Here is a 57,671-nt window from a genome sequence, read left to right as displayed (position 1 = left end):
GAGAATTTGCTGCACCATCTGGCCCATAAACGGTTGCTCAGGCATAATTACCTGTTGAATGCCAATGTTGATCAGAGCTTGGGCGCACGATGGGCCGACGGCGGCGACGATTGCTTGCTGCATTGCCGTAATTAATGCTTGAGTCTGGCCTTGTTGCTCGGCAACCTGCACCAAATGGCGCACCTGAATTTGGCTGGTAAAGCTGAAAATATCGATCCGGCCAGCAATTGCTTGCTCAATCAGCGCATACAACGGGCTGAGGTCGGCTGGCAATTGCCATTCGTAGACGCTCTGTTCGTGGAGCACGGCCCCACGTTCGCGGCAATAATCGGCTAATTTGCTATCGCGCTCGCCGTAGTGCAGCAAGCCAACGCCACGTCCAGCCAGCTCAACCTGATCAAGGCTGCTGATTAAATCGTTGATTGTATAGGGCGAGGCTGCGCTGATGCTTGGGCGTAATCCATAACGGCGCAAAACGGCGGTTGGCTTCGGGCCACGGCAAACGAGGGTTATTTTTGTCAATGCGGCTAGCATTGCTTGCTCAAGCCCCAAACTGGCAGCAGCATCAATTAATTGTTGCGTGCCAACCCCAGTCAACAAAATCATCAGTTCGATTCGGCCTGCTTCAAGCTGCTGCAAAACTGCTTGGGCAACAGGAGCCGCATCAACACTGACCTCGCGTAAAGCTGGGGCATGGATTGGGATCGCGCCATGGCGAGTGAGCAAATTGGCTAATTCCGAGGCGCGACGCGCTTCAAGAATTGCAACTCGTTGACCGTCTAAACTACTCATTGGCTGCTCCGTTTGCCAGCGGCCATTGCTGGAACTGTGGCGGCTTCGCCAAATTTGATGTTGATGCCTTCGACGATTGGGCGTAATTGGACTGCACATGCCTTGAGTTCTGGTTGCTTGCTAATTGGGTCGGCAGCGTTGATGCTCAACACATTGGGGTTGCCATCGTCCCAGTGAATTGGCATAAACAAACAGCCTGGCATCATTTCTGGATTAATTTGTACCACTGAGGTGCAACTGCCGCGCCGTCCGATGACCGCGATTTTTTCGCCAGCGCTCACGCCGAGCGTATTGGCATCGTCTGGGTGAATTTCGATAAAGCTGCCGTTATGGCGTTGATTGAGCTTAGCCACGTTGGCGGTGCGGGTGCGAGTATGCCATTGCTCCAAAACCCGCCCAGTTGTTAGCCAAAATGGAAATTCGTAGCTTGGCACTTCTGCTGGTTCAACCGGCACGGTCACGTGGAAGTTGGCGCGCCCAGTGGCAGTGGCAAATCGGCCATCGCTATACAAACGCACAGTGCCAGCATGATCTTCGGCGGGGCAGGGCCATTGAATTGGGCCATTGCGCAGCCGTGCGTAGCTCACGCCGCTCACATCAAGCGGATAGCGCCCAGCGGTCAAATTGCGATATTCATCCCAAATTGCTTCTGCATTGGCAAAATTTAGCGCAAAGCCCATTCGCTTGGCGACTGCTTGCACCAGCCACCAATCGGGCATAGCCTCGCCTGGCGCTGGATAAGCCGGATTCAACAAGGTAATATGGCGATCTGACGCGGTGAAGGTGCCAAGGCTTTCGGCCCATTGGGCGGCAGGCAAGGCAATATCTGCATAGGCCAAACATGAGCTTGTATTATACACGTCTTGCACAATCACCAATTCAGCTTTTTCGAGCGCTGCGCGAATCGTGCTGTTATTAGGCATCGAGTGCAAGGGATTGGTGCCGATGATCCAAATTGCTTTGAGCTTGCCTTCGGCCAATTGGCTGAACATGGTTTGGGCATCGGGGCCGGGCGTAGCGCTGATGCTGCCAAGCGGAATGCCCCATGCTTGCTCGATTGCCGTGCGATGCTCAGCTACATCAACCCGGCGATAGCCAGGCAATTGATGGGCCAAATATCCAACTTCGCGCCCGCCCATTGCGTTTGGCTGGCCTGTTAGTGAAAATGGGCCACAACCTGGCTTGCCAATTCGGCCTGTTGCTAAGTGCAAATTGATGATCGCTGTGGCTTTGGCTACCCCATTGCGGCTTTGATTAACGCCCATGCTCCATAGGCTCAGGGTGCGTTGGCTGGCAACCAAGATTGCGCCAGCAGCCTCAATGTCATCAACGCTTAAACCTGTTGCCAAGGCGGTTTGGGCTGGAGTCCAAGCGGCGACGGCTGCGGCAATTTCGCTCCAGCCAGTCGTATGTTGGGCGATAAATTCATAATCAACGGCGCCATCGCGAATTAAGATATGTAATAAACCATTGAGCAACGCGGTGTCGCTGCCTGGTGCTACGGCCAAGTGTAAGCTGGCATAGCGCGAGGTTTGGGTGCGCCGTGGATCAACCACAATCAATGTTGCGCCATGTTTGCGCACTTGCTGCTCAATCCGGCGATAGACAATCGGATGGCATTCGGCGGTATTCGAGCCAACGATTAGAAAACAATCTGCTTGTTCGATGTCGCTATAGCTACAGGGCGGGCCATCAGTGCCCAAGCTACGAGTGTAGGCAGCCACGGCGCTCGCCATACACAGGCGCGAGTTGGCATCCATGGTGTTGGTGCCCAGCAATCCCTTGCATAGCTTGGTCACCAAATAGCTGGTTTCGTTGGTGAGCTGGCCCGAAAGATAAAAACCAATTGCCTCGTTGCCATGCGCTGCGCGAATGGCGTTCAGGCGTTGAGCAGCGTGATCGAGCGCCTGCTCAAGCCCAACCGTGTGCAAGGCAGCATGGCGGTCGCTGCGAATCTGAGCATGGGTTAGGCGTGATTCTGGGGTGAGCATTTGCTCAATCGTTGCCCCTTTGATGCAGAGCTTGCCTTGATTGGCGGGGTGGGCGCTATCGCCAGTGACGCGCACAACCTTGCCAGCATTGACGGTTAATTCGATGCCACAGCCAACGCCGCAATAGGGGCATTGTGAACGCACAAGCTTGGTCATGATCGTTATTTCCCATCCAAAATGGCGAGTTCAGCAGCAATCCGTCCAGCCAATTGATCAACCGGAATTTTGCGTGCTTTGAGGGTCGCCAGTTGCTGATGATTGCCACCAACAAAGAGATCGAAGGCATCAACGATGCTGCCATCTTCAAGCCGCAACCGTTGCGCTTGCAAGCCAATTTCGCCAACGTGGTGCTGGCCGCAGGCGTGTACACAGCCAGAAACTTTCAAATCGACCCGCCGCTCGGCAGGAATCAAGCTGGCTAATTCTTCGGCAACTTGTAATGACAATTCTTTGGTGTCGCTCAAGGCAAAGTGGCAATAATCGCGACCAGTGCAGCTGACCAAGCCGCGCAAGGCACCAGGTGCATGCGGTTGGAGCACCTGCAATAGTGGCTCGGCCAATAAGCGGTCGAGGCAGGTTTCATGCACATTCGGAATCAGAATGTTTTGGTCGGGAGTTAAGCGCAACTCGCCAGTGCCATAGGCATCAGCCAAATCAGCAATTTCGGCCATTTGCTGAGCATTGGTGCGACCAACTGGCACCAACAACCCAACGGTTATAAAGCCTTGGTCTTGTTGTTTGTGCACGCCTAAGTGATCGCCGTTGTGGGCTGCCAGCAACGATTCGCCAGCGCTAAAGAATGGCTGGCCAAAGACTTTTTCAACTTCGGCCATAAAGCGCGCCATGCCCCACTCGCGAATCAGCCATTTCAATCGGGCTTCAGTGCGTTTTTCGCGCGAGCCATTATCGCGAAACACGCTCAACACAGCGCGACAGAAGGGCAAGGCTTGTTCGGTAGTCAAGAAGATGCCTGCATCTTGGCCGAGTTGCGGGGTTGTGCCACCCAAGGCTCCGCCGAGTGCTACGTGAAAACCAAGCACGCGATAGCCATTAATTTCCTTGGCGGCAGGAGTCATGCCAATATCGTTGGCTCGGCTATGGGCACAATCGTGCGAACAACCGCTAATCGTAATGTTGAATTTGCGTGGCAAATCGCTAAATTCGCGGCCAAGTAAGGCCAACGACACGCTTTGAGCAATTGGCGCAGCGTTGAAAATTTCTTCGTGGTGCAGGCCAGCCAAAGGGCAGCCCATCACATTGCGATAATTATCAAGCCCAGTTTGTTGTGAGGTCAGGCCAACATTTTGCAACCGTTGAAACACTTCTGGTACGTCTTCGATTCGCAGCCAGCGCAATTGAATATTCTCGCGGGTCGTCAAATCCATAGTATTGCGGCCAAAATCGCGTGAAACGCTGACGATGGCGCGCATTTGGCGGGTGCTCAAAATGCCGTTGGGAATCCGCAGGCGCTGCATAAAAAAACCTGGGGTTTGTTTGCGATGCAGCAAACCATACCATTTCAAGCGTTCGATCTCATCTTCGGGAATCGCGGCGAAGCCCAAGCTAGCATAGCGATACAGATCGGGCAGGACATCGAGGCCATTTTTGAGCTTTTTGATCGTTTCAATTTGAACAGCCATGAGCATCCTCCATAACAGTATCAAGCATCAAATCGTCGTCGTATTCGCGAATTTGGCGCGGCGTGCAGGCATATAAACGGCGGAAGGCGGCGCTAAAGTGGGCAGCGCTGGCGTAGCCAAGTTGGCTGGCAATGCTGCCAATCGGCAAATTGGTGCTGGCCAGCAGCATATTGGCCTCGCTGAGCCGCAGCATTTGTAAATAGCTGAGTGGGCTAAGCCCAGTACAGGCCAGAAAATCTCGTTGCAGTTGGCGTGGGCTAATGTGCAAGCTTGAAGCCAATTGACTAATGCTTGGTGGCCGTTCGAGATTTTTCATCATTAAGGCTTGGGCTTTTTCGACCGATTGGGCTTGAGTTGGTGCATAGCCTTGCAAGCTTGTTTGAAAATCGAGCGCACTGAGTAGGGCCAAAAGCGTGGTTGCTGCGTTTTCCAAGGTTGCTGGTGGCGCTTCGGGCAAGCCTGCGATTGTGATCAACTGGCGTGCGGCGTGCAGCGCTGGCGGTGGCACATAACGCACTGCCAACAAGGGCGAACGGGCTGCATCTTTAATCAAATAGCCATGGCGTTGATTGAACTGGGCATGCTGATTGAGAAAATGTTGCCAACCCTCGCTGGTCCAGGTCAAGTTGAGCCAATCGGTGGTAGCACCAGGCAAGTAGCGAATCCGCAAGGGATCAGCCTGCGGGCTGGTGAGCACCAACGAGGTTGGCGCTTGGCAAAAGCTACGCTCGCCATAACTAACATAACGGGTACCACTGAGGGTCAATTGCATCGACCAGTTGCGCCAGCGTTCGAGTTGCGGCATTAATGGCCGTTGGTCGGTAAAACGGCGACGTTCAATGCTCAGGCCATGGCGGCGAAAGAGCGGCAGCGTTGTCGCCCATTGCAGGTTGTTTCGAAAACGCACCAATCCATTCATGCGCAGCCTACACTTCTAAGTAGCCAAGATCGAGGATCAACAGACCACTACCTTCACCAGCGACACAGACGTCGAGCACGGTTCCGGCGGGATGTTCCTCAACGATGGCAAGCGACACATGAATTGCTGAATCGGCGGCAACTGGAAAATAGCGTAAAACCTGGCCATTGCGCAAAATTGAAACATTAACGAGGCTGCTGATGGTGCTGCCTGCTCGAAAGTAGAGCATGCCAGTGGTGCGGTTGGCTGGCACGACATAGCGCAAATCAAGCATTTGTGGGTTGAAAAAACCCTTGCCTTCAAATTCGACGATTGTTTGCAGGAGCACTGGAGTGCCCTCACCCATAAACATGCCCATAACTGCGTCCTTTCGTTGCTGTAGAGGATCGACGTTTGGGGCAGTCATTGCCGAGAATGAGCATCGCTGCTGCCTACGCTCGCATCATCGAGAGCATGGGCAGGCGAGGTGAGGTATTGGTACAAGGAGTGTAGCAGAGGCTTCGTATATACAATATCATGCTGGGCTATGTGGGCTATCGGGCAATTCTACCAGCGCTTAACCGCAGCTTTTTGTGCAGGTTGTACAATCTGCTTAGCTAGGTACTAGCAGGTACTATACAAAAAACGACATTGCCTTGAATCTAGGCGAATGCCAATTTAGGCCTTAACAAAGCCATAATAATGCGTTGATAGCTCGGGTTAAATCGTCAATATTCTTAACCAGCACACTCGACAAGAGGGCGAGTTGCCCTATACTACTGCTCAAGCAGGCGATCAGTGATGAGCGTAAGCGAGGCTTCAAGCGCACACATTCACCCACTGTTGACCAGGCAAGCATCAATGTGGCAAATGATTGCTTAACCAGAGGGCTGGGCCGAAGCAAATTTGCCCGATCTGAATTACGAGCAACGCTCAAACCCAAAACACCTATGGCATGAATGCGATGAGTGTTTATGCTGTTTAACCACTGCTGATAGCCCAATTGGGCTAAGGCTACTCACTCTGAAGGGGTAGCCTTGTTAGCGATAAAGGTGGGATTTCGCGTCAAGTAGGCCTAAAGTCCTGTAGGAAAAAAGGCCACTATGCGCTATGGTATGCCATAGTACAATAAGAGTCAGTAATCAAACTCGTTTTGAATAATTCCACGTTTGATTAAAGGCTCACAGAAGATGATGCATGGGGCTGTTGTAGCTCCTTTTTTATTGTTCAGCATCATGTTCAGGCGCGGAGGAACTATGCAGCCAAGCTTTGTGCAACAACGATTCAGGTCAGGAGTTAGTGCTCTTATCATTTTAGCGTTCAGTCTTGGTTCATTTAGTTGGCTGTTACAATCGGCGTTTGCCAATACGATTGACGCAACCCCCTATCTTAATCCATTAGCCCCCGATTTTGGCATTCAAGCAGCGATTGATGCTGCTGCGGCCCAAGGCGGCGGTACGGTGCGTTTGCCAGCTGGCAGCTTTACCTTAGAAACCTACCTCGATTTGAAAACCGGGGTTACGTTGCAAGGGGTCGGGCCTGAGACGATTTTAAAGGCAGGCCGCAACGAACAACGGGTGTTTGTGACCCAAGGTGGTAGCAATCTCTCGACAATTAAAGTCGCCAATATTGCTGCTTTCCGAGTTGGCATGATTGTGTATGTGTGGCGCTCAACCGAGCTACGCTTTTTGCCTGGCTCGTATGAAATTATGAGCCTCGACACCACCAACCAAACGATAACGCTTGATCGAGCAGTCAATTACCCGCTGACCGCGAATGTTTCACAAGTGTCGTATGGCTTGTATACGAAGTTGACCGCTGCCGCCACTCAAGGTAGCAATGTAATTAGCGTGGCCGATACCTCGGTGTTTAAGCCAGGCGAAGGCATTATTATTAAAGGCACCGAAGGCACCGGGATTGGCAATTGGGGCGTTGAGCAAAATATGGTCGATTCGATCGACCAGAGCAGCAACACGATTACGCTCAAAAAACCGCTGACCCTTTCAGTGCCAACCAATTCGGTCGTATCTCACGCCTATTCAGCGATTTTTGCGCTTGGAACCAATTTCAATAATCGCTTGCAAAATATGGGCGTGCGCGACTTGACGATTGAAGGCTGGAATACTAACCAAAAGCCTGCTTTTTATGAGTTTTATATCGGGGCGATTAACTTTGTTTTTTGCCGCTTTGTTACAATCGATAATATTACTGTGCGCTATTGGCATAGCGATGGTGTAAGTTTGCAATCGTGCGATCAAAGCACGGTCAGCAATAGCCTTTCAACTGCAAATCGCGGCCATGGCTTCCACCCGGGCACAACCTCACGCGATATAGAGTTTGTCAAAATCCAAGGGATTGGTAACCTTGGCTATGCTGCGCGCGGTACTGCTGGCGATGGTTTGTACTATTGCTGGGGCAATCAACGGGTAAATATTCGCCAAAGCGTTTTTCGTAATAACGCTGGCTCTGGGGTTGGCGATTTAGGCGGTGGCGATACTGATAATTCTGCCCGCGATACCGATAACATCATCGAAGATAGTATTATGGAAGGCAATGTGCGGGCTGGGGTTGAAGTGAATGGCGGTGGCAACACTGCCAATACCATCATTCGCCGCAACATTATTCGCGATAATAACACTGGCAATCAAGATTACGCCGGAATCAACTTGCTCTCCAAGCGTGGCCCTGCCCAACGCTATACCGTGCAAGATAATATTATTGAAAATACGACTGGCACCCAGAAATTTGGCGTGCGCGAAGCCAATTTGGCCGTGCCACCAACCACCCCAGTTAATTATCTGACCGATTTCAACACGATTACCAACAACACAATTTACAATCATCCAAGCAATAATTTGGTGGTGATTGGCCCTAATACCGTGGCAACTGGCAATGTTTTCACTCAGCCAGGCGCGGTGATTACGCCAACGCCAACCAATATTCAGCCAACCGCCAGCGAAACCAGTGTGCCAACCAACACACCAACCCCAACTGGCTCGTATGTGCCACGTTTGATCATGTACAATGCTGATACCGACCAAGTGCTGTATGATCCAATTCCCAATGGCGTGACGATTAATTATGCAAGCCTCGGCACCCGCAATATTAGCATTGTTGCGCCAACTACCCCAGCCACGGGCATTGGCAGCGTGCGTTTTTGGGTCGATAGCGCCATCTATCGTACCGAAAGTGGTCGGCCTTATTCAATCGCTGGCGATCAAAGTAATGGTCTCGATTTCTTGCCCATGAATCCAGCACTAAGCCATGGCACGCACGTGATCAAAGCTGCAACCTTTACTGGTTCGGGCGGTACTGGCACCCAAGGTACAGCCTATCAAATTGTCATTAATATTGTGGATAGCAACGCAACTGCGACGCCAATCCCAACCAGCACCAATACCGCTGTGCCAACCAGCACCAACACGCCAACCAACACACCGACCAACACACCGACCACGATGCCAACCAACACACCGACGAATATGCCGACCAACACGCCGACGAATACGGCGACAGCAATCGTGACCGAGCTTCCGACCAACACACCGACGAATACAGCGACAGCAATCGTGACCGAGGTTCCGACCAACACGCCCACCAACACGCCAACCGAGATTGCAACCATTACTGCGACGGCTACCGAAACGGCCACTGCGACGGCAACCTTGACGGCAACAGCCACCGAAACAGCCACTGCGACCGCGACAATAACCGCGACGGCCACCGCAACCGCGACCGCTATTGTCACTGTAACCATCACCCAAACGACGACTGTTACGGTTGAGCCAAGCGTTACGCCAAGCAATACGCCAACTGCGACCGCAACCAGCACCACGCCAACTCCCGCAATCCATCGAGTGTTTGCGCCGTGGGTCACCAACTAGCGGTTTAGCGCTTTCTACCCCTCGCTCAAATCTTTGGGCGAGGGGTTTTGTTTTGGGTAATCCAAATTTATTGATCATTGGTTTAACTCAAAGGCGAAATGGCTATAGGCTATAGGCTTTGGGCTAATCAATTGGTGGAATTCGTGGCTCAAAAATAAACTTCGTGTTCTTTGTGGCCGTCGCGGTTTCAACGCAGAGGCGCAGAGAAGATATGGCTATGGGCCAACGGAAAGGATTCAGATGCGGGTGAGAGATGCAGAACAGAGAACACAATCAAGCCAATCTGTGGCATCTGTAGCTCAAATAATTACTATTCGTGGAATTCGTGGCTCAAAAAATAAACTTCCTGTTCTTTGCGGCCTTCGCGGTTTCAACTCTTCGCAAAAAAAGCGCTTTCGGGTATCATGAGGTCGAGTGCTGATCGCGCTCGATCTTTTGTTTAACGACTAGAGGAACCTCATGACAGAGTTTATTGATCTTCGGGCATTACTAAGCTCGTTACAAGCGCGGTTCGATGCGCTAAGGGGGCGGCTTTGACTGGGCTGCCAAACAAGCAGAACTGCATGAATTAGAGCACCAAGCAGCCGATCCAGCCCTGTGGGACAACCCGCAACAAGCCCAAACAACTTTGCAACGCCTCGCGCGCATGCAAGAGGAATTGAAAATGTGGGATAGTTTGGCTGGCGATTTGGCAACCCTGCGCGATCTGTTGCAACTTTCAGCAGACGATCCTGATTCACTCAGCCAAATTGAGCGTGAAGTCAGTGTGTTGGCAAAGTCGGTGGATACGCTTGAATTGAGCATTTTGCTGGGCGAAAAATACGACAGCACCAATGCTTTTATTTCAATTCAATCGGGCGCTGGCGGCGTCGAATCGCAAGATTGGGCCCAGATGTTGCTGCGCATGTATAGCCGCTGGGGTGAGAGCCAAGGCTTTCGCACAACCATCGTTGATTTGATGGATGGTGAAGAAGCAGGCATCAAAAGTGCTACCTTGGAATTGCGCGGCCCCTATGCCTACGGCTATGCCAAGGCCGAGGCTGGAATTCATCGTTTGGTGCGGCTTTCGCCCTTCGATGCCAACCATCGCCGCCATACCTCGTTTGCGCGGGTCGAAGTGCTGCCCGAGGTCGATGATGCTGCCGAAGTTAAAATCAACCCCGAAGATTTGCGGGTTGATGTCTATCGGGCTGGCGGTCATGGCGGCCAAGGCGTCAACACCACCGACTCAGCTGTGCGCTTGGTTTATCGCGGTGGCACGCCCGACGAAATTATCGTGACCTGTCAAAACGAACGTTCGCAATTGCAAAATAAAGAAACCGCGATGAATGTCTTGCGTGCTCGTTTGTTGGAGCGCGAGCTGGCGCGCCAAGCAGCTGAACGCAATAAACTCAAAGGCGAACATCGCGATGCAGCATGGGGCAATCAGATTCGTTCGTATGTGCTTGACGATCGGCGGGTCAAAGATCATCGCACCAACGTTGAAACATCGAATACTCAAGCAGTGCTCGATGGCGAGATTAATCTATTTATCGATGCCTTCTTGCGCTGGAGAACCGAAGGCGCAGAGTAAGCGAGGTTTGTATGCGACGAGTAGTGTTGTGGATGTTGGGATGTTTGCTGGTGCTGGGCTTCCAAGCTACAGCTCAGGCAGCTGAGCCAGCCAAAATTTCGCGTAATGAGGCTACCAGCAGCTTTGGCCAAGATGTGGTTTTTGAGCTTGAGGCCGAATCAAGCTCGCCAATTCGCGAAGTAGCGTTTTTATATGCCTTTGGGGTGCAGCCAGGCGATGTACCAGCCTATACCGAGGCCGAGGCCACATGGCAACCAGGCACGTCAATCAAGGCCAGCTTTACCCGCGATACCAGCGTCGAATTTTTGCCTGTTGGGGTGACTGTGCGCTACAAATGGCAATTGATTGCCGAAGATGGCACGATTACCGAAACTCCAGAGCAATCGGTGCTCTACCAAGATACGCGCTTCAATTGGCAAGAAAAAAGCGAGCGTGGCATTACGGTGCGCTGGTATGATGGCGATGCCCAATGGGGCCAAGATTTGCTCGATAGCGCACTTGGTGGCCTCGATCGGCTTGAGCAACGGATTGGTGGCTCGGTCGATGATCCCATGACGATTTCGATTTATAGCAATACCCGCGATATGCGCGGAGCCTTGCCACCCAACTCAGCAGATTGGATTGGCGGCCAAGCTCGCCCAGACCTTGGCTTGATTATTGGCTCAATCGAAGCTGGCGATCAGGCTGAATTAGGCCGCTTGGTGCCCCACGAATTGAGCCACTTGGTTTTACATCAAGCCACCGACAACAACTACGGCGGCATGCCAGTCTGGTTTGATGAAGGGTTGGCGGTGGCCAACCAAGATTCGCCCGATGCTGGCTTTAAGCAAATGGTCGAACGCGCTGCCAAAAATGGCGAATTGATTCCGTTACGCGCTTTGGCCTCAAACTTTCCATCCGACCCCGAAAAAGCGTTGCTTTCGTATGCCCAAAGCGAAAGTGTGGTGCGCTACATCGAATCGACCTATGGCATCGAGTCAATCACCAAGCTGGTTGCTCAATTTAAAAGCGGCGTAACGGATGATGTAGCGGTGCAAACGGTCTTGAATCGTAGCCTTGATACCTTGGATAGCGAATGGCGCGCAACCTTGCCAGCAGCCCAAGGCTCAGGCCCAGCCCAAAGCTTGCCCGATGATACGGCTCCTGCCGACCGATTTAGCGAGCAGCCGCGTTCTTCGGCGCCGAGCAACCCAGGCCAACCAAACGCTCAAGCAGCCAACCAAGCAGTGCCATTGTGGATTTGGCTAGCAGGCATTGGGGGCTTAGTGCTGATCGTATCGGGCACGATTTGGATTATTCGTAGCAGCCGCCAACCTCGCTACTAAACCAGCGGATTTGACTTATCGCAATATGCAACCCGCCCAGGGTTCTCAACCATTGGGCGGGTTTGCTTATGGCATTTCCTCTGTTTTGTTGATTGTGGTAGCATGCAACCCGTCGAATTTGGCTTAGTGGAGGTTTTGTGTCATGCCCCGATTAAAACCACTTGCGCCCAACGAAGTCGATCCCGCATCGCTCAAGGTATTTGAGGGCTTTTATGCCAAACGTGGCAATGTACCAAATATGTTTCGCACCTTTGCCCGCCGCCCAGAGATGATGATTGCCGCCAGCAATTTAATGAGTGCAGTGCTCAGCACTGGCACGCTTGACCTGCGCCTAAAAGAGATGGTTGTGGTGCGCACATCGCAATTAAATGAATGTGCCTATTGTTTAACCTCGCACTCAACGATTTTGCGCAACCTTGGGCTTTCGCAAGAAAATATCGATGCCCTGCAATCGCCCGATGATTCACGCTGGACTGAGCGCGAACGGGTGGCGTTGCGCTACGCCGAACAAGTAACCCTCAACGCCAAAGGCATCAGCGATGAATTGTGGGCTAGTTTGCGCGAGCATTTCGATGAAGGCGAAATTGTTGAATTAACCGCCACTACCAGCCTGTTTTCGATGTTTAATCGGTTCAACGATGCACTTGATATGGCGATTACTGAGCCAGGGTGGCCTGAAGCCTAAATTTTGGCTGTGCTAGCAAGGAAATAAATATGCAAAAACCACGGATTGGCTTGATCGGGTTGGGCGCGATGGGTGCACCAATGGCGGCAAATTTGCTGCAAGCTGGCTATCAATTAACCGTCGGCGTGCACCAACGCCGCGAAGCCGCCGAGCAATTGGCGCAGCATGGCGCAACGATTGCCGAAAATTACCAAGCCTTGGGCGCAAACAGCGATATTGTGATTACGATGGTTCCCGATGCGCCGCAAGTCGAGGCTGCGTTGCTTGGCACGAATGGTGCTGCATTGGGTATGGCTGCGGGCAGCATTTGTATTGATATGAGCACAATTGCGCCGACCGCCAGCCGCGCAATTGCGGCCAAACTTGCAGAACGCCACATAGCCATGCTCGATGCTCCAGTCAGCGGTGGCCCAGCTCGGGCTAAAACTGGCGATTTGGCAATTATGGTGGGTGGCGAACCAAGCACATTTGAACGCTGTCAGGCGGTTTTGGCGGTGCTTGGTGGCGCAGTCAGCTATATTGGAGTTAGTGGATCTGGTTCAGTCGTCAAGCTATGTAATAATCTCGCCATTAGTATTATTGCGATGGCCAATATCGAAGCCTTGGCCTTTGGTGTGGCCAATGGCGTGGAAGCTGAGACGATTCGCAATGTTTTGTTGAATGCTACGGCCTCGAATTATCTGCTTGAGCGTTGGCTACCCGAAACTATCTTCAGCGGCGATTACAACAAAGGCTTTGCAGCTGAATTATTGGCCAAAGATCTTAACGCTGTGATGGATACTGCGCGTGCTAGTGGCGTGCCCTTGTGGGCTGGTGGCTTAGCCCAACAAATGTGGGTGGCCCAAAAAGCGCTTGACCCACGCTCAGATTACACCGCCCTCGCCCAACGCTACGAAGCCATTATTGGTCGCCCAATTAAACCAACCTCGGATTAAGCTAACGCTCCTCGGATTAAGCTAACGCTGTTGTGTAACCATGCGCTATGTGGAAGGAACGCCGAATGAATATAACCAGCCGCGAATGGGCTATGATTGAAGACTTTTCGCGCCGTATTACAACCGAAGCGCCACAATCGTTGGTTGCATTGGCCGAGGCCCTAAGTGCTGCTTTTCAGGTTGAGGTAACAATTTGGAGCCGCACCGCTGCTGGTGAATATCACTGTGTTACGCCAGCAGAAGGCCAGCCAGAAGGCCAAATGATGAGCGCCGAGCAGGCCTTGAACGGCGAACAAGCAACCTTGATTTTTGTTTATGAAGCCTTTTACGCGGTCAAATTTAATCCTGCTCACAAGTTTAGCCCAGCCCAAGTGATGATTATTCAGGCCTTGCTTGAGGGCTGGATTGGGCGTTTACGCACCAGCTATGTCGAGCCACATGAGCACGAGAATTTTGGCGATCTGCATCAATCATTGTTACAAAGCATTATCGATGTGTTGCCCGAAGGCGTGGTGGTTGGTTTGGCTCCCGATGGGCGTTTGATTTTGGCCAATCGTCAGGCCGAGCAATTGTGGCAACACCCGCTACACGCCGTGCCTATCGCTGGCTATAATCATTTTGGTTTACATAAACCTGATGGAACACGTTTGCCTACTGGCGATTCGGGGATTGCGCGGGTGCTCAAAACAGGCGAGCCATTTTTGAAGCATGAATTGATTTTGCGCCGCCCTGATGGCAGCGAAATTCCAATTTTGGCCAATACCTCGCCAATTCACGATAATCTAGGTAATTTAATCGGTGCTGTTGCCGTCTTTCAAGATATTACTGGTTGGAAATTGCAAGAAAGCGATCGTGATAACGCCATTGCTACTATTGTCCACGATTTGAAAAATCCGTTGACGACCATCCGTGGAAGTGCCGATTTGCTGTTGCGCCGCGCTAAAACCGAAAATCGCAGCGAACGCGAACTTAATCGCTTACAATCGATTATTGCCCAATCCGATCGCATGCGTGATTATCTCTCGTTGCTTGTCGACGTTGCTCGAATCAACGCTGGCGAAACGTTGATTAATCCTTCATTACTAGATTTTGGCGATTTGGTGGCTCAATTAGTCACTACAATCAATGGTGGTTTGGCTAATCCGCGGATTGCGATGGAACTGCATGCAGTGCCAAGACTGCGGGTTGACCCAATTTGGATGGAGCGGGTGATTTGGAATTTGCTCGATAACGCCTTGAAATATAGCGCCGATGAGACCGCAGTGGTTGTGAAACTCGCGCTTGAAGCCCAAACCGTGCTGCTCAGCATTTGCGATGCTGGCTTGGGGATTGACCCCCAAGATCTCGAACGAATTTTTGAGCGCTTTACCAGAGGCCGCCATACCCAACGCGTTGGTGGCACAGGTCTTGGTCTATATACCGTTCGCGCAGTGGTTCGGGCGCATGGTGGGAGCATTAAGGTTGAATCGGACGGTTTGGGCCACGGGAGTTGCTTTACTGTGAGCTTACCGCTTGACCCAATTCAGCCATAAGGGCCTATTGGTCTAAATCTTGCTGGATAGTTTTGTTTATCTCTATAATTCAATAGTTCCGAGGAGCAAACGCTGATGGTCATCGATCATCGGCGTTGGAATGTCCCACGGCGATAAAAGGAGTCATTGTGTGGTTGCTGGAAAACAGATATTGATCGTTGATGACGAAGATTCAATCGCAGACATGATCGCCGATGCCCTGCGAGACGAAGGTTATACGGTTGAGGTGGCCTATGATGGCCGCCGTGGTCTCGAAGCCGCGCAGCGCATTCAGCCAGCCCTCGTGCTAACCGATGTGATGATGCCGTTTATGGATGGCATCAAAATGGCTGAATTAGTCCAACGCGAATTCGGGCCAAGCGCACCGTCATTTGTATTTATGAGCGCCGTTGATTGCCGTGACCAGACTCAACTGTATGGGCAATTTTTGTTTAAGCCGTTTACCTTAGATATTTTGTTCGATACTGTTGAAACCTTGATGAATAATTAGAGACACACGCCCCACCATTGTTGGTTGCCATCGTGCCAAGCTTTGGCGGTGGCAAATATTTGCGCTCGTGGATCAGTAATTGGCTGATCGCGATATGGGTTCCACGTTCCAGCCCAGGTGCTTGGCTGATATTGAAATAAACCAATCAGCTCGCCTGGGCCTTGAATGGTGGGATTTCCGCTCGATTCGCAGATCATCACATTCCACATCAGTTCGCTACTTTCGCTATAGGGATGGGTTTGACGTGCTTCGTTAATCCAAGCGCGGTATTGGCTTTGCCAATCGTCTGCTGCAATACTGGGAGTGCCGCCCAGCGCTTGGGTTGGGCTGGTTGCTCCGCTTACTATGGTTACAGTCGGTGTACTGACCATAGGTGCTGGGCTAGGCTTGCTCAGAATCAGCCCCAAGGTTGGTTGGGTTGTTGCAACATGCTCTGGCTGGCCACACGCCACCAAGCCCAAAAGCAATAAGTAGACCACAAATGAACGCATACACCGACCTCAATTAACCGATTTTTTAGAAATCGCGACCACTATAGCAAAAAAGATACCAACGGGCAAGAGTAAGGATGAAGGATGAAAGGATTAGGCTATGGGCTGGTGGGGAAATTCATAATCTGAGCTAATCTGTGCAATCTGTGGCTAAATAAGGGATGAGGGATGCAAAATCAATCATTCGTGATCTTCGTGTCCTTCGTGAATCAGCATTTAACGCAGCGGCGCAGCGCCACGAAAGTATGAAGGATAAGGGATGAAGGGCTATTGGGGGAAATTGATAATCTGAGCCAATCTGTGCAATCTGTGGCTAAAAATACGTATTCGGGCAATTCGTGGAATTCGTAGCTAAGAAACTTTTCTTTAACGTAGAGGCGCAGAGAACCGATGGCTATGGGCTATCGGCTTTGGGCTAGTGGAAGATAATCAAACCAATCTGTGCAATCTGTGGCTAAAAACGTCCTTCGCGCTCTTCGTGCGCTTCGCGGTTAAATTCCTATGTTCTATGTTCTTTGCTCTATGTTCTTTGCACGCCCTCGGCGCTGGCCTCACCAAGCCATAACCGAGGACGTACACTTAGTGCATTATTTAGCCGTGTTTGGCTGCAAAGTGAGCCATGAAGCTTGCCAAGGCTTCGACTCCTTCAATGCTCATTGCATTGTAGATCGAGGCTCGCACCCCGCCGACCGAACGGTGGCCAGGCAAACCGAGCATCCCTTGGGCCTTGGTTTCGGCCAAAAATTGCTTTTCAAGCTCTTGGTTAGGCAGATTGAAGGTAACATTCATTTGCGAACGGCTATCGGCAACTGCATGACCACGATAGAACCCGCCAGAATTGTCGATCGTGTTGTAGACGATGTTGGCTTTGCGGGTGTTGTATTCGGCCATACCTGCCAAGCCACCTTGCTCTTGAATCCAGCCTAAAACGAGGTTGAGCATATATACACCAAAGGTTGGTGGAGTGTTGTAAAGTGAATTGTTTTTGGCGTGGGTGCTGTAGCGCAACATCGTGGGCACGTTCTTCGCGCCTTTATCCAGCCAATCTTCGCGAATCAAAACCACGGTGACACCCGAAGGGCCGAGGTTTTTCTGCGCTCCTGCGTAGACCAAACCAAATTTGCTGGCATCAAAAGGCCGCGAGAAGATATCGCTGCTCATATCGGCCACAATCGGCACGCCGTTGGTTTCGGGGATGGTTTGCCATTGAGTACCATAAATCGTGTTGTTGGTGGTCAAGTGGACATAAGCAGGATTTTCGCTAAATTGTAGCTCTGCTTGGGTAGGAATCCGATTGTGTTTATCGGCGGCGGTGTCGGCTGCAATATGCACCTTGCCGATTTTTTGGGCTTCGTCACGCGCCTTTTCAGCCCACACACCAGTTACGATATAATCGGCAACCGCATCCGCAGCCAAGAAATTGAGTGGAATCATGGCAAATTGGGTGCTGGCTCCCCCTTGTAGCAACAATACCCGATAGCCACTTTCAATCCCTAGCAAGGCCTTGAAGCGTGCTTCGACCTCGTTATTGATCGCTTCGAATTCTTTTGAGCGGTGGCTGGTTTCCATCACCGAAATCCCAGTGCCCGCAAAATCGCGGAGTTCTTCTTGGGCTTGGCTCAAAACAGTGGGTGGCAAAATCGCAGGACCAGCATTGAAGTTATAGACCGTCATGGGTACACTCCTCGGCGCAAACAAAAAAAGCCCCTGTCCAAACGTATTCAACGTCGAACACGAGGCGGTCGTCTAGCTCAGGCAGCATTGCCAGGTTTGTGATACAAGGCACATTGTAGGGAATGCTGGCATAAAAGTCAAAGCCTACTTAATTCGATGAGCTAGCCCATATGTCGAGCACAAAGTAGGATTACCAGCGCCATACGACTGCTATATAATGCAAGCAGATTCTTGTTTATCATCAATAGGAAACGCAGCATGACAAGTTTACGCCACACTTTGCAGCAAACCGCGATCAATATTAAGGTTGAACACACGGTTTTTGCTTTGCCTTTCGCCTATTTGGGGCTGTTTTTGGCCAACAAACAGTTTCCTGGTTGGCAACCGCTGATTTTGGTCACCGTGGCCATGGTGGCCGCGCGTACCGCCGCGATGTCGTTTAATCGCTACCTTGACCGCCATTTTGATGCTCGCAACCCGCGCACCAGCATCCGCCCAATTCCTGCTGGCACGCTTTCGGCTAAATCGGTCTTGATTGTTGGCTTGGTTTCGTTGGTTATTTTAGTGGTTGCTGCTGGGTTGCTCAATCCTTTGTGTTTGTTGCTCTCGCCAATTGCTGTAATTGCGTTAAGTGGCTATTCGTATATGAAACGCTTTACCTGGTTGTGTCACTTTGGCTTAGGCTTCACCGATGCGATTGCTCCAGCTGGCGGCTGGCTGGCGGTTGATCCCCATTTTCGGCCTGCGATGCTCTTGTTGGCGGGAGCGGTGGGCATTTGGATTGCTGGTTTTGATTTGATTTATGCTTGCCAAGATGTTGATTTTGATCGCAAGGAAGGTTTGCACTCGTTGCCAGCCCGCTTCAGCATTGCCACCTCGCTGTTGGTTGCCAAAATTTGCCATGTGGCCATGATTAGCTTGCTGTTGGCAGTTGGGGTTTTGTTAAGCCTCAGTTGGCCGTTTTATGTTGGGGTTGCTGCTGCCGCAGGTTTATTGGTCTATGAACACAGCTTGATCAACCCGCGCGATCTTTCCAAAATTGATATTGCCTTTTTCAATGTCAATAGCTACATTGCAGGCGTGTTGTTCCTCTTCACCCTCACAAGTTTGTATGTTGGCAATTAATTGCTAGTTTTTGGGGCTGGATTTATAGCTGATTCCTAATCCAAATGCAATTTCTCTATCTGATTCGCCACCCTTCCGTCCCTCCACCGGAGGGAAACGCAGGGGGTTTTCATCCCCCTGCACCCCCTAAAATTGACTATTTCGATTACTGTGATCGGGTGGCGAATCAGAAATTTGTATTGGTGATGATTTATCCATTGGCGAAAGCCTAAAATTGTGCCTAGCCAACCACATCCATCGAATTATATAATTGGGCTGTTCTCGGTGTTTTGTGCGAAGGAGACCAAGCGATGACTGATGCTAACCAGCCGCTGCACGACGAGCCGCTACCGCCGTTTGATTTGCCTGATCCCAAAGATGCAATGCCCCATGAAGATACGCTCAGCGAGGAAGGCACGCGTGGGGTTGTGCCTGTTGAACAGTTTTTGTATCTTGGTCAAGGTCTCAAAGCAGAAGAATTTAGCCATTATGTTGATAGCTATGATTTTGGGGCAATTCCACCCAATTTTGTCGTTTTGCACCATACTGCCGTGCCAAGCACTGCCGCCGCGCCCTATCCATCGGGCTGGCGTTGGGATAGCCAAGAAACTGGCTTGAGCGAAGGCCAAATTTATCGCAAACGGCTTAAGCAACTAGAAACCTTGCGCGAATATTATCGCACTGGCGCTGGCTGGGATCGTGGCCCGCACCTGTTTATTGATGAAACCTGGATTTGGCTGTTTACGCCGATGTATGACCAAGGGATTCACGCGGCCCAAGGCAATGGCTATCGCGATAGCAAAGGCACCTTGCAATATTCAATCGGCATCGAAGTATGTGGCTATTTTGAAAATACCCAGTGGTCGGCTCCGGTTGCAGCCTTGGTTGGCCATGCGGTGGCGGTGCTTAAACGCAAATTAAACAGCTTTGAAATTCGCCATCAAAAATTTGGCGGTGGCATTTCGTCGCATCGCGATTATAACAAACCCTCATGCCCAGGTGCTGCAATCAGCGAAGCCTACTACATCAGCACAATTCAAAATGCGGTTGATCGTTTGAATAATGTGCAAAGCGTGCCGCTACTTGATAGCCCAATTACTGCCACCACGCCATTGTTGAGCGCTACGCCCTCGGGCAGCCGCGAAAAGGCAATTGGCTTTATTCGCAAAAGTCTGCCCCAAAACTCAGAATACAAGAACGATGTTGAAACAATTATGGGCTATTACTGGGTCTACGCGCCAAGCGTTGGGCTTGATCCTTTTCTGGCGGCGGCGCAGTGCATTTTTGAAACCGCTGGCTTGACTTCGGGCTGGGCTGCGCGACCAAAGCGCAATCCGGCAGGCTTGGGCGTGCGCCAAGAAGGTGGGCTTTCATTCAGCACTTGGGACGGCGCGGTGCAGGCGCATCTTGGCCAATTATTGGCCTTGGCGTTGCGTGATGATGAAGCCAACGAAACCCAAAAAAAGATGATGATCCGCAACCCACGCCATGGCAACATTCCAGCCAATCTGCGTGGCGTTGCCAAAACCTTGGCTGGTTTGAACAATACGTGGACAAATGACGCAGAATATGCCAATAAGTTTGTCACCCGCGCCGAGGCAATCCGCAAGGGTTAGAATTTAATACCGAAAAAGAACTAATTTCAGAGGCGCAGAGCAAGTAACTTACCACGCTGCTCTGCGCCTCTGCGTTGAAATCGTCACGAGTTGCTACCGATCCCCAACAACCGATCCCCAATCCCCACCTTCTACTGACTTAACTGCTCAATGGTTTCGATGATATAGGCGCCGTCGCTGGCTGGATCGAGTGCTTGCGGATAGCCATCGACCAAGCGGACTGGAGTCCAGCGCGAGCCGATAACGCCGCTTTTATCGAGGGTTAAATGCAAAATTGCGCTATCGAGGCTGGGCGTGCCATCGAAGCCATCGAAGACAAAATTGCCTAAACTCCAGGCAATAAATTGGCCGTTTGGCCGCGCTTCGTAGCCTTGCAGCACATGCGGATGCGCGCCAAGCACCAGCGTCGCGCCTGCATCCAAGGCTGCGTAGGCATTGCTACGCTGAATCTCGTTTGGTTGATTAACTCCTTCATAGCCACTGTGCAGCAAAATAATTACATGATCGACACTTGGGCGAATTGCTGTAACAGCGGCGGCAATCACTGCTGGCTCGGCCCAAGCAAGGCCTGCTTGATCTGCGGTCGCTGTCCATGATTCGGTCACAAAGCCGCCATTTTCAACTGGCACATCAACGTAGGCTAAAAATGCTAGGCGCAAGCCATTTTTTTCAAGAATCACTGGGCGATAGGCTTGTTCTGCATTCATGCCAGCCCCAACATTGGCAATATTTGCTTGATTTAACAAGCCAATGGTTTCGCTCAGCGCTGATTCGCCCCAATCCAAACTATGATTATTGGCCAATGAAACCAGGTCGAAGCCTGCATTGCTAAGGCTATCGATGCTTTCTGGCGGTGCTAAAAAACGATAGGCCTTGGGTGCTGGCTCGCCAGTATCGGCAACGGCGGTTTCAAGGTTGCCAATCGTCAAATCGGCGTTAACTAAATCGGCGTAGACGCCAGCAAACACTGGTTCGGGGCCATCGCTCAGAATGCGCTCGCCAATTGAACGGGCCAGCATAATATCGCCAACAATCGCCAATTCGAGCTTTGGCTCAGGGGTGGGGCTTGGCTCGTTGGTTGCCGTGGGAATTGTGGTGTTGGTTGGTGGAGGCGGATTGGTGGGGGCAGTTGTTGCGGTTGCAGTCGCCATAGCGGTGGGGGCAAGTGCTTGTTGGCTTGGCTCGCTGGGCGTGCTGCTGCCACATGCCGCCAAAATTCCAAGCAGAATCCAAAAACTCAAACGCCGCATGCACAATATCCTTCCTTGTTAGGGTTGTTCACGTGGCGATAGAGTAGCATAGGATGAAGGATTGAGCATTGGGGTAGCAACCTTTGCGATTCTGGCTGCGTAGCGCTAGCAGGCTCGAAAGTAAGGAGGAGTTATGCGCTTACGACGATTTATGGTTGGGCTGGTGTTTGGCTTGTTGCTGGTGGCCTGTGGCCGCAATCAGGCTCAATCACCAACTGCCGCAATCTCAAACGCTACCACAACCCCCATTGAGCAGGTCATTGAAGTGACGGTAACCTATCTTGATGACGCTGAACTAGACGATTTTTTTGAGTTAGCAAGCGCCAAAAAACCAATCGGCAAAGGTGAAATGTTGATTTTGGCAAGTACAACCCTTTCGTTTGCCTTCGAAGTTGTGCATTTTGAGCGGGGCGAGCAAGCCTTGGCAACGATTGCTGCACTTGATCCAGCCTACGCTGGGTCGCCTGCTGGCTATGAAGTTGGCTTGGTACGGGCGAAAATCAGCCATCACAATTCTGAGGTAGCGTCAGTTAGCTTTGATGGGGAGCAGGTTGTGCTTTTGGTTTTTTCAAAGGGTGAATATCATGCAGTGAAGGCGATGCAAGGCCTGCCATGCTGTTTTGAGCCACGCTTTGATACTGTGGTTGCGCAAGGTGCTGAGCTGGAAATTTATTTTCCAATTTTGGTGGCGCTTGACGAGCCCAATCCCCTGTTGGTGATCAATCGCGATCAGAGTGATAATCCTGATGCTGAACATTTTGCTTTGCAATAAGCACTGCCCATGGCGAGCTATTGGGAACGATTGTTGCTACAGCAGGTGTTTAAATCCTAATTTGTTGGATAGGAGCATCGAATGTTAGGCAAAATGCATGTGTTTACCGAGACAAGCGTCCGTTCGTTGCCGATTACTGAGCAGAGTTTGGCGAGTGTTTCCAGTCGGCCCAGCACAGCCGCGATCAATCTATCGTTAGAAGAGCTGCTTAAATCGTTGATTGAGCTGAATATGACTGAACTTCAGGCAAGCTTGCGCCAAGAATTTGCTGCGGGCTATACGGTTGTTTCGATTCATCATAATCATGCGATGAGTGTGCTTGAAGGCCATGTGGCAATGTCGTTGATTACAACCATGACCGTTGCTGAACATATGCCAGAATGATGCTATAATACAATCAAACCTTCTCCTCTCTCTTCTCTCCCACAAGCGGCTCCGATTTGCGAGCCGTTTGTGGTTTTAGGACGGTATAGGGGCACAAATGTGTTTGAGAGCCGCGCGATCGCATTAGAATGGGCTAAAACGTGATTTTAGGGTCATTTTTATGGGCAAAAAGGGAGCTGAAATCAGTGTTTTGCAACGGACCGCGCAAAGCGCACGTTTTAGGGCCTTGCAAAGCCATGAAAATTGGGGTATATTCGAATAACCCAAATCCTCGAGAGGGGATTAAAACCGGTTGCTGCTGGCAGCGCCAAACTCGACACCGATCAATTCGAATAACCCAAATCCTCGAGAGGGGATTAAAACCCAATCGGCAACCATCTCGCGAGCGTACTGTTCAGGCAATTCGAATAACCCAAATCCTCGAGAGGGGATTAAAACCTACTATAACAGGGTCACTGCAATGATGGTAGCGTACATTCGAATAACCCAAATCCTCGAGAGGGGATTAAAACCTGCCCATACTGTGGCAGCCGTGCGCTAGCCCAGGTCATTCGAATAACCCAAATCCTCGAGAGGGGATTAAAACCACGCGGTCGTGGCCGCAAGTCATGGGGTCAAACCATTCGAATAACCCAAATCCTCGAGAGGGGATTAAAACAAACATCGCTTGCAAGCGTTGTACCGCAAACCGTACCATTCGAATAACCCAAATCCTCGAGAGGGGATTAAAACAGCGAGAACTAGATTTATATGCGCTCAATAAAGGCGGTATTCGAATAACCCAAATCCTCGAGAGGGGATTAAAACTGAATCGACCGCGCACTATAATCACCATCATCGTGATTCGATTCGAATAACCCAAATCCTCGAGAGGGGATTAAAACTAATAAGATTGAACAGATTCATGGGCAAAAACGCAATATCGATTCGAATAACCCAAATCCTCGAGAGGGGATTAAAACAATAGTCAAATGTCTGCAAAAGAAGATATAGGTTCATATCCATTCGAATAACCCAAATCCTCGAGAGGGGATTAAAACAGTACCTTGCGAGCTTGGTTGATTTGGCTCAGGCTTAAGGATTCGAATAACCCAAATCCTCGAGAGGGGATTAAAACTGCCATCTCATGGACTAACGTGCTCAACACGTCCTCAAGATTCGAATAACCCAAATCCTCGAGAGGGGATTAAAACAGCGGTTGCGCCTGCGGCTGCTTCAATCGCATATTGCCATGATTCGAATAACCCAAATCCTCGAGAGGGGATTAAAACCAAGTAGGTTTTTGGCGCTCAGATGAGTGCGGCTGAACCGACATTCGAATAACCCAAATCCTCGAGAGGGGATTAAAACGTTCAATATTACGAAGCCTTAGGCGACATGCACGACCTATTCGAATAACCCAAATCCTCGAGAGGGGATTAAAACAATCAAACAAGGTTTTGCGGCTGGCGTTCTCAATTGGGATAATTCGAATAACCCAAATCCTCGAGAGGGGATTAAAACAATCGCGTCAGCCTGTTCAGCGGTCACATACCGCCATTCGAATAACCCAAATCCTCGAGAGGGGATTAAAACGTATAGCTATCAGGATTCTTAGCATACCAGTAGATATTATCATTCGAATAACCCAAATCCTCGAGAGGGGATTAAAACCCCCGATTGACCTCCAGCACGCCGCAGCGTTGTTGGCAGACATTCGAATAACCCAAATCCTCGAGAGGGGATTAAAACGGAGCAACACGTTTGTTCGTATCGCTCCATTATACCAATTCGAATAACCCAAATCCTCGAGAGGGGATTAAAACGTATCAAGGATAGATTGAGCGCCAAAGTATTCATATAAGATTCGAATAACCCAAATCCTCGAGAGGGGATTAAAACTTGTAGCTACAATCTCGTATACTTCCCCGCATAAGACGTAAATTCGAATAACCCAAATCCTCGAGAGGGGATTAAAACCTGATTTTGAGGCTGATGATCGCGGCTTTTTTCAATGGATTCGAATAACCCAAATCCTCGAGAGGGGATTAAAACGCTATTCCACGCCGCTGCGGCCTCGGCAACCGTCAAGTACGATTCGAATAACCCAAATCCTCGAGAGGGGATTAAAACCCCTTCTAGTTGAGAGAGGCTGGGGCGGAAGCCTCGGCATTCGAATAACCCAAATCCTCGAGAGGGGATTAAAACCTTTCTTTTCACTGTCGTTTGATGCCGATTTGCGTTTATTCGAATAACCCAAATCCTCGAGAGGGGATTAAAACGGAAGCCCTCAGGGGTTTTACTATACCTAGTGTACATTCGAATAACCCAAATCCTCGAGAGGGGATTAAAACGGAATCAGAATAGGAGTAATTTTGGTTAAGAGTATATAATTCGAATAACCCAAATCCTCGAGAGGGGATTAAAACACAGATTGGAGGAGAAAATGAAGCACCCCTACCTGGTTATCGATTCGAATAACCCAAATCCTCGAGAGGGGATTAAAACGAAACCACGTGTGCTGCGTGTGCGTTTGGGGCAGCCGGTATATTCGAATAACCCAAATCCTCGAGAGGGGATTAAAACCCAACCATAAAACCATCTTGATGCTTGTACCACGTTTTATTCGAATAACCCAAATCCTCGAGAGGGGATTAAAACTTTGCCGTTATCATCACCGCGCTGCCTGGGCAACCAATATTCGAATAACCCAAATCCTCGAGAGGGGATTAAAACACCGAATCCAAGGTTGGGAGCCAAAGCCATTGCGTGAACGATTCGAATAACCCAAATCCTCGAGAGGGGATTAAAACGAACGTGATCAGGCTCTGGCCGAACGCGATGCTGCATTCGAATAACCCAAATCCTCGAGAGGGGATTAAAACCAAAATGCTGGAAGGCCAGCAGCTTGAGCAGCAATAACATTCGAATAACCCAAATCCTCGAGAGGGGATTAAAACAAGATGGGGTAAGCATCGAACTATCGCCTAGTCAAGTATTCGAATAACCCAAATCCTCGAGAGGGGATTAAAACCAAGTTGGGTACGAGCAGCGGCTTCGCCTGACTCAAGATTCGAATAACCCAAATCCTCGAGAGGGGATTAAAACCGCTGGGCTTTGTTGGCGCTCTTGCCGCCGTCACATTGAAATTCGAATAACCCAAATCCTCGAGAGGGGATTAAAACGTTCGCACAATTTCGTCATAGCTCGTTTGCTTATTCTTGATTCGAATAACCCAAATCCTCGAGAGGGGATTAAAACTTATGAGAAATAGCTCGATAGAGCGTTAAGACTAGTATTCGAATAACCCAAATCCTCGAGAGGGGATTAAAACCCGAATGCCTGCGCAGCGTCCTCGCTCGGATACCACGTTGATTCGAATAACCCAAATCCTCGAGAGGGGATTAAAACCAAAATGGCTACCGAAGCTCCACTCACAGATGTGGTAGATTCGAATAACCCAAATCCTCGAGAGGGGATTAAAACTAACGATTCTTGAGTGAATAAATCAACGACAGCTCGCGATCAATTCGAATAACCCAAATCCTCGAGAGGGGATTAAAACAGGAATTAGGCGTAGCCGATATTGATAGCGTCAAAACGGATTCGAATAACCCAAATCCTCGAGAGGGGATTAAAACCTGCCAGCTCAGCGGCTTATCGCTGTACATCCACTGCAATTCGAATAACCCAAATCCTCGAGAGGGGATTAAAACGGATGGCGCATAATTTCAGGCATGCGCTCCACTTTTTGAATTCGAATAACCCAAATCCTCGAGAGGGGATTAAAACATTCATTACCTTCACGAACAATACGATCAAGGATTTTTCATTCGAATAACCCAAATCCTCGAGAGGGGATTAAAACGCTTCTAATGCTAAATGACTAGCCCGAACTTTATTTTATTCGAATAACCCAAATCCTCGAGAGGGGATTAAAACATGATATTAATGCTGCTTGCAACATCCTGAACCGTAGCAGCATTCGAATAACCCAAATCCTCGAGAGGGGATTAAAACAAACGTGCCACGCCGTATCATCAGCGGCAACCGTGCCAGCATTCGAATAACCCAAATCCTCGAGAGGGGATTAAAACCGCCAGTCACGCAATTGGTAATGCGAACGTCAAGCGCTTGATTCGAATAACCCAAATCCTCGAGAGGGGATTAAAACCGTGCGCTGAATTGGCCGATCTACCGCTGGACCTCATCATTCGAATAACCCAAATCCTCGAGAGGGGATTAAAACCTTCGGAGTGCATCAATTCGATGGTTTGTGCTATTGGTCATTCGAATAACCCAAATCCTCGAGAGGGGATTAAAACCGCTGTTGTTCGGCGGTTGGCAGCGATAGCATGTGAGATTCGAATAACCCAAATCCTCGAGAGGGGATTAAAACAGCGGCATTGCCATCCTTGGTGGCCGGAATGAACGTATTCGAATAACCCAAATCCTCGAGAGGGGATTAAAACGCTTGGTTGATGCATCATAGACCGCATGCTCAAGAAGAATTCGAATAACCCAAATCCTCGAGAGGGGATTAAAACCCACAGCCTTGCACGCGGCCACGAAACGCCGTAGCCTGCATTCGAATAACCCAAATCCTCGAGAGGGGATTAAAACGCAGCAGCTACCGCTTTGTAAACGTCGGGCTTATTCTTTGCATTCGAATAACCCAAATCCTCGAGAGGGGATTAAAACTCAACAAAGGTCGGCCCGTTCTTGACCCAGTGCAGATTCGAATAACCCAAATCCTCGAGAGGGGATTAAAACCATCTTCGAGAGTAAACCATAATTCGCAGCCTAGAAATCATTCGAATAACCCAAATCCTCGAGAGGGGATTAAAACCCAGGCCAAAACAGCAGCGTTGTTCCCCGATGTAATATTCGAATAACCCAAATCCTCGAGAGGGGATTAAAACGTAAAACATCGCAAGCTGACGCAGAAAAGGCATTAGCTACATTCGAATAACCCAAATCCTCGAGAGGGGATTAAAACAACTATAGCTATGGTTGCGAGGTCGGCCAAAATGCGTTCATTCGAATAACCCAAATCCTCGAGAGGGGATTAAAACCGACAACAACGCCAAACCAGTCCCGCTGAAAACGATGTGGATTCGAATAACCCAAATCCTCGAGAGGGGATTAAAACGGTCGTTTGGCGGTAACGAATGGCCTTCACCAAGATCAAACATTCGAATAACCCAAATCCTCGAGAGGGGATTAAAACGCAGGAACATGATCTTCGGACGCGCCCACTCTATGATAACATTCGAATAACCCAAATCCTCGAGAGGGGATTAAAACCCAATCAGCGCGATCAATGCTTTGTTCATAATTCACTATTCGAATAACCCAAATCCTCGAGAGGGGATTAAAACTTTTGAAGATCAAGCATCTTGATGTTCCTCCTGATTGGATTCGAATAACCCAAATCCTCGAGAGGGGATTAAAACAAATACACGCACGACCTTGAAAACTTTATTGCAGGCATTCGAATAACCCAAATCCTCGAGAGGGGATTAAAACTCGAAGTTCGGTAGCGATATGTGGCTCAACCTAGAGTCAATTCGAATAACCCAAATCCTCGAGAGGGGATTAAAACGTTTGGTGTCTTCTCAATTGATTACGGCGTAGAGGAAAATTCGAATAACCCAAATCCTCGAGAGGGGATTAAAACTTTTCAAAACGAGGTGATGCTAATGCCAAAACTGTACATTCGAATAACCCAAATCCTCGAGAGGGGATTAAAACCGAAATGGCGACCCGCAAGGTGATCTGGTGGATGCATATTCGAATAACCCAAATCCTCGAGAGGGGATTAAAACTATTGAGTGCATCGACGTGATTGAACATATGGCATTCAAATTCGAATAACCCAAATCCTCGAGAGGGGATTAAAACTTAATACTTAAGTTAGTCGAATTGCTCTGCTTGATTAATTCGAATAACCCAAATCCTCGAGAGGGGATTAAAACGGCACCGTACCAATCCAGTGCCCGCGCGCGGCTTTCTCCATTCGAATAACCCAAATCCTCGAGAGGGGATTAAAACTGAATGTGCTTTGGAACCGTTACACCACGAATAATGTCATTCGAATAACCCAAATCCTCGAGAGGGGATTAAAACTCAAGGAAAGGTGCGATTAAGTCAAGCCATGCCCCTTTTTGATTCGAATAACCCAAATCCTCGAGAGGGGATTAAAACCGTGGGAAGAGGCTCTCGTTCGGCTGAACGAAATTATTGATTCGAATAACCCAAATCCTCGAGAGGGGATTAAAACTTTCTTGATTGGGGATCAATGTGCTTGTCGGTTACTTCCATTCGAATAACCCAAATCCTCGAGAGGGGATTAAAACTCATTATGCTTATTGTTGGATTCTTTCGAACCCCTATCAGATTCGAATAACCCAAATCCTCGAGAGGGGATTAAAACAAGTCGCCGCCAGGCGTGCGCATTGCTTCAACACCTAGCCAATTCGAATAACCCAAATCCTCGAGAGGGGATTAAAACCTAATAATAAATCAATATCCGCGCTCGCGGGTTGATTATATTCGAATAACCCAAATCCTCGAGAGGGGATTAAAACCCGTCAAGGTCAGTCGAAGCCTTGGCGGTTCGCTTTTTAGATTCGAATAACCCAAATCCTCGAGAGGGGATTAAAACCCAAGAAATTCGCTTGGTGGTAGCCGAGCGGATCAGTTTATTCGAATAACCCAAATCCTCGAGAGGGGATTAAAACTCATGCGCTATTACATGCAGTGTGGTCGTATGGAGTGGGATTCGAATAACCCAAATCCTCGAGAGGGGATTAAAACTCATGCCACAGGCGAAAGCCTGACCTCTGAGGACATAACCATTCGAATAACCCAAATCCTCGAGAGGGGATTAAAACTTTCATGACATATTGTTGCATCAGGTCTTTACGTTTATTATTCGAATAACCCAAATCCTCGAGAGGGGATTAAAACTGGTCAACGATGGCACGGGCCATCTGGCAGCGCTCGATTCGAATAACCCAAATCCTCGAGAGGGGATTAAAACCCGTGTTCTTTCATTGCGGCCGTCATTGCATCTTGCATAAATTCGAATAACCCAAATCCTCGAGAGGGGATTAAAACTATGTATCCTTGCATACAGAAACAGCCTTATGCTACCATTCGAATAACCCAAATCCTCGAGAGGGGATTAAAACGTTGGAAGTAGCGCATATGGCGAGCTGCGCTATGGTGAAATTCGAATAACCCAAATCCTCGAGAGGGGATTAAAACTCCAGATACCATTCACGGCCCAAGTGTTGCACCGTGCGAATTCGAATAACCCAAATCCTCGAGAGGGGATTAAAACGAACGATCTCTTGGCGGTTGCGTTTGGCCGTCTTACCATTCGAATAACCCAAATCCTCGAGAGGGGATTAAAACCATTGGCATTATTCAGCGCAATGTCTCGAATGAGAAAGAGATTCGAATAACCCAAATCCTCGAGAGGGGATTAAAACCACGGATGATGACGACGATTTCAGCGACGACCCCGACGAGATTCGAATAACCCAAATCCTCGAGAGGGGATTAAAACATAAATCGCTACGAATGCTCTTGAGGTATTTGGCCCATTCGATTCGAATAACCCAAATCCTCGAGAGGGGATTAAAACGGCATCGTCTTGGGCGTTGCCCATATCCGCTTCACTATCGATTCGAATAACCCAAATCCTCGAGAGGGGATTAAAACTAAGCGCAAATTTGAGCCGATCACGCGGCTGGGATTTGTCTATTCGAATAACCCAAATCCTCGAGAGGGGATTAAAACGTAGCGCTGCTTTTCTATGGAGTAATCATGAATCAAACAATTCGAATAACCCAAATCCTCGAGAGGGGATTAAAACGGCGCGGGCGATTTGCGGCAGCAGGTAACAGTGCTCATTCGAATAACCCAAATCCTCGAGAGGGGATTAAAACAACCAAGGTGGACACCTCATGATCGACGCAGTAGCAGGCATTCGAATAACCCAAATCCTCGAGAGGGGATTAAAACAACTTCATGGTGCGGATGGAGCGCTACCAAAAGGCATACATTCGAATAACCCAAATCCTCGAGAGGGGATTAAAACCTTTTTGCTTTTTGTGACTTTGGCCAGGGCCATCAGCATTCGAATAACCCAAATCCTCGAGAGGGGATTAAAACGCCTTGGCGACTTGCACTTTATTGGCAAGCAGATCGAGATTCGAATAACCCAAATCCTCGAGAGGGGATTAAAACCGCGCATTTGATCCTGCCATCCTGCCCCTGCTGGTTGCAATTCGAATAACCCAAATCCTCGAGAGGGGATTAAAACTCAAGGTGGGCCAACCAATCGAACAACGTATCTTTGTATTCGAATAACCCAAATCCTCGAGAGGGGATTAAAACATAAAACCTTGTCGTATTGGATACGCAAGTATAAAGGATTCGAATAACCCAAATCCTCGTGAGGGGATTAAAACTATTTGCGCTGGCAGTGGAACGAGCCTGATTGCTGGCAACATTCGAATAACCCAAATCCTCGTGAGGGGATTAAAACCCCATCGCGTCCTTGATTAGTGCGCTGTCGAAGGTTGCCATTCGAATAACCCAAATCCTCGTGAGGGGATTAAAACTAAATGACAACGACCCCCAAATCGATCCGCGTTGGTCAATTCGAATAACCAAAATCCTCGTGAGGGGATTAAAACAATTTCGTTCGCGGATAGCGCGTCGCGCACCGCTTGTGCATTCGAATAACCCAAATCCTCGAGAGGGGATTAAAACAAATCAAGAAACCGAACAAAACCGTACACCTAAAAAAAGGATTCGAATAACCCAAATCCTCGAGAGGGGATTAAAACCGTATGTTGATCACCGTGACCGTGATACCGACAACTACGATTCGAATAACCCAAATCCTCGTGAGGGGATTAAAACGTTTGCCAAGTCTTGAATATCAGTGAACATGATGTGTCTCCATTCGAATAACCCAACTCCTCGAGAGGGGATTAAAACAGCCGATATGTGATCTATCCACTACACCGACCTCGACTGATTCGAATAACCCAACTCCTCGAGAGGGGATTAAAACTTACGAGTACCGCCCTTACCTTGACGCTTAGCGCCTAGATTCGAATAACCAAAATCCTCGAGAGGGGATTAAAACCTTGTTCATTGAGGGTTCCTTTCGGCTACAAAAGCAATTCATTCGAATAACCCAAATCCTCGAGAGGGGATTAAAACTCCAAGCCAACCATATCTTTGAGCAACTGGGCATTGTGCATTCGAATAACCCAAATCCTCGAGAGGGGATTAAAACCGTTGGGCCAGATACCAGCGCCACTATCGCAATGCTGATATTCGAATAACCCAAATCCTCGAGAGGGGATTAAAACAATAGTCGTTACGGTCGAAGTAATTGAAGTCAGTAGCATTCGAATAACCCAAATCCTCGTGAGGGGATTAAAACGAATGCCAAGGCTTACCACGCGCGGCGACGTGCCGCTGGCATTCGAATAACCCAAATCCTCGTGAGGGGATTAAAACTCGCGAATTTCAAACGTAAGATCAACGTAGTTATAGCCATTCCAATAACCCAAATCCTCGTGAGGGGATTAGAAATAGCCAAAACGAAACCCGCCAGCCCACGAAATAATCGTGAGCCAGCGGGTCGTAAGCTGAACGTGGCCTAGTTCGGCAGCGATCTGCACGTTGGAGCTAGGCCAATGAGCAGGATATGCCCATGAATTGTAGCACGAATGTTTGAATAATGTCTAGCTATCGAGCACATACATTCAGTCAACCGTGCTCCATGTGCCAAACAAGTTCACAAACGGGCTAGCGCCAAGAAATTAATCAAGATCTCATCCTTATTTGGCCTATTTGCTGGTATAGTTAAGTCAAACCTTCTCCTCTCTCTTCTCTCCCACAAGCGACCCCTAGCGGGTCGTTTGTGGTTTTAGGCCCACCAAGATTGACAGCATCGCTATCCTAAACAGATAGCATAGGTCGTGATAGGAACCACACATGGGCATCAAAAATTATCTCATCGATGGCGTTTCTTGCGCTGGGAAAACAACGGTCTGCACCGAGCTGCAACGCTGCGGCTATCATTCCATCCATGGCGATCGCGAGTTGGCCTATTTTGGCGATTTACAAACTGGCAAGCCAATAGATGCAAGGAGTAACGGGTGTGGGGCATGGATTTGGGATGTTGCCAAGGTCAGGGCTTTGGTCGCCGAGCATACCCATCAAGCAAGCTTCTTTTGTGGTGGCTCGCGTAACTCTGCCCTTTTCGTCGATCTGTTTGATGCAGTGTTTGTGCTTGAGGTCGATTTGGCGACGCTCAATCAGCGGCTTGCTGCTCGACCTGCCACTGCATGGGGTGGCACAGCCCAAGAAGGCGAAGCTTTTGCCCGCTTCCAACATGCAACTAATGATGGTTTTGCATCGAATGCAATTCGGATTGATGCTACTGCCCCACTTGCCAGCGTTGTTGCTACAATTCTTGCTCATCTCAATCACCATTAATCAGGCTTGCTGCTCAAGTAGTTGAGGATCTTGCTGCGGTTCTGGCGCGTTGCATCGGTATGGGCCTGAAATTGCTCGATATAAGGATGTTTAGCGGCTGTGTTTTATTCGTAGCTCTGAAGGCATTTTGCTGGGGCTTGCACAGCAGTTCAAGTAATGGCGCTTGTTCGTTGGGTGGAAATGAAGCTATGCTGCAATCAGCTACGATCAAGAACATTATTGAGCAACTGTATCAATGTTTCAGTCGCTACACGATTCCCGAGCATCCGACTGGCTGCCCATGTTGTGTTGCTAACACTGATTATCAGCGCCTGCGTTCGAAACCAATTCGCCAATTAATTAGCAATGATCTTTGGTCTTATACGCTTAAGGCGCTCAATACATGGGGCGATGCAGACCAATTTCGGGCGATTTTGCCGCGCTTTTTAGAATTATGCGCTGATCGCTCAAACTCGATCGATCGCGATCTGATCTTTGGGAAACTGCGGCTCGCTGATTGGCAGAGTTGGCCAGTGTCAGAACAACAGCTTATTCAGACCTATCTTTGGACGCTTTGGCAAGAAGCGCTTGTTGATCCAGATTATGCAATCGATGAAATGCTGAGCGCAATTGCCCAAACTGAGCTTGATCTCGAACCATTGTTGCTGAGCTGGGATGCGCATTTAGATACCATCATTGGATTACAGCACTATGCAGATTTTCTTGATCTGCATATGGCCAAGATCATTAGTCAAAACTGTTTACACGGCTATGCATGGGCCAATCGTGGTCAAGCAACAGCGTCGGTCATTGGCTGGGTGCTTGATCCTACGCGGCGTGAGCACATGATGTATGCATTTGTCAATAGCCAACATGATCAAGCAAGTCGCTTGCTTGGCCATATTCTGGAATGGTTTGATGTAGCTCCGTAAGCCCAGTTTGGCTGCTGGCATTCGATTTAAGCAACAGATGGCTATGCTATAGAACGTTGGCTGACGCGCATTGACGTACCGTGTGCTATTCTTATTTTGCCACAAACGACTCCTGTTTGCGAGTCGTTTGTCGTTTTAGACGGTTTTTTATAGCCTATCACGTTGGCTAAGGGCAGCCAAAGCAAGCAAGAAATATATGCTTGTAGTACTATTGACTTATTAGATTTATCGATCTATAATTAGATTATGCAATCTAATAAACCTCGTGGCCGTCCGCCACGCACGTTCACCGAAGAAGCCCGCCGAACGCAACTGATTGATTGTGCTATTCAATCGCTGGCCGAGCTTGGCTATGTAAAAACGTCACTGGCGCAGATTGCGACCAGAGCTGCAATTAGCACAAGTGTTGTTTCATATTACTTTGCTGGGAAAGATGACCTACTGCAAACGGTTTTGGCTGCTATCTATGCTCATGCAGCTAGCTTTATGGAACAACATATTTCGCCGACGGAATCGGCGATCACGTTGTTGCAGGCCTATCTTGCGGCCAATTTGGCTTATGGCCGCGATCATCCGACTCATGTTAAGGCTGCCGCCGAAATCTTGACCCATTGGCAAACCGAGCCTGACAAACTGACGAGCGCCCCTAGCACCGACGCCAGCCTGTTTGCGCCGATTGAGGCCATCCTGACGTGGGGACAGGAACAAGGCGTATTTCGGGCGTTTGATCCACGCCCAATGGCCATCACGATCCGCGCCGCGATTGACCAAGCCTTTGCAGCATGGTTGCGTGATCCGTCGCTTGATAAAGACCAGTACAGCGTCGAACTGATCGCCTTATTTGATCATGCTACCCGTAGAATTGATATAACCGATTGAAGGACACTAATTACTCCACCAATGCTGGTTTGGAGTGACATAAGGAGCTATCCCATGACACGACCAACCACTGTTCGCTGGCTGATGATTATTCTCGGTATTCTGCTGGCTGCACGCGGCATTGGTGCGCTTATAGCAGTTGATAGCACAGAACTATGGGCAAATCTGCTTGGGATTGGCGGATTTACTGAGGCGGAGACGGGCTTCGGCTGGCTGGGCTATGCCATGCGGATTCTATATCTGATTGAAAGCCGGTTGTGGATCATTCTTGCTTTCCCGCTGATCTTTCGGCTGCCGTGGGGCCGCGATATAGTGCTTGTGGTTGCCACTGTCAGTATGCTTGTACAGGGGTTTCGGTTGCTCTTAGGGTCGGGGTTGAGTGCAGGTGTCTGGCTGGCGATTTTTGCGGGCCTGATCGTCCTCTTTGCTACGCTACCGCAGATCAAATCCTACCTTGCTGCTGGAAAAGCCTGATCAAGCGCTAGGTATGGGCTTAGGAACTTTTGTTGGGGTGAGATCGTTAACGCTACGACAATAATTGGGAAACTGTGAAGTTTTGTGGTGAGAATATGAAGGAGAACTGTATGCGACGTTGGGTATGCCTTTTTGTGATCATCTTTCTAACGGGCTGTGCTGGCTCTACTGTGCCCACGGCTGTACCAACCAACACATCTCTGGATGAGCCTCCCTTGTTTACGCCGCGATCGGCCAAGCTCTATACTGGTGGCGAAGCAACGATCGATGCCCATAGAGATGCGCAGAAAGGGACAAATCTTGGTACTCTTAAACGCCAAGATTTTTATCTTGTCACGGAGTCATCCGCCGGGATAGAGCAATTCTATCGCGACCACTACCCAACGTATCTGATCGGAAACCAGCCTGTCGAACCTAAGGGCGCGACATTGACCTTGTTTATTGAAAAGGTTGGTGTGAATGGTGGGTATCTTATCCATATTCGCTATTTTGATCTTGCCACAATAGGCCGCGATGATGGGCTACTCGTGGTGACACTCGTAAAGCAACCGCGCATGATCCGCTAGCGCGCCTAGCCGATGCGCAGGTATTGCAAAAAAGTGCACTTGGGAAATTCCTGAGGAAGGCCCATATTCAAACGAGCAACCAAAATAACCGCAGCAAATTGATAGTGCCAAATACGAGCATTCCTAACATATTTCATAGATGCGTTTAAATTGAAAAACACCGCCATTGCTGACGATGTTTTCAAACACTTATTCTGTTTCAACCAGAATGTGTACCTGGAGCGGGAGACGAGACTCGAACTCGCAACCATCTGCTTGGAAGGCAGATGCGCTACCATTGCGCTACTCCCGCATCTGTTGTGCTAGCGCCAATAATGCCCGAAGTTGCCGAATTTGTCAAGTCTGACGAAGGCTAAAGTGTGATTGGACTAGCCCTTCAGGTTTGCTGAAGGGCTAGTCACGTGAGTTTATTCTGGGACGTTAAAATCAAAATTGGCTTGGTATTCTTTGCCCGCAAATTCGGCAAATACGCTGACTGACCAAGCGCCGCCCATGGTGTAGATGCCTTGGGCGCGATAGTTGCCGTTGCCCTCACCCTTGGCTAGCGGTTTATTTTGGCCCATCGGCATCGACGGCATATCAATATCCAAATAAACATCAGCGTTATCAACGGGCTGGCCATTTTGGCTGACATTAATTACCCAGGTTTGGTCGGTATTGGGTGTTAGCGGGCTTTCCGATGTGAGTTTGAGCGTTACACCATCAACGGTTTTTTCGACTGGCGCCGGTACTTGGACGGCTTGATTGTCACCACAAGCAGTAATACTGACTGCTAACAACATGCAGATTAACAGGCGTTTTAACACAAGATACTCCTCAAAATAGCATTATTTTAGATATAAACATTGCTTGCTGGGATTAATTTTTGGCGGCGGTGCAAGCGGTGGCTCTGAAGCTTGGCTTTGCCAAATCAGCGGGGCAGCGCAGTATTTACGCCAACGCCAGCTTAACATCATCATCAAGCCTGCATGGCCAAGGAGTTTAAATAGCCCTTGATTGGCTGGATTCGGGTTTGAATTCGGGGCATGGGTATGAAGCAGATTGGTTGGTGGCTGGGATTCGGCGATCAAACAGATAAATATTCCCGCATCGAGCGGTTGATTTGCAGCACTCAATTCGTTTGAGCGATCGCAATGCCACAAGCAACTCAATGGATTAAGCCAGCCAAGCATGAGGATGCAGAGTAAGCCCAGCCAACGCCGCTGGTTGCTTGAAATGCTTGAATGCCCGATTAAACGTAACGTCGCCGTTTGCATGACAATCCATGAATTCGATAATCACTCAAGTTATCGTATCACAGTTTTTGGGGGCTTAAATGCTTCATTGCCCACAGTTAAATTAACGATGAGCAATGAAGCACTTAAAATCAATTAGCCGCGTGGTTCAACGCCATCAGCCAAGCGCAAGCCAAGCTCACGCAATTGCTTGCTATCGACCGATGAAGGTGCGTTCATCATCAAGTCTTCGGCGCGTTGGGTCTTGGGGAAAGCAATCACGTCGCGAATGTTGTCGGTATCAGCCAGCAACATCACCAAGCGATCGATGCCCGGGGCCATCCCGCCGTGGGGTGGTGCGCCATATTCGAAAGCTTCCAACATATGCCCGAAGCGTTTTTGAATTTCTTCTGGGCTGTAGGGCAAGCGATCGAAAATGTATTGTTGAATGCTGCGATCGTGAATCCGAATTGAGCCTGATGCCAACTCGTAGCCATTGCAGACCAAATCGTAGGAAGCGGCGCGCACGCCTTCGAACTCGCCGCGTTGCATTTTCTCCACATCAGCAGGGTTAACCATACAGAAGGGGTGGTGGGCAGCATCCCATTCGCCGCTCTCGGCGTTGTATTCAAACATTGGGAAGTCGATAACCCATGCAAAATGCATCAGATCTTTGTCGGCGAGGTCAAGCCGTTTGGCCATTTCGCGCCGCACTTTATCCAACGAGGCTGCAACAACCGCTGGTTTATCGGCAACATAGACGATTAAATCGCCTGCTTCTGCTGCGGTCGCAGTTTTCAATTGCTCAAGTTGGGCTTGCTCGAAGAATTTGGCGATTGGCGAGCGCACACTGCCATCAGCTTCAATTGCCATCCAGGCCATGCCTTTGGCACCGCCAATTTTGGCAACTTCTTGCAAATCGTCAATTTGCTTGCGCGAATAGCTGCCACAGCCAGGCAAGCGAATCGCTTGCACCTTGCCACCGCTGCTGAGTGCGCCAGTAAACACGCCAAATTGGCTATCTTTGACGATTTCGCCAACATTGACAAACTTCAAATCGTAGCGCAAATCGGGCTTGTCAGAGCCATAATATTCAATCGCATCGGCGTAGGTCAAGCGTGGGAAGGGCGAAACCAGCCGTTTGTGCGGCGTAACGTTGGCAACCAATTCAGTCATCAAGCGCTCAACCACATCAAGCACATCATCTTGCTCAACAAAGCTCATTTCAATGTCGAGCTGGGTGAATTCTGGCTGACGGTCGGCGCGCAAATCTTCATCACGCATACACCGCGCAATTTGAAAATACTTGTCGATGCCCGAAACCATCAGCAATTGTTTGAGCTGCTGTGGCGATTGCGGCAAGGCGTAAAATTCGCCTGGGTGCAAGCGGCTTGGCACAAGATAGTCACGTGCGCCTTCGGGCGTGCTTTTCATCAAAATTGGGGTTTCAATTTCCCAAAAACCCTCACGATCCATCCAATCGCGCATAAATTTGATGGTGCGATGGCGCAAGCCAAGGATATGCTGCTGGCGTTCGCGACGCAATTCGATATAGCGATATTTCAAGCGCAGCGCTTCATCTTCGCCGCCATCACGATTGACCAAGATCGGAGGAGTTTTGGCAGTGTTGAGAATCTTGGCGCTTTGAACTTCGATTTCAATTGCACCAGTATCCAAATTGGCATTCTCTGCGCCAGCAAGCCGTGAGCGCACGCGGCCAGTTACTTGAATCACATACTCGTTTTTGATGCTATCAAGCACAGCCCGCGCTTCAGGATTCGACGATGGGTCGACAATCACTTGCGTCAAGCCATAGCGATCGCGCAAATCGATAAACAGCACAGTGCCATGGTCACGGCGGCGATGAACCCAACCAGCTAACGTCACGGTTTGGTCGATGTGGTCGCGGCGCAACTCGCCGCAAGTGTGAGTTCGGAGCATACGACTGCTCTCCTCGCGTTTGGATAATAACAAAGCCAAAGCCACGCCAAGAAGCGGCACGTCGGTGTGCAACCAGCGTTGAGATCGCGGCTAGAGCCGTTGGGCGACAACACAATGTTGCGTATTTTAACACAAGGATGTGCTTGTGTCGCATCTGGCTTTTATGCTATGCTTCAGCAACCATCAATCGCAGTTCTTCAGCTGCAACATTTTAATAATTACCACGTACAGAAGCTACACTCGGATGTGGAGAAAACGCTCATGAAGGTATGGACAACGTGGTACAACCTACCATTTTTGCTTAGTCTTGGTCTTGGTTTGGTTTTTGCGGTTTTGCAAATCGTTGGTGGCTTTGGCGATCACGATAGCGATGCCGATATTGATAGTGATGGCCACGGTATGTTTGATGCCGCCCTCGATACGCTCGGGGTTGGCAAAGTGCCCCTCATGTTTATCCTCGTCAGTTTCTTATCGCTCTTTGGCTTAATTGGGTTGTTGCTGAATGCCATTGCGGTGCAAGTTGGCAGCGTCTACCAGAGCTGGTTTTTTGGCCTGATTTTGCTATTGAGCTTGCTGCTGGCCTTTTTTGGTACCAGCCGCACCAGCAGAATCTTCGCAAAACTAGCTCCCGAAAGTACCAACGCGATTGGCTTTGAACAATTGGTTGGGCGGGTTGGCCGCGTAAGTAGCCCAACGATTAGTATGACGTATGGTCGGGTTGAGGTGCGTGATCCCCATGGCTTATTACACACGGTGTTTGCTCAATTAGCCACTGGCGAGCCATTGCCAATCAATACCGAGGTCGCCTTGGTTGAATACGATAGCACAAAACGCTGTTTTATTGCCAAACAATTTCGCCATTAGATAGAGTGTGCTTAAATGCAAGGACTTGTGCAATGTGATGTTAGATTTTTTGAAAAGAAGGCTTAGTTTACGAGGGAACGTCTCTAGGGTGGCTATTTGAGTATGTATATGTACCATCCCTGGTTATAAAGGAGTAATCGCTAATGGAACAAATTGCAATCTTGGTTGGGGTCGCAATACTGGTCGTAATTCTGTTGATAGTCGTGTTTTTTGCTTTGGTTAATCACTTTTATGTCAAAGCTCCCGCTGATCGGACGTATGTGCGCACTGGTGGCAGCAAACCAAAAGTGGTTTTCAACGGCGGTAGCTGGGTGATTCCAGCCTTTCACGAAATTACCTGGGTTGATTTGCGCACGATGGATATTGATGTTGAGCGGACGGAAGCCAATGCCTTGCTCACGATCGACCCACAATACGCCGATATTCGGGCGATTTTCTATATCAAAGTTAACCCTATTGCCGAAGATATTGAGCGCGCCGCTCGTACTATCGGTGGCAAAGAAGTCAATACTGATAGTGTCAAACGTTTGGTTGAAAGTAAATTGGAAGGTGCGCTGCGCGACGTAGCCGCAACGTTCACCTTGATGTCGTTGCACCAAGAACGCGAAAAATTTGTTGAACGAGTGCAAAATTTGGTTCGTAGTGATTTAGCTGAAAATGGTTTGGTATTGGAAGCAGTTTCAATTACTGCATTGAAGAGTGCCCGCCAAGGTAGTTTTGGCACCGATGATGTGTTCGGAGCGCAAGTGGCCCGCGCCAATGCAGAAGTTATTCAGCAAGCGCTCAAACAACGCAACGAAATTGATCAATTGACCCAAACTGAAATTGCCAAGCGCAATGCAACTGCTGAGCAAGAGCGCAACACGATTGAGCGTCAAAAGCAACTTGAAATTGCCCGCCGGAATGCTAGTACCTCGCAAGAGCAAAATGATATTGAACGCTCAAGCGAGTTGGAAATTACGCGCCGCAACGCCGATGTTGACCAAGAAAAATTGAATTTGGAGCGTAATCTTTCGCAAGCTCGCGCCACCCAACAACGCGAAATTTTGATTCGCGAATCAGAAGAGCGCACTGCTGCCGAGCGGGTTGCCTACGAACAACAACAATCTGCTGAATTAAGTCGGGTTGAAAAAGAACGCACCATCGCCGAAGCAGAAAAGCTCAAAGAGCAAGCGGTGATGTTGGCCGAACAACGCAAGCAACAAGCGATTCAGTTGGCCGAACAAGAACGCCAGCGCGAAGTCCAGCGCAGCCAAGTTTTGCGTGAGCAAGCTGTTCAAGTGGCCGACCGCGAACGCCAAGTGGCCTTGGCCCAAGAGCAAGCCAAGCTGGAACAAGCTGAAAAAGATCGGTTGGCAATTGCTGCCGAGCGTGAAGCTGCTGAACAAGGCGTGGTCACGGTGCAAGAACGCGCTGCTGCTGAACGCGAAGCTCAAATTCAAATTATCAATGCTGAACGTGATGCAAAACGCGAAATTATCAATCGCAAAAATGAAGTCGAGCTTGAAACCTTCCGCCAAATTAAGCAGGCCGAAGCTGATGCTGAAGCCTTGAACAAGAAGGCAACCGCTGAAGCAACTGCTGCGATTAAGATGGCCGAAGCCCGTCGTACCGAAGCCCAAGCAATGTCTGATGCGGAAATTCTGCGCGCCGAAGCCAATAAATCAACGGTTGCTTCGCAAGGCTTGGCTGAAGCTGAAGTGATCAAGGCCAAAGCTGAAGCCTCACGGATTGAAGCTGATGCGATTCGCGAACGTGGTTTGGCCGAAGCCGAAGCTGCTCGGGCCAAAGCGCTGGCCGAAGCCGAAGGCCAAAAAGCCCTGGCCGAAGCTTTGGCTGCTCACGCTGGGGTAGCCCAAGAGCTGGAGCTTGAACGGATTCGCATGCACGCCCAAGTTGAAATTGGCGTAGCCCAAGCCAAAGCCATGGGCGAAGCAATGGCCGCGATGGATTTCAAGCTTTATGGCACGCCAGAAACGGCCCAACAAATTTTGCGCATGATCGGGTTGGCCGACGGCGTTGGCAGCTTGATCAACACCGCCCCAGCTCCGTTGAAAGAGCTTGGCAATCGTTTGATCAGTCGGGTGTTGCCAACCAACGGCAATGGTGATGCTGAAAAGCCAGCCAGCAACAATAATGGCATGAATCTGACCTCGGCTCAGCCTGTGTTGCGCGAGGCAGCCGTAATTGCCAGCCAATACTTGAGCGCCGAAGAATTGCAAAGCCTGAGCGTTGGGGCAGCTCTTGAACAAGTTTTGAGCGTCGCCAGTGCAGAGCAACAGCCAGTGTTGCATAAAGTGCAGGGAATGCTGCAATTGATGCCGCAATTGGCCGCACAACCACTGAGTAGCGTGCTCATGTTGGTCCAAAATAGCTAAACTAGTGGTCGCTGGCTGCTCGTACTTGACCAGTGCGAGCAGCCATTGCTGTTTAACAATTGAGTTTCCTAGCGCAAGCTGCTAGAATCGTGACAATTGGTGGTACGAAAATCGCAGTAGTAGCTGTAGGATTATGGGTTTAGCACCAAAGGAGTTGTTGTATGTCGAAGGCATTAACCGACCTGTTTGCCGAAATAACCAACAATCTAGCTGATGAACGTGATTCATTGAATGCACTTGATGGGGTTGGCGATGGCGATGCTGGCGATAATATGGTCAGCAATTTTGAAACAATTACCAAGACGCTCCGCCAAAATGAAGGCCAAGGCTCGGTTGATAAGGCTTTACGCGCTGCCAGCCACGCATTGCGCACCTCGGGCAAAGGCCCAACCGCGCCAATGTATGCCAACGGTTTGGACCAAGCTGCCAACGATCTTGCAGGCAAGACCTCGTTTGGGGTCAACGATATTATGAAATTGCTTGGCGGTTTGTTGGGCGGGGTTCAAAATACGCCTGGGGTCAAGCAACAAGGCGAGGGCGGGATTCTCGACGGCCTCGTGCCTGGTGTAACCACCTTTATGCAATCGCGCAACAATGGCAAATCGACGCTCGAAGCGCTGATGGATGGCTACAAAGCCTCACAACGTGGCGCATATGGCACGAGCCAGCAAGGCTCAGGCTTTGGTCTATTTGGCAATAACGACACATCTGGCAAGATCGATCCTGGCGCTGCTGGTGCTAGCTCGTTGCTTGGCAGCTTGCTGCAAACCTTACTTGCCAATGGTCTTAGCGCAGGCCGTGGCGAGCCATCTAAAACCAGTGGCTTTGAAGAGTTGTTTGGTGGCGGCCAACAACAGCAACAACCACCCCAAGGCGGCGGTGGCTATGGCGATCCACTTGGCGGTCTTGGCGGTTTAGGCGATTTGTTTGGCCAATTGTTCGGCGGCGGTGGCGGCATGTTTGGCGGTCAGCCCCAACAGCAACAACGCCCAAACAGTGGCGGCGATGATCCTAAGCCACGCTTGCGCGACCAAGAAGTGATCTAAGCTTGAAGTGATTTGAACGAAGTACGGCGCATGAATTTAGTTCATGCGCCGCAGCTTTTTTAGGCCACCGAATGGCCTAATTCGCTGTGTTCACCATGTTCGGCCATGGTTGCCGCCGCATCGCGATCGCGGATGAAGAGCGCGACACAAGCCGAAATAAAAGCTAAAACTGCCGCTGCCATAAAGGCATATTGGTAGCTTTGGGCATTTTGATTGATGCCCGTGCCACTATGATTGAGGGCCAAAACGCTGCCCAAAATGGCTACCCCCAAGGCTGAGCCAAGTTGTTGTTGCATGTTGAAAATGGCTGATGCCTGACCAGTTGAAGCATGGGGAATTTGGGCAAAAACTGCTGCTTCAATTGGCAAAAATAGATAGGCCATGCCCACCCCAGTACCAAACATCAAGGCCCGCACCAACCATAAATTGGTTTCTGCATCAATCGTGCTCATCAGGCCAATCATGACCGCAACTCCAAGCACGCCGCCAAAGGTCAAGCGCTTTGGGCCAACTTTGGGGTAGAGCCGAGCTACAAGTTGGCTCGATAATACTACGCCAATCGCTTCGGGCGAGGTGGTTAAGCCCGATTCGAGCGCGCTTGCGCCAGCGACATTTTGCAAAAATTGCGGCATCAAAAAGAGAATCCCTGTGAAGGCCGCCGAGCCGAAAATTGCCACCAAATTGCTCACCCGAAACAGCGGAATCGAAAACAACCGTAGATCAAGCATTGGTTTGGCTTTAGCTAACTCGACAACTACCAAGGCTGCTAGGCTTAAAATGCCTATCGCTGCGCTGCTCAGAATGAGTGCCGAACCCCAACCTTTGCTTGCGCCTTCGGTCAAGGTATAGAGCAAGGCCGCAAAGCCAGTGCCTGCCAAAATAAACCCTAGCCAATCGAAGGCCCCAACCTTTTCGCGTTCTGGCGTTTGCAGCCAAAGTGCACCAAAGATCAAGGCGGCCACGCCAATTGGGCCATTGACAAAAAAGACCCAATGCCACGACAAGCGATCGACTAAATAGCCACCCAACACTGGCCCAACTGCTGGCGCGATTACGGTTGGAATAATCAAAATCCGCGAAACTTGAATCCGTTGATGAGGTGGAAAGGTGCGAAAGAGCATTGTCGTGCCAACCGGCATCAGTGCGCCAGCGGCGATGCCTTGGGCGGCACGAGTCAGCATCAATTGCTCAATATTTTGGGCCAAACCACATGCCATCGAAGCCAAGGTAAATAGGCCAAGCGAGGTCAAAAAGACCCATTTGGTGTCCCAGCGGTCGCTCAGCCAGCCGGAAGCGGGAATCACAACCGCAATACAAATCAAGTAGATTACGACGATCGCATTGATTGCGCTGCTACTGGCCCCAAAATCTTGTTGGATGGTCGCGAGGGCTACGTTTATAATCGTGCCATCCATAATGCTCATAAACAATGCCGCCACGAAGACGACACAAACTGCAATTTTTTGATCGATGACGATCCGTTTCATGAAGACCTCGTACTTGAGTGCTAACAGAATGATGGCTAGTACGTACTGAAAACTAGCCATCATTCTATTGTACTGATTGATTGGGCTTGAAAAAATGGAAAAATTTTGGCCCTAGCATATCATTTTTTCGTGCTTTGTTCGCGATAGCGGCGCGGCGAAATGCCAAGCTCTTGCTTGAAAAACTTGCTGAAATGGAATGGATCGTGAAAGCCGAGGTTATGAGCAAGCTGCTGAATTGGCAGGCTGGTGAATTGCAGATAGCGCTGAGCTTCAAGCAAAACGCGCTTGAGAATTAGGCGTTTGGGTGGTTGGCCACTATGCTGGCTAATAATTTGGGCAAATTGAGTTTTGCTCAGATTAAGCTGTTCGGCGTAATAGTAAATGTCGTGGTGGTGCTGAAATGCCTGTTCGAGCAAGCCCAAAAATTGGCGATAGATCGCATAATTTGGCTGCTGTGGCTGATCATTCGCTGCTTGATTGAGGCGCTGGCTTTGCCAAAGCAAGGTCAATAATAAATGGCGCAGGCTATGATATTTGGCTGCACAATCTTCGCGTTGATATTCTTGGGCCAATAAATCAAATAAACTATCGATTATGTGGCTATCGGGAGCGCTCAGTTGAAGCCCGCCATTGGCACGAAAGAGCGGTTGTTGCTCTTGGGCTTGGGGTTGCAAAAACGCTTGATCATAACGGACATAATAGCCACTTAGCTGCTCAGCTTGCTCGAACACATGCACCTGACCTTGGGCAACCAAAGCTAAAGTGTGGGCTTTTAAGCAATACGATTGCTGGTCAACTTGATGACGACCAGTGCCAGCCTTGATCCAAAGCAGCTCGTGAAAACTATGCCGATGGGGCAAATTAACCACGTTTGGCAGTTGCTGTGGCTCAAGTTTGGCGATGAAAATCGGTGCCCATGCGCTATGTTCAAGTGGAATCTGCTCAATCTGATGTTTATTTGACATAACTATTGGACGACTACCACGACTAAAGTGATATCGTCGTGGGGCTGAATGGTGTGGCTGTAGCTGCGAATTGCCGTCAGAATCGCTTGCAGCAGTTCTTGGGGATGCTTGCTTGGGTTGGTTTTGACCAGATCCAGCAGGTTTTCAAAGCCCCACATTTCGCCGTTGGCATTTTGGGCTTCGACCACGCCATCGGTGTAGAACACCAACAAATCACCGCTTTGCAGGCTGATCGTTTCTTGAACATGCGGCATTTGCGGCCCCATGCCAAGCGGCAAACTGCCCTGAATTTCCAGAAACTCGACCGTTTGCTGGCGACGACGCAAGGGCGCTAATTGGCCTGCGTTGGCTAAAAGCATGCTGCTGGTTTGTGGGTTGAACAAGGCTACTTGCAAAGCGACAAAATTATTGGTTTGGCGCTTGGTACGCAACCAACGATCAAGCTCGCTGAGCACGGCGGCTGGCTCGGCGTGATCATAAATCTCCGATTGCAACACGCCAAGCGTAATCCCCATCAACATTGCAGCACTAACGCTTTTGCCCGTCACATCGCCAACGCTAATGCACAAACGCCCGTCGGCGGTTAAATCGTAGCTGAGCAAATCGCCGCCAACTTCGTGAGCGGGAAAACAGCCACCAGCAATTGCTAAACCGTTGATTTCTGGCGCTTGATCGGGCAATAAGCCTGCTTGAATCATGCGGGCGAGGCGCAATTCTTCCGAGAGGGCTGCATTTTTGCGCAGCGCTTGGCGACCCTTTTCTAAATCGTTCAAGATACGTTCGGCAGTATAAAACAGGGCGGTGGTGCTAGCAGAGAGCAACGCACCCAAAATAGTCCAAAAAATAATGAAATTGAGTCGCTCGGGCGCAGGAATGAAAAACATGCCAAAAATCACTGCATAGATGATGCTTGCAATCAGCCCGCCAATAAAAACTGCTAGCGACCAAGCCCGAATTGGCGACCAGTTACGGCGTTGGGCAATTGGCAATGTCCAGCGCAAGAGGAAAAAGACCAGCGACGGCGCTGCGATGCCAATCGAATAGCTTGAGCCAAAAGTTAGCAGCACATTTTCGAGCTTTACGCCAGAGGTAGCAACTGGAATCAGAATAATAAAGCCCAAAACGGTTGAGAGCAGCATCGACCAGTGCAGCAGGCGACGAAAGGGCATGGGAGTGTAGGGATAGCTGGTTCTGGCGGCTTGCATGAGTTCCTCTGGCCAATTAAGCTTCAATGTGGCAAAATTATTGGTTGCATTATACGGCACAATCCTATGCTATTATAGGCTATCTAGCTATGAGATCGTTCTCAATTACCGACTAGAGCATCGATCAACATTTTGCACCCTAGCAGCTGCTTTAGTCTAGCCACTCATTCTTCATTTACGCCTGTGTATTGAGACCGATCCCAATGAAGTGAATCATGGAGGCAGCAATGAGCGCTGACCACAGCCGTACCGTGATTGGTATTCGTTCGACGAGGAGCTTTTGGGCGCGAGGATTTTTCGTGCTTTGGCTGATTATTGCTTTAGGATGTCAACAAGCAATTGTGCCTGCGACCTCACAAATCCATGCCCAACCCCCGCAAACTGTTGGAAATTTACTCCAAAATGGTGATTTTAGTGCTGGGCTTACCCCATGGTGGGCCACAAATACCGTTACTGCTGATGCTGCGAGTGGCGCATTAGTTGCAACGATCACCAATCCTGGCAGTAACCCATGGGATGCAATTGTTGGCCAAAATGGGCTTAATCTCCAAGCGGGCCAAACCTACACCGTGACGTTTCGGATTCGAGCCTCAAACACGGGCACAGTAGTGCTTAAACTGCAAAAAGAAGCTTCCCCCTACACCAATTATTTTAGCCAAGATGTTGCCCTAACCACCAGCGATCAAACCCATCAATTTGTGTTTACATCGGGTTTTGATGATCCTGGGGCTGCTTTTCAATTTCAAATGGGCGGCCAAGGTAATAATGTGCTAACAATTGACGATGTGCAGGTGCTTGGCGAAACTGGGCCAGCCGAGCCATCGAGCAATTTAGTGCAAAATGGCAATTTTGTTGGTGGGATTGAGCCATGGTGGACGAGTGGCGATCTCAGCATTGATACCGCTGATGGTGCATGTTTGACGATTAATGCTGCTGGCAGTAATCCTTGGGATGTGCAGCTTGGTCAACATAATATTGCATTACAAGCAGGTGCAAGCTATCAACTCAAATTTGCCGCTAAATCGACAACGCCCGTAACCTTGCCAGTGCGCTTGCAACAAAATGGCGAGCCATATACTGGCTATTTTGCGGCTGATCCGAGGTTGAATGCAGCTTGGACTGAATTTGTGTTCAATTTTACCTCGGCCTATAGTGATGCAGCCTCGTTGTCGTTCCAAATTGGTGGCTTAGGCACGCCAACGATCTGCTTCAATCATGTGAGTTTAGAAATGTTAGAAACCGGAATTCGGGTCAATCAAGCCAGCTATTTGCCCACAATGAGCAAAGTGGCGAGCTTGGCGCACCCAGCAAACGAGCCATTGAGCTGGGAATTGCACAATGCCGCTGATAGCGTGGTGTTGAGCGGTCAAACCACCGTCTATGGCGAAGAAGCAGCTTCTGCTGAACATGTACACTTGATCGATTTTTCAAGTTTTCAAACTGTTGGCGAAGGCTATTATTTGAAAGTTGGCAGCGAGCAGAGCTATCCATTTGCAATTGAGGATGGCTTGTACTCGCGGCTGAAATACGATGCCTTGGCCTATTTCTACCATAATCGCAGCGGGATTGCGATTACCATGCCCTATGCTGGCGACGAACAATGGACGCGGCCTGCTGGGCATATTGGGGTTGCGCCAAACCAAGGCGATACCGCAGTAACCTGCTTTAGTGGCACTGACAACCAAGGCCAAACCTGGCCTGGCTGTGATTATGAACTTGATGTTTCCAAGGGTTGGTACGATGCTGGCGACCATGGCAAATATGTGGTTAACAGTGGCATTTCGGTCTGGACGTTGCTGAATCAATATGAACGGGCGCAGCAACGTGGCGCTGAAAGCCTTGCCCAATTTGCCGATGGCAGTATGAATATTCCAGAAAATGCCAATGGCGTGCCCGATTTGTTGGATGAAGTGCGCTGGAATATGGAATTTATGCTGGGAATGCAAATTCCGCCGACTGCGCCAGTTTCTAAAACTGGGATGGTGCATCATAAAGTTCATGATGCCCAATGGACGGGCTTGCCAATGGCTCCCCACGATGATCCGCAAATGCGCTATTTGTATCCACCAAGCACTGCTGCAACCTTGAACTTGGCAGCGACTGCGGCGCAATGTTCACGGATTTGGCGCGGGATCGATGAAGCCTTTGCTGACCGTTGTTTGGTAGCAGCTGAACGGGCTTGGCAAGCAGCCTTGGCCTATCCTAATGAAATTGCCCGCGATATCTTTGCTGGCGGTGGTGGTTATGGCGATACGAGCTTGAATGATGAATGGTACTGGGCTGCTGCTGAATTGTATATCACCACTGGCTCGGCTACCTATCGCGAAGCAATCGAAGAATCACCATATTATTTGAAGCTCGATGTTAGCGGCGGGAGTGCCATGTATTGGGGCGGCGTGGCCAGCCTTGGCAGCTTGTCGTTGGCCTTGGTTCCCAATAACTTGAGTAGCGCTGACCGCCAAACTGTTCGCGCAGCGGTGATCGCAGCGGCTGATCAATTTATCGCCGCACAACAAGCAAGCGGCTATGGCATTCCGTTTGATCCTGGAGCAGAGTATCCTTGGGGTTCAAACTCATCAATTCTGAATAATATGATTGTGATGGGCTTGGCTGGTGATTTTACTGGCGATGCCAGCTATGCTGACGCTATTAGCCAAGGTATGGATTATTTGTTGGGCCGCAATCCGCTCAACCGCTCGTATATTTCGGGCTATGGCTCGGTTTCCTTGACCAACCCACACCATCGTTTCTGGGCCAAGCAAATTAACCCAGAGTATCCTGGTACGCCGCCTGGTGTGGTAGCTGGTGGGCCAAATTCGAGTATTCAAGACCCCTATGCCCAAGCAGAATTAACTGGCTGCGCGGCCTTGAAATGCTATGTTGACCATATTGATTCGTGGTCGACCAATGAAGTGACGATTAACTGGAATTCGCCGCTGGCGTGGGTTGCGGCCTATCTTGATGATTATGCAACTGGCTCGGTGCAATATTTGCCCTTGGTCACGAAATAAAGCTCAAGATCTGTTACGCCAACCCCCTCGCCCATCTAAAGTGGGCGAGGGGGTTTTTTAATCAATGCTTTGATTCGTGGAGTGCTTGGCTGGGGATTGCCTAATCGCGCTGGGCGACGATGAAAATTTGGGTTTCGGGAGTTGCGCCGTGATGCGGCACATAGTGTTGCAAGCGAGTTTCTAAAATCTGAAAGCCGGATTTGGTGATCAAGCCCTCAAGCTGAGCTTGAGGATAGGCTGTGACAAAGACTGGCTGATCGCCCAGCACGATTTGAATATAATCAAAATCGCCCTCGACCATTGAGAGCACCAGCAAGCCAGCGGGTTTGATCCAATGGTGAAATTGCTGCAAGGCATGTTCGATATCGTGGCGGCGCAGCATCAGCAGGGCAAAAAACGAAACCACTGCATCAAATGAGTTGGGATCAAAATTAACCTGATTAACGCTATCTAGCACATATTGGCCATTGGGCACATTTTGGCGGGCCAAATTGAGCATGGCGGCGGAAATTTCGAGGCAGGTTACTTCATGGCCTGCTTTGGCCAACGTTTGGGCAGTAGGAATCCCAGTGCCACAGCCTGCGTCAAGCACCTTTGAGTTTGGCTCCAACAAATCGGCTAGCCATTGGCTTAGCTCTTGTTGATCGCGATTATTGCCAAACATTAGCTCATAATCGGCTCCGATGGCGTTAAACACTGCTGCTTGTTGCTGAATATCATCAGACCACGGTTGCATAATTTGCTCCTTAAACCAAGCCAGTTGGTGGTGGGTTATCTTCGTGAGGCTTTGGTTGCTGTTGTAAACGCTTCATAGGCCGTGCAAAAAATCGGTTTAAGAGCGGTGAGGCAAAATTGCCAACCCGCACCAACCATGAGCTTTGGGCATCGGCAGTGATGATAAAACGGTGTTTGATAATCCCACGGACAATTGCTTGAGCAAGGCGATCTGGGTTGAGCTGCGCTTGATTGCCGCTCTGTCCATCGCCATTGGTGGTTCGTTGCTCAACAGCCATTGGCAGATCGCTTGGATAGACCACGCTGCTGGTGATGTTGTAGGCTTTGAGTTCTTGGCGCAACACTTCCATCAGCCCACGAATGGCAAATTTGGTTGGTGTGTAGGCGCTATAACCAAGCGAGCCAACAAAACCAGCCATTGATGAGACCGCGACCAGCGTTCCAACGCGGCGACTTTGCATATGCGGCACGACGGCGCGAATCGCATGCAAGGTGCCAAAATAATTCAGCTCCATTAAATCGTGAAAGATCTGCTCATCAAGCTGCTGAAAGGTTCCTGCTTGAACCCCTCCAGCGGCTGCGATCAACACATCGCAAGGCCCGGCCCGTTGAATCAGATCGGCGATGGCTTGGCTGACATCGTTGCGCACTCGCACATCGGCGGTCGCAATTTCGATCCGCTGTCCAGCCCGATTGACCAAGGGCTGGAGGCGTTCGGCGGCCTCGACCAAGCGAATGCGATTGCGCGCGATCAACGAAACCGATGCTCCGCGCGCCAACATTCGTTGGGCGGTGGCAAAGCCAAGGCCGCTGGAGCCACCAGTGATGATCACATGTTTATTTAGGAGACGCACGATCAAATTCCTCAAACAGGTTGATTGGCATCGGCCAGCCGTTTGATTACTACTAAAGTTAGGTCATCGAAGGCTGGTAAATCGCCAGTATGAGCCGCAAGGCGGCTACTGATGGTGTGTAACATGGTTGCTGCATCAGAATGGGCGGTCTGATGAATCGTCTCCATCAGCCGTGGCACGCCCCACTCATCCATTGTACTATCAACTGCCTCGGTTACGCCATCGGTATAACAGACTAAAACATCGCCTAATTCAATCGTTGTTTCAGCTTCGCCCAAAACTGCATCATCAATCACGCCCAAGGCAATGCCCGGCGTGCGCAATTGCTCAATCTCGCCAGTTGCAGCCCGATAGAGCAATGGTGGGTTATGGCCAGCGCAGGTATAGCGCAAGCGCCCAGTTACTGGATTGATAATGCCATAAAACAGGGTCACAAACATATACGATTGGCTATCGCGCATAATCCAGCGGTTGGCCCGCTCAATCGCTTGCGATGGCGGCGAGCCATCAAGCGCAGCGCCACGTACCAGCGAGCGTGAAAGTGCCATAAATAATGCAGCTGGCACGCCTTTATCCGAGACATCGGCAATTACAAAGCCCATTTCCCCAGCAGACGGCCCGCTGCGAAACTGCCAAAAATCGTAGAAATCGCCGCCAACTTGGCGCGCCAAATTCCAATGGGCGCCACTATCCCAGCCTTCAAGTTGCGGTAAGCGAGCTGGCAACAAACTCATTTGAATTTCGCGAGCGACGCTAATTTCCTGTTCGATATGTTGGCGGGCGGCTTCAATTTGGGCAAACAAGGCGCTTTCAATTGCGGCAGCTGCTTGGCCAGCAATCCCTGCGGCAATCGTTACTTGGCGCGGCAACCAGGTTTCATCGGTGCCACATTGCTCTAGCAGGAGCACGCCAAGGGTTGCGCCGCGCGAGTTGAGCGGTTGAGCCAGCACTGCGCCATAACTGGTGTATGGCACTAAACCTGCGCTCGAAAGCTGTTCAAGATCAACTAATTCGGCTGCGAACGATTCGCCTTCGGAGCGCATTCGCACCAGCCATGGCACTTGTTCATCGGTTGCGCTAGCGCCAATCGCTAGGCGTTGTTCGTTGGTCAAGCCCCAACCTTCGGCCAAAATCCAGCGGTTGCTTTCACGCTGCCAAAGCAGACATAACGCGCGTTCGCAGCCAACCAATAAGGCTGGCAGGCGCACGCTGAGATAGAGCATTTCGCTAATATCGCTGACCCAGGCAAAATTTTCTGCCGATTGTAACAGCGCATTCAGCACCCAAGCTTCTTCTTGTTGCGATTGAAAGACCGAGGCGCTATCGATGGCGATGGCAATTTGATCGGCCAGGGTTTGCACGACGAAGAAATCATTTTCATCGAAGGCTCCATAGCGTTCGCTTTGCACATCCAAAACGCCGAGCAATTGCTGGCCAACCCGCATGGGCACTGCTAATTCTGAGGCAATGCCTGGTTGGTCGGGCAAAAAGCGTGGTTCTTCGCGCACATCGTTGACCAACATTGGTTCGCCGCTGACCGCAACATGGCCGACAATTCCCAAGCCAAGCGGCAAGCGTTTGCCTTGGCGCTGCCAGAATGGGCTATCGCTGGCGGTGCTAGCACGGAAAAAAAGCTGTTGATGCAGTTGATCAAAGGTAAATAAATGCACTTGCGAATAGCCGAAGCTGACCCGAATGCGATGGACAACCGAGGGCAACAAACGATCCAAATCGAGAATCGCGGTTACTTGGCGGCTGACCTCGCCAATTGTGGCCAATTGGGCGGCGCGACGGCGAGCTGCCGAATAGGCGCGAGCTTTATCAATCGCGACTGCTGCTTGGTCGGCAATCAGTGAAAGCAAGCGCAAATCATCGGTATCAAAAGCGCGTGGCTCGCTGCTTTGAATCGAGATCGTACCTAAAACCTCATCGCCAGTCATCAACGGAATATAAATCCCTGAGCGAGGCGGAAATTCTGCTTGATAGGTTGGCTGAGCAGGCAGGCGATCCATTTCGGTGGCAAAATCTTCGACCAACAACGAACGGCCTGTGCGGCGAATCCAACTGACGATCCCGCGATCGTTGGGGATTTCGACCCGCAATGGCGGCTCGTGATGACCATCTTGCACCCGCACTTTCAGCTCAAAGAAGCGGCCTTCAAACAAGCCCAAGCGGAAATTGCTGGTATCAACAACCTTGCTGGCCTCGCCAAACACCAGTTGACACAGCGAATCAACATCGAGTTCGGCACGAATGATTGCGCGGCTGATTGCATTAATTTGGCCAAGCTCAGCGACCGTGCGGCGTTGCAAGCCCAATGATCGGCTAGCGCGTTGCACCATCCAAGCACTGCCAACCAAGCCTGCTGCAGAGATTGCCACCAAATTAAAGGGAAATGATTGCGCCATTTGGGCGCCGATGGCAGCCAACGGCAAGGGCACCATTTCAATTGAAAAAATATTGGGTGCGCTGACTTGCCATGTGCCAAGCGTCATTTGCTTGCCATCCCAGAGCAAGGCAAAGATTAAGCGTGCGCCTTGAACAACCACAATATAGCTCAAGATGAGCAGGCTGAGCTTTGACCACAAGCCTAGATCATTGATAAATGGGATTGCTAGCGCAAGGCCTAAACTGCGTGCGCCACTTTCGAGTGCGCGGCGTGCCCAATCTTCATAGCGTGAACGGGCCAATCGCCCAAGCCGAATACATAAGCCAGAGGCTGCTGCCAAAACCAAGGTTGTGCTAGGAGTGCTAATTAAGGCAACCGCCAACAACACAACCCCAGACAGGCTGAGCGGCTGGTTGGAGCGATCGCGGACAGCTAAGCCATCGAGCAAGAGCAAGAGTGCCCCAGCAACAGGCAAGGTTGCCGAATTGAAGGTGGGCAACCCATACCAAACAATATTGGCGCAGCCCAACAAAAAGAGCATGGCAGCCCAACCAAGGGCCACCATGCGTGGTTTCGAAAGCCGAATTCCACGATCAAAACTGGGTAACATGCACCTTACTCAACCTGGGCTAACGCTGCAAGTGCTTCATCACGAGTGCGGTGAATGGTAAAAATTTGGGTGAAGCCTGTCAGTGCAAAAACTTCGGCGACCGCTGGTTGCAATGAACATAAGCGCAGTTCGCCGTTGGAGCCTTTCAGCTCGCGGGCCAACAACAACAAAATACGCAGGCCGCTGCTGCTCAAAAAGGTTACGCCCGTCAGATCAAGTAAGATGCGTCGTCCGCCAGTTTCGGCGGCTTCATGGACAATCGTGGCTAAGGCTGGTGCGGCCGTGGCATCAATCCGGCCTTGAACTGGCACAACCCGCACATCATCGGGTAGGCGTGTTCCAACGATTTTACTCATGTGTAACTCGTTTTCACCAGTTTCAGGATTGTAGTTGAATTGCACATCATCCATCATTCTGCCCATCAAATACATGCCAAGGCCACCAGCCTCGCGGGTGTCGATTGATGAAGTCAGATCGGGAGGAGGAACAGTTTCAGGATCAAAAGGAACCCCACGATCGAACAGCCGTACCACAAAACGGCTGCCATCGCGTCCGCAGACCAAGCGAACATCACCAGGATGTTCAGCAGTGTAGGCATGTTGGATAATATTGGTAGCTGCTTCATCAACAGCCAATTCAATTTCCCACGCCGTATGTTCGTTAAGCCCAGCCTCGAGTGCTGCCTGATAGGCAAACTTACACAGGGCACTGAGCGAATCGAGTACCCCTGGCAGTTTAAGTTCAGCGGTTTGCGCCATATCGTCTCACCGAAATTCGTCTAGAAGCTGCCAACAGCTTCCACCAAGTCGTCGTAAATTTGGAACAGTGGCGTGAAGCCAGTTAAGTCGAATACTTCTCGAATCCGTTGGGGCAGATTGGCGATCCGCACATCACCCCGTTCAAGCTCGCTAAATTTCCATTCGCGGGCTTTTTTACGCGCTTCAATCAAGACCCGTAACCCAGGGCTGCTAATATACTCTAAGTTTTCGAGGTCGAGGACAATCCGATGGCGGTTTTCCTCATAAATTTGGTTAATCTTATCGTTCAGCGCATCTTTGGTTTCTGCGGCCAACCGTCCAGAAACGGTGATAACATCAACACGATTATAGGTTTTATGGCTAATATCCATGCATTCCTCCTGCCACCATTGTAAGCGGGTTACATTTTGGCGAATCTGCGGCATATTATAGCACAGCGATATTAATTTTCTCAGGGAACTTTTGGCCGAGTTTTAACGTTTTGGCTAGGTAACATATAACTTTTTGGAGGATTCTATGCGCCGCACATTAACGATATTTGCTCTCTTTGCTGCTTTGGCTGGCTGTGGGAGTGCGTCCACGCCAACTGCAATGCCAACCAACGTGCCCACGGTTGATGTTTCGCAACCAGGCGCAGGCTTGGCTGGCTCAAGCTGGAATGTCTTGCAGATCAACGGTCAAGCGCTTAAAGGTCAGCAAGCATTGCCCCTGAGTTTTGAAATGGATGGCCGGGCTTCAGGCCATAGTGGCTGTAACGGCTACGGTGGCGATGCCAAAATCGCTGGCGATCAATTGACCCTTGGCCCATTGATGTCGACCAAGATGGCGTGTGCCGACCCTGAGTTGCAACAACAAGAAACTACGCTCTTCCAAGCCCTCGAAAAAGTAACCAGCTATAAGCTGGCTGGCGATAAGTTAAGTTTGCTTGATTCGAGTGGCACGGTTGTGGTTGAATTGGTGAAGCAAGCCTAGATCAAAAAGGTGGCAAGCTCTATTTTTTGCCACCCTTCCGTCCCGCCAGCGGGAAACGCAGGGGGGTTTCAGCCCCCTGCACCCCCAAATATGTATATGCTGGAATGTTATTGTGCTTCTGATTCTCACGCTGCGCTATGTGCTTTCTGATTTCTAACAGCTGACCCCTGATCCCTAAAACCTGATCCCCGATTCCCAACAACCAATTCCCAACTTTGCCTCTTGACAAGTCTATTCTGAACATGTATATTATTATCGAACATTGTTCGATGAAATGATTGTAGCTGAAATGGAAGCAATGATGGGCAGTAAAGAACGGCGCGAACGGATCAAACAAGCAACCCGCGAGGGGATTTTAAGTGGTGCGCGTCAAATTGCCCAAGCAGATGGTTGGTCGGGCCTGACCATCCGCAAAGTTGCTGAGTTGATCGAATATAGCCCGTCGATGGTCTATGAATATTTCGCCAGCAAGGACGCTATTTTGGAAGCCTTGTTGGAAATTGGCTTTCAACAATTAACCAGTGCCATGCAACAAGCAAGCGCCGCCTATGTTGATCCCTATCAGCGCTTGCAGGCTATAGCACTCGCCTATTGGCACTTTGCCCAAGCCAATCCCGACCTCTACCAAGTGATGCACGGCATGGATGGCGTGACGGTCAACCCTGATTTGCGCAACCAAGCAGCGTGGTCAACCTGTTTGCTGGTTGAGCAAGATTTACAAGCCCTGTTGATTGACGAACAGGTTACAAGTTTAAATTTACGTGAAGATAGCGAAATTCTTTGGGCAACCTTGCATGGAATCGTTAGCTTAGCGCTAAGCCAACGCCTCAGCCAAGCTGAACAGATTGAAGCTCGCATCCAACG

At 50.0% G+C, this 57,671-nt stretch carries 41 protein-coding genes, 1 tRNA gene and 1 CRISPR repeat array (2 of these 43 cut by a window edge); of the genes, 22 read left to right on the top strand and 20 right to left on the bottom strand.

What is annotated here, in order from left to right; genetic code table 11:
• The 5 genes in view from SE18_RS10635 to SE18_RS10615 are tightly spaced (at most 19 nt apart) and all read right to left on the bottom strand, a layout consistent with a single transcriptional unit that may run on beyond the window.
• Nucleotides 1-792: the 5' portion of a uroporphyrinogen-III synthase gene (locus tag SE18_RS10635; RefSeq protein WP_054534437.1), read on the bottom strand. 33 nt of this gene lie to the left of the window's left edge; 792 of the gene's 825 nt are visible here — the first part of the coding sequence; the start codon lies at nucleotides 790-792; the stop codon falls past the left edge of the window.
• Nucleotides 789-2,939 carry a molybdopterin oxidoreductase family protein gene (locus SE18_RS10630; protein ID WP_054534436.1) on the bottom strand — a complete coding sequence of 717 codons (2,151 nt, stop codon included), beginning with the start codon at nucleotides 2,937-2,939 and terminating at the stop codon, nucleotides 789-791. The genes SE18_RS10635 and SE18_RS10630 overlap by 4 nt, the downstream gene beginning before the upstream one ends.
• A 5-nt stretch (nucleotides 2,940-2,944) precedes the next feature.
• Nucleotides 2,945-4,423, bottom strand: coding sequence for a hypothetical protein (locus tag SE18_RS10625; RefSeq protein WP_054534435.1), 1,479 nt, complete (start codon nucleotides 4,421-4,423; stop codon nucleotides 2,945-2,947).
• Nucleotides 4,407-5,330: an AraC family transcriptional regulator gene (locus SE18_RS10620; protein ID WP_160319496.1), complete on the bottom strand. Its 924-nt coding sequence runs from the start codon at nucleotides 5,328-5,330 to the stop codon at nucleotides 4,407-4,409. The genes SE18_RS10625 and SE18_RS10620 overlap by 17 nt, the downstream gene beginning before the upstream one ends.
• Before the next feature lie 19 nt (nucleotides 5,331-5,349).
• Nucleotides 5,350-5,700 carry a hypothetical protein gene (locus tag SE18_RS10615; RefSeq protein WP_054534433.1) on the bottom strand — a complete coding sequence of 117 codons (351 nt, stop codon included), beginning with the start codon at nucleotides 5,698-5,700 and terminating at the stop codon, nucleotides 5,350-5,352.
• Between the two features lie 877 nt (nucleotides 5,701-6,577).
• Here SE18_RS10615 and SE18_RS10610 point away from each other — a divergent pair.
• The 7 genes from SE18_RS10610 (at nucleotide 6,578) to SE18_RS10580 (ending at nucleotide 15,745) form a co-directional block, all read left to right on the top strand.
• Nucleotides 6,578-9,205 carry a right-handed parallel beta-helix repeat-containing protein gene (locus tag SE18_RS10610; RefSeq protein ID WP_054534432.1) on the top strand — a complete coding sequence of 876 codons (2,628 nt, stop codon included), beginning with the start codon at nucleotides 6,578-6,580 and terminating at the stop codon, nucleotides 9,203-9,205.
• A gap of 459 nt (nucleotides 9,206-9,664) precedes the next feature.
• Nucleotides 9,665-10,778 (top strand): peptide chain release factor 2 gene (gene prfB, locus SE18_RS10605; RefSeq protein WP_152976610.1). Its coding sequence is split into 2 segments (ribosomal slippage): nucleotides 9,665-9,739 and nucleotides 9,741-10,778, totalling 1,113 coding nucleotides; the frame shifts between segments, so codons are not numbered across the junction.
• Nucleotides 10,779-10,789: 11 nt separating this feature from the next.
• The gene (locus SE18_RS10600) at nucleotides 10,790-12,103 is read left to right on the top strand and encodes a peptidase MA family metallohydrolase (protein ID WP_083469834.1); all 1,314 of its coding nucleotides are present in this window, start codon (nucleotides 10,790-10,792) and stop codon (nucleotides 12,101-12,103) included.
• 142 nt (nucleotides 12,104-12,245) lie between these two features.
• Complete coding sequence (locus SE18_RS10595; RefSeq protein WP_054534429.1) at nucleotides 12,246-12,788, top strand: carboxymuconolactone decarboxylase family protein; 543 nt, start codon at nucleotides 12,246-12,248, stop codon at nucleotides 12,786-12,788.
• 29 nt (nucleotides 12,789-12,817) lie between these two features.
• Entirely contained in the window at nucleotides 12,818-13,723 is a 906-nt protein-coding gene (locus SE18_RS10590; RefSeq protein WP_054534428.1) for an NAD(P)-dependent oxidoreductase, read from the top strand.
• A 65-nt stretch (nucleotides 13,724-13,788) separates the two neighbouring features.
• A complete protein-coding gene (locus SE18_RS10585; RefSeq protein WP_054534427.1) occupies nucleotides 13,789-15,255 on the top strand; it encodes a sensor histidine kinase in 1,467 nt (488 codons plus the stop codon).
• A gap of 130 nt (nucleotides 15,256-15,385) precedes the next feature.
• A complete protein-coding gene (locus SE18_RS10580; RefSeq protein WP_054534426.1) occupies nucleotides 15,386-15,745 on the top strand; it encodes a response regulator in 360 nt (119 codons plus the stop codon).
• Here the strand turns inward: SE18_RS10580 and SE18_RS10575 are convergent.
• Nucleotides 15,742-16,236 carry a lysozyme family protein gene (locus SE18_RS10575; RefSeq protein WP_054534425.1) on the bottom strand — a complete coding sequence of 165 codons (495 nt, stop codon included), beginning with the start codon at nucleotides 16,234-16,236 and terminating at the stop codon, nucleotides 15,742-15,744. The genes SE18_RS10580 and SE18_RS10575 overlap by 4 nt on opposite strands.
• Nucleotides 16,237-16,827: 591 nt before the next feature.
• On the bottom strand, nucleotides 16,828-17,910 hold the full coding sequence (serC, locus tag SE18_RS10570; RefSeq protein ID WP_054534424.1) for a 3-phosphoserine/phosphohydroxythreonine transaminase: 1,083 nt from the start codon (nucleotides 17,908-17,910) through the stop codon (nucleotides 16,828-16,830).
• A 258-nt stretch (nucleotides 17,911-18,168) separates the two neighbouring features.
• Between serC and SE18_RS10565 the strand changes: the two genes are divergently transcribed.
• On the top strand, nucleotides 18,169-19,035 hold the full coding sequence (locus tag SE18_RS10565; RefSeq protein ID WP_054534423.1) for a 4-hydroxybenzoate octaprenyltransferase: 867 nt from the start codon (nucleotides 18,169-18,171) through the stop codon (nucleotides 19,033-19,035).
• 290 nt (nucleotides 19,036-19,325) lie between these two features.
• Nucleotides 19,326-20,630 carry a peptidoglycan recognition protein family protein gene (locus tag SE18_RS10560; RefSeq protein ID WP_054534422.1) on the top strand — a complete coding sequence of 435 codons (1,305 nt, stop codon included), beginning with the start codon at nucleotides 19,326-19,328 and terminating at the stop codon, nucleotides 20,628-20,630.
• A 131-nt stretch (nucleotides 20,631-20,761) separates the two neighbouring features.
• Here SE18_RS10560 and SE18_RS10555 read toward each other — a convergent pair whose 3' ends face one another.
• A complete protein-coding gene (locus SE18_RS10555; RefSeq protein WP_054534421.1) occupies nucleotides 20,762-21,880 on the bottom strand; it encodes a CapA family protein in 1,119 nt (372 codons plus the stop codon).
• 133 nt (nucleotides 21,881-22,013) lie between these two features.
• Here SE18_RS10555 and SE18_RS10550 point away from each other — a divergent pair, with 133 nt between their 5' ends.
• From SE18_RS10550 to SE18_RS10520, 7 genes are all read left to right on the top strand, one after another.
• Nucleotides 22,014-22,652 carry a hypothetical protein gene (locus tag SE18_RS10550; RefSeq protein ID WP_054534420.1) on the top strand — a complete coding sequence of 213 codons (639 nt, stop codon included), beginning with the start codon at nucleotides 22,014-22,016 and terminating at the stop codon, nucleotides 22,650-22,652.
• Between the two features lie 81 nt (nucleotides 22,653-22,733).
• Complete coding sequence (locus SE18_RS10545; RefSeq protein ID WP_054534419.1) at nucleotides 22,734-23,036, top strand: hypothetical protein; 303 nt, start codon at nucleotides 22,734-22,736, stop codon at nucleotides 23,034-23,036.
• A 252-nt stretch (nucleotides 23,037-23,288) separates the two neighbouring features.
• A CRISPR array of direct repeats spans nucleotides 23,289-32,639; the repeat unit is 37 nt; unit sequence ATTCGAATAACCCAAATCCTCGAGAGGGGATTAAAAC.
• Between the two features lie 405 nt (nucleotides 32,640-33,044).
• A complete protein-coding gene (locus SE18_RS10540; protein ID WP_054534418.1) occupies nucleotides 33,045-33,548 on the top strand; it encodes an AAA family ATPase in 504 nt (167 codons plus the stop codon).
• A 188-nt stretch (nucleotides 33,549-33,736) separates the two neighbouring features.
• On the top strand, nucleotides 33,737-34,459 hold the full coding sequence (locus tag SE18_RS10535; RefSeq protein ID WP_054534417.1) for a hypothetical protein: 723 nt from the start codon (nucleotides 33,737-33,739) through the stop codon (nucleotides 34,457-34,459).
• A 246-nt stretch (nucleotides 34,460-34,705) separates the two neighbouring features.
• Nucleotides 34,706-35,338: a TetR/AcrR family transcriptional regulator gene (locus SE18_RS10530; protein ID WP_054534416.1), complete on the top strand. Its 633-nt coding sequence runs from the start codon at nucleotides 34,706-34,708 to the stop codon at nucleotides 35,336-35,338.
• A gap of 54 nt (nucleotides 35,339-35,392) precedes the next feature.
• On the top strand, nucleotides 35,393-35,812 hold the full coding sequence (locus SE18_RS10525) for a hypothetical protein (RefSeq protein ID WP_054534415.1): 420 nt from the start codon (nucleotides 35,393-35,395) through the stop codon (nucleotides 35,810-35,812).
• Nucleotides 35,813-35,922: 110 nt separating this feature from the next.
• On the top strand, nucleotides 35,923-36,378 hold the full coding sequence (locus tag SE18_RS10520) for a hypothetical protein (protein ID WP_054534414.1): 456 nt from the start codon (nucleotides 35,923-35,925) through the stop codon (nucleotides 36,376-36,378).
• 217 nt (nucleotides 36,379-36,595) lie between these two features.
• Here the strand turns inward: SE18_RS10520 and SE18_RS10515 are convergent.
• From SE18_RS10515 to aspS, 4 genes are all read right to left on the bottom strand, one after another.
• A tRNA-Gly gene (locus SE18_RS10515) sits at nucleotides 36,596-36,670 on the bottom strand.
• Nucleotides 36,671-36,785: 115 nt separating this feature from the next.
• Nucleotides 36,786-37,184 (bottom strand): FixH family protein, encoded by a 399-nt coding sequence (locus SE18_RS10510; protein ID WP_152976609.1) that lies wholly within the window; start codon nucleotides 37,182-37,184, stop codon nucleotides 36,786-36,788.
• A 21-nt stretch (nucleotides 37,185-37,205) separates the two neighbouring features.
• Nucleotides 37,206-37,634 (bottom strand): hypothetical protein, encoded by a 429-nt coding sequence (locus SE18_RS10505; protein WP_054534412.1) that lies wholly within the window; start codon nucleotides 37,632-37,634, stop codon nucleotides 37,206-37,208.
• Between the two features lie 114 nt (nucleotides 37,635-37,748).
• On the bottom strand, nucleotides 37,749-39,533 hold the full coding sequence (gene aspS / locus SE18_RS10500; protein WP_054534411.1) for an aspartate--tRNA ligase: 1,785 nt from the start codon (nucleotides 39,531-39,533) through the stop codon (nucleotides 37,749-37,751).
• A 261-nt stretch (nucleotides 39,534-39,794) separates the two neighbouring features.
• Here aspS and SE18_RS10495 point away from each other — a divergent pair, with 261 nt between their 5' ends.
• From SE18_RS10495 to SE18_RS10485, 3 genes are all read left to right on the top strand, one after another.
• A complete protein-coding gene (locus tag SE18_RS10495) occupies nucleotides 39,795-40,397 on the top strand; it encodes an OB-fold-containig protein (protein WP_054534410.1) in 603 nt (200 codons plus the stop codon).
• A 143-nt stretch (nucleotides 40,398-40,540) separates the two neighbouring features.
• Complete coding sequence (locus SE18_RS10490; protein ID WP_054534409.1) at nucleotides 40,541-42,775, top strand: SPFH domain-containing protein; 2,235 nt, start codon at nucleotides 40,541-40,543, stop codon at nucleotides 42,773-42,775.
• Nucleotides 42,776-42,936: 161 nt separating this feature from the next.
• A complete protein-coding gene (locus tag SE18_RS10485; protein WP_054534408.1) occupies nucleotides 42,937-43,821 on the top strand; it encodes a DAK2 domain-containing protein in 885 nt (294 codons plus the stop codon).
• A 59-nt stretch (nucleotides 43,822-43,880) separates the two neighbouring features.
• On the opposite strand, the gene SE18_RS10480 is transcribed toward SE18_RS10485, so the two are convergent.
• From SE18_RS10480 to SE18_RS10470, 3 genes are all read right to left on the bottom strand, one after another.
• A complete protein-coding gene (locus tag SE18_RS10480) occupies nucleotides 43,881-45,308 on the bottom strand; it encodes an MDR family MFS transporter (protein ID WP_054534407.1) in 1,428 nt (475 codons plus the stop codon).
• Nucleotides 45,309-45,427: 119 nt separating this feature from the next.
• The gene (locus SE18_RS10475) at nucleotides 45,428-46,273 is read right to left on the bottom strand and encodes an AraC family transcriptional regulator (protein WP_054534406.1); all 846 of its coding nucleotides are present in this window, start codon (nucleotides 46,271-46,273) and stop codon (nucleotides 45,428-45,430) included.
• A gap of 2 nt (nucleotides 46,274-46,275) precedes the next feature.
• Nucleotides 46,276-47,478: a PP2C family protein-serine/threonine phosphatase gene (locus SE18_RS10470; protein WP_152976608.1), complete on the bottom strand. Its 1,203-nt coding sequence runs from the start codon at nucleotides 47,476-47,478 to the stop codon at nucleotides 46,276-46,278.
• 227 nt (nucleotides 47,479-47,705) lie between these two features.
• Here SE18_RS10470 and SE18_RS10465 point away from each other — a divergent pair, with 227 nt between their 5' ends.
• Nucleotides 47,706-50,489, top strand: coding sequence for a glycoside hydrolase family 9 protein (locus SE18_RS10465; RefSeq protein ID WP_054534404.1), 2,784 nt, complete (start codon nucleotides 47,706-47,708; stop codon nucleotides 50,487-50,489).
• A gap of 100 nt (nucleotides 50,490-50,589) precedes the next feature.
• Here the strand turns inward: SE18_RS10465 and SE18_RS10460 are convergent, their stop codons facing one another.
• Genes SE18_RS10460 through SE18_RS10440 form a run of 5 tightly spaced genes read right to left on the bottom strand, consistent with a single transcriptional unit; the run spans nucleotide 50,590 to nucleotide 56,206 of the window.
• Nucleotides 50,590-51,225 carry a class I SAM-dependent methyltransferase gene (locus SE18_RS10460; RefSeq protein WP_054534403.1) on the bottom strand — a complete coding sequence of 212 codons (636 nt, stop codon included), beginning with the start codon at nucleotides 51,223-51,225 and terminating at the stop codon, nucleotides 50,590-50,592.
• A 10-nt stretch (nucleotides 51,226-51,235) separates the two neighbouring features.
• Complete coding sequence (locus SE18_RS10455; protein WP_160319495.1) at nucleotides 51,236-52,078, bottom strand: SDR family oxidoreductase; 843 nt, start codon at nucleotides 52,076-52,078, stop codon at nucleotides 51,236-51,238.
• A gap of 11 nt (nucleotides 52,079-52,089) precedes the next feature.
• Entirely contained in the window at nucleotides 52,090-55,077 is a 2,988-nt protein-coding gene (locus SE18_RS10450; RefSeq protein WP_054534401.1) for a GAF domain-containing SpoIIE family protein phosphatase, read from the bottom strand.
• 5 nt (nucleotides 55,078-55,082) lie between these two features.
• Complete coding sequence (locus SE18_RS10445) at nucleotides 55,083-55,835, bottom strand: anti-sigma factor antagonist (protein WP_054534400.1); 753 nt, start codon at nucleotides 55,833-55,835, stop codon at nucleotides 55,083-55,085.
• A gap of 20 nt (nucleotides 55,836-55,855) precedes the next feature.
• Entirely contained in the window at nucleotides 55,856-56,206 is a 351-nt protein-coding gene (locus SE18_RS10440; protein WP_054534399.1) for an STAS domain-containing protein, read from the bottom strand.
• Between the two features lie 145 nt (nucleotides 56,207-56,351).
• On the opposite strand from SE18_RS10440, the gene SE18_RS10435 reads away from it, so the two are divergent.
• The gene (locus SE18_RS10435; protein ID WP_054534398.1) at nucleotides 56,352-56,807 is read left to right on the top strand and encodes an META domain-containing protein; all 456 of its coding nucleotides are present in this window, start codon (nucleotides 56,352-56,354) and stop codon (nucleotides 56,805-56,807) included.
• 301 nt (nucleotides 56,808-57,108) lie between these two features.
• Nucleotides 57,109-57,671, top strand: the 5' portion of a protein-coding gene (locus SE18_RS10425; RefSeq protein WP_160319494.1) for a TetR/AcrR family transcriptional regulator. 46 nt of this gene lie beyond the right edge of the window; 563 of the gene's 609 nt are visible here — the first part of the coding sequence; the start codon lies at nucleotides 57,109-57,111; the stop codon falls past the right edge of the window.

It is taken from the genome of Herpetosiphon geysericola (assembly GCF_001306135.1).
Classification (GTDB): Bacteria; Chloroflexota; Chloroflexia; order Chloroflexales; family Herpetosiphonaceae; genus Herpetosiphon; species Herpetosiphon geysericola.
The sequence above is the reverse complement of the archived record's forward strand: the minus strand, read 5'-3'. Positions and strand labels throughout refer to the sequence as shown.

Coding starts and splice junctions, on each gene's coding strand:
- SE18_RS10575 (WP_054534425.1), bottom strand. CDS start 16,236: ATGCGTTCATTTGTGGTCTACTTATTGCTTTTGGGCTTGGTGGCGTGT.
- SE18_RS10610 (WP_054534432.1), top strand. CDS start 6,578: ATGCAGCCAAGCTTTGTGCAACAACGATTCAGGTCAGGAGTTAGTGCT.
- SE18_RS10520 (WP_054534414.1), top strand. CDS start 35,923: ATGCGACGTTGGGTATGCCTTTTTGTGATCATCTTTCTAACGGGCTGT.
- SE18_RS10615 (WP_054534433.1), bottom strand. CDS start 5,700: ATGGGCATGTTTATGGGTGAGGGCACTCCAGTGCTCCTGCAAACAATC.
- SE18_RS10435 (WP_054534398.1), top strand. CDS start 56,352: ATGCGCCGCACATTAACGATATTTGCTCTCTTTGCTGCTTTGGCTGGC.
- SE18_RS10530 (WP_054534416.1), top strand. CDS start 34,706: ATGCAATCTAATAAACCTCGTGGCCGTCCGCCACGCACGTTCACCGAA.
- SE18_RS10505 (WP_054534412.1), bottom strand. CDS start 37,634: ATGCAAACGGCGACGTTACGTTTAATCGGGCATTCAAGCATTTCAAGC.
- SE18_RS10560 (WP_054534422.1), top strand. CDS start 19,326: ATGACTGATGCTAACCAGCCGCTGCACGACGAGCCGCTACCGCCGTTT.
- SE18_RS10525 (WP_054534415.1), top strand. CDS start 35,393: ATGACACGACCAACCACTGTTCGCTGGCTGATGATTATTCTCGGTATT.
- SE18_RS10630 (WP_054534436.1), bottom strand. CDS start 2,939: ATGACCAAGCTTGTGCGTTCACAATGCCCCTATTGCGGCGTTGGCTGT.
- SE18_RS10450 (WP_054534401.1), bottom strand. CDS start 55,077: ATGTTACCCAGTTTTGATCGTGGAATTCGGCTTTCGAAACCACGCATG.
- SE18_RS10540 (WP_054534418.1), top strand. CDS start 33,045: ATGGGCATCAAAAATTATCTCATCGATGGCGTTTCTTGCGCTGGGAAA.
- SE18_RS10550 (WP_054534420.1), top strand. CDS start 22,014: ATGCGCTTACGACGATTTATGGTTGGGCTGGTGTTTGGCTTGTTGCTG.
- SE18_RS10590 (WP_054534428.1), top strand. CDS start 12,818: ATGCAAAAACCACGGATTGGCTTGATCGGGTTGGGCGCGATGGGTGCA.
- SE18_RS10485 (WP_054534408.1), top strand. CDS start 42,937: ATGTCGAAGGCATTAACCGACCTGTTTGCCGAAATAACCAACAATCTA.
- SE18_RS10600 (WP_083469834.1), top strand. CDS start 10,790: ATGCGACGAGTAGTGTTGTGGATGTTGGGATGTTTGCTGGTGCTGGGC.
- SE18_RS10490 (WP_054534409.1), top strand. CDS start 40,541: ATGGAACAAATTGCAATCTTGGTTGGGGTCGCAATACTGGTCGTAATT.
- SE18_RS10595 (WP_054534429.1), top strand. CDS start 12,246: ATGCCCCGATTAAAACCACTTGCGCCCAACGAAGTCGATCCCGCATCG.
- SE18_RS10555 (WP_054534421.1), bottom strand. CDS start 21,880: ATGCGGCGTTTGAGTTTTTGGATTCTGCTTGGAATTTTGGCGGCATGT.
- SE18_RS10440 (WP_054534399.1), bottom strand. CDS start 56,206: ATGGATATTAGCCATAAAACCTATAATCGTGTTGATGTTATCACCGTT.
- SE18_RS10585 (WP_054534427.1), top strand. CDS start 13,789: ATGAATATAACCAGCCGCGAATGGGCTATGATTGAAGACTTTTCGCGC.
- SE18_RS10460 (WP_054534403.1), bottom strand. CDS start 51,225: ATGCAACCGTGGTCTGATGATATTCAGCAACAAGCAGCAGTGTTTAAC.
- aspS (WP_054534411.1), bottom strand. CDS start 39,533: ATGCTCCGAACTCACACTTGCGGCGAGTTGCGCCGCGACCACATCGAC.
- SE18_RS10535 (WP_054534417.1), top strand. CDS start 33,737: ATGCTGCAATCAGCTACGATCAAGAACATTATTGAGCAACTGTATCAA.
- SE18_RS10565 (WP_054534423.1), top strand. CDS start 18,169: ATGACAAGTTTACGCCACACTTTGCAGCAAACCGCGATCAATATTAAG.
- SE18_RS10625 (WP_054534435.1), bottom strand. CDS start 4,423: ATGGCTGTTCAAATTGAAACGATCAAAAAGCTCAAAAATGGCCTCGAT.
- SE18_RS10445 (WP_054534400.1), bottom strand. CDS start 55,835: ATGGCGCAAACCGCTGAACTTAAACTGCCAGGGGTACTCGATTCGCTC.
- SE18_RS10465 (WP_054534404.1), top strand. CDS start 47,706: ATGAGCGCTGACCACAGCCGTACCGTGATTGGTATTCGTTCGACGAGG.
- SE18_RS10495 (WP_054534410.1), top strand. CDS start 39,795: ATGAAGGTATGGACAACGTGGTACAACCTACCATTTTTGCTTAGTCTT.
- serC (WP_054534424.1), bottom strand. CDS start 17,910: ATGACGGTCTATAACTTCAATGCTGGTCCTGCGATTTTGCCACCCACT.
- SE18_RS10470 (WP_152976608.1), bottom strand. CDS start 47,478: ATGCAAGCCGCCAGAACCAGCTATCCCTACACTCCCATGCCCTTTCGT.
- SE18_RS10480 (WP_054534407.1), bottom strand. CDS start 45,308: ATGAAACGGATCGTCATCGATCAAAAAATTGCAGTTTGTGTCGTCTTC.
- SE18_RS10545 (WP_054534419.1), top strand. CDS start 22,734: ATGTTAGGCAAAATGCATGTGTTTACCGAGACAAGCGTCCGTTCGTTG.
- SE18_RS10475 (WP_054534406.1), bottom strand. CDS start 46,273: ATGTCAAATAAACATCAGATTGAGCAGATTCCACTTGAACATAGCGCA.